General features: G+C 44.5%; 50 protein-coding genes (1 of these 50 running past the window's edge). 28 read left to right on the top strand and 22 right to left on the bottom strand.

Annotated features, from left to right (window positions below; all coding sequences use genetic code 11):
• Together QZ938_RS22695 and QZ938_RS22690 are read left to right on the top strand one after the other, a co-directional pair.
• Positions 1 to 1,346: the end of a CHAT domain-containing protein gene (locus QZ938_RS22695; protein ID WP_293353438.1), read on the top strand. It extends 3,844 nt beyond the left edge of the window; only the last 1,346 of its 5,190 coding nucleotides appear in the window; its start codon lies off the left edge, out of view; its stop codon occupies positions 1,344 to 1,346.
• Positions 1,347 to 1,687: 341 nt separating this feature from the next.
• Positions 1,688 to 2,764, top strand: coding sequence for an acyltransferase family protein (locus QZ938_RS22690; protein ID WP_293353440.1), 1,077 nt, complete (start codon positions 1,688 to 1,690; stop codon positions 2,762 to 2,764).
• 352 nt (positions 2,765 to 3,116) lie between these two features.
• Here QZ938_RS22690 and QZ938_RS22685 read toward each other — a convergent pair whose 3' ends face one another.
• Positions 3,117 to 4,865, bottom strand: coding sequence for a hypothetical protein (locus QZ938_RS22685; RefSeq protein ID WP_293353442.1), 1,749 nt, complete (start codon positions 4,863 to 4,865; stop codon positions 3,117 to 3,119).
• Positions 4,866 to 4,947: 82 nt separating this feature from the next.
• On the opposite strand from QZ938_RS22685, the gene QZ938_RS22680 reads away from it, so the two are divergent.
• The gene (locus tag QZ938_RS22680; protein ID WP_293353444.1) at positions 4,948 to 5,166 is read left to right on the top strand and encodes a hypothetical protein; all 219 of its coding nucleotides are present in this window, start codon (positions 4,948 to 4,950) and stop codon (positions 5,164 to 5,166) included.
• 93 nt (positions 5,167 to 5,259) lie between these two features.
• On the opposite strand, the gene QZ938_RS22675 is transcribed toward QZ938_RS22680, so the two are convergent.
• From QZ938_RS22675 to QZ938_RS22660, 4 genes are all read right to left on the bottom strand, one after another.
• Complete coding sequence (locus QZ938_RS22675; RefSeq protein ID WP_293353446.1) at positions 5,260 to 6,159, bottom strand: bifunctional 2-polyprenyl-6-hydroxyphenol methylase/3-demethylubiquinol 3-O-methyltransferase UbiG; 900 nt, start codon at positions 6,157 to 6,159, stop codon at positions 5,260 to 5,262.
• 131 nt (positions 6,160 to 6,290) lie between these two features.
• Positions 6,291 to 7,277 carry an XrtA system polysaccharide deacetylase gene (locus tag QZ938_RS22670; RefSeq protein WP_293353447.1) on the bottom strand — a complete coding sequence of 329 codons (987 nt, stop codon included), beginning with the start codon at positions 7,275 to 7,277 and terminating at the stop codon, positions 6,291 to 6,293.
• Positions 7,278 to 7,302: 25 nt separating this feature from the next.
• Positions 7,303 to 8,061, bottom strand: coding sequence for a WecB/TagA/CpsF family glycosyltransferase (locus QZ938_RS22665; RefSeq protein ID WP_293353449.1), 759 nt, complete (start codon positions 8,059 to 8,061; stop codon positions 7,303 to 7,305).
• 585 nt (positions 8,062 to 8,646) lie between these two features.
• Positions 8,647 to 9,879: an acetate kinase gene (locus tag QZ938_RS22660; protein ID WP_293353451.1), complete on the bottom strand. Its 1,233-nt coding sequence runs from the start codon at positions 9,877 to 9,879 to the stop codon at positions 8,647 to 8,649.
• Between the two features lie 277 nt (positions 9,880 to 10,156).
• On the opposite strand from QZ938_RS22660, the gene psaK reads away from it, so the two are divergent.
• A complete protein-coding gene (gene psaK, locus QZ938_RS22655; protein ID WP_293145547.1) occupies positions 10,157 to 10,417 on the top strand; it encodes a photosystem I reaction center subunit PsaK in 261 nt (86 codons plus the stop codon).
• A gap of 27 nt (positions 10,418 to 10,444) precedes the next feature.
• Here the strand turns inward: psaK and QZ938_RS22650 are convergent, their stop codons facing one another.
• From QZ938_RS22650 to QZ938_RS22635, 4 genes are all read right to left on the bottom strand, one after another.
• A complete protein-coding gene (locus tag QZ938_RS22650; RefSeq protein WP_293353452.1) occupies positions 10,445 to 11,083 on the bottom strand; it encodes a histidine phosphatase family protein in 639 nt (212 codons plus the stop codon).
• A 143-nt stretch (positions 11,084 to 11,226) separates the two neighbouring features.
• Complete coding sequence (locus tag QZ938_RS22645) at positions 11,227 to 11,916, bottom strand: DUF3226 domain-containing protein (RefSeq protein ID WP_293353454.1); 690 nt, start codon at positions 11,914 to 11,916, stop codon at positions 11,227 to 11,229.
• Positions 11,909 to 13,015 carry an ATP/GTP-binding protein gene (locus QZ938_RS22640; RefSeq protein WP_293353456.1) on the bottom strand — a complete coding sequence of 369 codons (1,107 nt, stop codon included), beginning with the start codon at positions 13,013 to 13,015 and terminating at the stop codon, positions 11,909 to 11,911. Before QZ938_RS22640 ends, QZ938_RS22645 begins: the two co-directional genes overlap by 8 nt.
• 142 nt (positions 13,016 to 13,157) lie before the next feature.
• Entirely contained in the window at positions 13,158 to 15,635 is a 2,478-nt protein-coding gene (locus QZ938_RS22635; RefSeq protein WP_293353458.1) for a phosphoketolase, read from the bottom strand.
• A 1,329-nt stretch (positions 15,636 to 16,964) separates the two neighbouring features.
• Here QZ938_RS22635 and QZ938_RS22630 point away from each other — a divergent pair.
• Entirely contained in the window at positions 16,965 to 20,795 is a 3,831-nt protein-coding gene (locus QZ938_RS22630) for a phytase (protein WP_293353460.1), read from the top strand.
• A gap of 183 nt (positions 20,796 to 20,978) precedes the next feature.
• On the opposite strand, the gene QZ938_RS22625 is transcribed toward QZ938_RS22630, so the two are convergent.
• Positions 20,979 to 21,854 carry an Rpn family recombination-promoting nuclease/putative transposase gene (locus tag QZ938_RS22625; protein WP_293353462.1) on the bottom strand — a complete coding sequence of 292 codons (876 nt, stop codon included), beginning with the start codon at positions 21,852 to 21,854 and terminating at the stop codon, positions 20,979 to 20,981.
• A 208-nt stretch (positions 21,855 to 22,062) separates the two neighbouring features.
• Between QZ938_RS22625 and QZ938_RS22620 the strand changes: the two genes are divergently transcribed.
• Positions 22,063 to 22,611 (top strand): stationary phase growth adaptation protein, encoded by a 549-nt coding sequence (locus QZ938_RS22620; protein ID WP_293353464.1) that lies wholly within the window; start codon positions 22,063 to 22,065, stop codon positions 22,609 to 22,611.
• Positions 22,612 to 23,007: 396 nt separating this feature from the next.
• Here the strand turns inward: QZ938_RS22620 and QZ938_RS22615 are convergent, their stop codons facing one another.
• The 3 genes from QZ938_RS22615 to QZ938_RS22605 all read right to left on the bottom strand — a co-directional run bounded on the left by QZ938_RS22615 (position 23,008) and on the right by QZ938_RS22605 (position 27,354).
• Entirely contained in the window at positions 23,008 to 23,955 is a 948-nt protein-coding gene (locus QZ938_RS22615) for a hypothetical protein (RefSeq protein ID WP_293353466.1), read from the bottom strand.
• A 204-nt stretch (positions 23,956 to 24,159) separates the two neighbouring features.
• Complete coding sequence (gene topA / locus QZ938_RS22610) at positions 24,160 to 26,916, bottom strand: type I DNA topoisomerase (protein WP_293353468.1); 2,757 nt, start codon at positions 26,914 to 26,916, stop codon at positions 24,160 to 24,162.
• Between the two features lie 219 nt (positions 26,917 to 27,135).
• A complete protein-coding gene (locus tag QZ938_RS22605; protein ID WP_293353470.1) occupies positions 27,136 to 27,354 on the bottom strand; it encodes a hypothetical protein in 219 nt (72 codons plus the stop codon).
• Positions 27,355 to 27,380: 26 nt separating this feature from the next.
• On the opposite strand from QZ938_RS22605, the gene QZ938_RS22600 reads away from it, so the two are divergent.
• The 8 genes from QZ938_RS22600 (at position 27,381) to QZ938_RS22565 (ending at position 34,177) form a co-directional block, all read left to right on the top strand.
• Positions 27,381 to 27,674 (top strand): type II toxin-antitoxin system HigB family toxin, encoded by a 294-nt coding sequence (locus QZ938_RS22600; protein WP_293353471.1) that lies wholly within the window; start codon positions 27,381 to 27,383, stop codon positions 27,672 to 27,674.
• Between the two features lie 14 nt (positions 27,675 to 27,688).
• Positions 27,689 to 28,066, top strand: a complete 378-nt coding sequence (locus QZ938_RS22595) for a transcriptional regulator (protein ID WP_293353472.1) — start codon at positions 27,689 to 27,691, stop codon at positions 28,064 to 28,066.
• 112 nt (positions 28,067 to 28,178) lie between these two features.
• Positions 28,179 to 29,060 (top strand): GyrI-like domain-containing protein, encoded by an 882-nt coding sequence (locus QZ938_RS22590; protein WP_293353473.1) that lies wholly within the window; start codon positions 28,179 to 28,181, stop codon positions 29,058 to 29,060.
• A gap of 270 nt (positions 29,061 to 29,330) precedes the next feature.
• The gene (locus QZ938_RS22585) at positions 29,331 to 30,002 is read left to right on the top strand and encodes a hypothetical protein (RefSeq protein ID WP_293145507.1); all 672 of its coding nucleotides are present in this window, start codon (positions 29,331 to 29,333) and stop codon (positions 30,000 to 30,002) included.
• Positions 30,003 to 30,562: 560 nt separating this feature from the next.
• The gene (locus QZ938_RS22580; protein ID WP_293145504.1) at positions 30,563 to 31,105 is read left to right on the top strand and encodes a GNAT family N-acetyltransferase; all 543 of its coding nucleotides are present in this window, start codon (positions 30,563 to 30,565) and stop codon (positions 31,103 to 31,105) included.
• A 42-nt stretch (positions 31,106 to 31,147) separates the two neighbouring features.
• The gene (locus QZ938_RS22575) at positions 31,148 to 31,681 is read left to right on the top strand and encodes a dihydrofolate reductase family protein (RefSeq protein ID WP_293353474.1); all 534 of its coding nucleotides are present in this window, start codon (positions 31,148 to 31,150) and stop codon (positions 31,679 to 31,681) included.
• A 939-nt stretch (positions 31,682 to 32,620) separates the two neighbouring features.
• A complete protein-coding gene (locus QZ938_RS22570; protein WP_293145498.1) occupies positions 32,621 to 33,646 on the top strand; it encodes a phosphotransferase in 1,026 nt (341 codons plus the stop codon).
• Positions 33,647 to 33,754: 108 nt separating this feature from the next.
• Entirely contained in the window at positions 33,755 to 34,177 is a 423-nt protein-coding gene (locus QZ938_RS22565) for a hypothetical protein (RefSeq protein ID WP_293145496.1), read from the top strand.
• A 189-nt stretch (positions 34,178 to 34,366) separates the two neighbouring features.
• Here the strand turns inward: QZ938_RS22565 and QZ938_RS22560 are convergent, their stop codons facing one another.
• The 3 genes from QZ938_RS22560 to QZ938_RS22550 form a co-directional block, all read right to left on the bottom strand.
• Positions 34,367 to 34,588, bottom strand: coding sequence for a hypothetical protein (locus QZ938_RS22560; RefSeq protein WP_293145493.1), 222 nt, complete (start codon positions 34,586 to 34,588; stop codon positions 34,367 to 34,369).
• A 146-nt stretch (positions 34,589 to 34,734) separates the two neighbouring features.
• The gene (locus QZ938_RS22555) at positions 34,735 to 35,466 is read right to left on the bottom strand and encodes a WecB/TagA/CpsF family glycosyltransferase (protein ID WP_293145490.1); all 732 of its coding nucleotides are present in this window, start codon (positions 35,464 to 35,466) and stop codon (positions 34,735 to 34,737) included.
• Between the two features lie 233 nt (positions 35,467 to 35,699).
• Positions 35,700 to 35,837, bottom strand: a complete 138-nt coding sequence (locus tag QZ938_RS22550; RefSeq protein WP_293245697.1) for a hypothetical protein — start codon at positions 35,835 to 35,837, stop codon at positions 35,700 to 35,702.
• Between the two features lie 111 nt (positions 35,838 to 35,948).
• Between QZ938_RS22550 and QZ938_RS22545 the strand changes: the two genes are divergently transcribed.
• The 4 genes from QZ938_RS22545 to QZ938_RS22530 all read left to right on the top strand — a co-directional run bounded on the left by QZ938_RS22545 (position 35,949) and on the right by QZ938_RS22530 (position 42,330).
• Positions 35,949 to 39,158 (top strand): glycoside hydrolase family 15 protein, encoded by a 3,210-nt coding sequence (locus QZ938_RS22545; protein WP_293353475.1) that lies wholly within the window; start codon positions 35,949 to 35,951, stop codon positions 39,156 to 39,158.
• A gap of 125 nt (positions 39,159 to 39,283) precedes the next feature.
• On the top strand, positions 39,284 to 40,120 hold the full coding sequence (locus QZ938_RS22540; RefSeq protein ID WP_293145479.1) for a TdeIII family type II restriction endonuclease: 837 nt from the start codon (positions 39,284 to 39,286) through the stop codon (positions 40,118 to 40,120).
• Positions 40,121 to 40,169: 49 nt separating this feature from the next.
• Positions 40,170 to 41,345 carry a DNA cytosine methyltransferase gene (locus QZ938_RS22535; protein WP_293353476.1) on the top strand — a complete coding sequence of 392 codons (1,176 nt, stop codon included), beginning with the start codon at positions 40,170 to 40,172 and terminating at the stop codon, positions 41,343 to 41,345.
• A gap of 34 nt (positions 41,346 to 41,379) precedes the next feature.
• Positions 41,380 to 42,330, top strand: a complete 951-nt coding sequence (locus tag QZ938_RS22530; RefSeq protein ID WP_293353477.1) for a PmeII family type II restriction endonuclease — start codon at positions 41,380 to 41,382, stop codon at positions 42,328 to 42,330.
• 69 nt (positions 42,331 to 42,399) lie between these two features.
• Here QZ938_RS22530 and hisB read toward each other — a convergent pair whose 3' ends face one another.
• Positions 42,400 to 43,062 (bottom strand): imidazoleglycerol-phosphate dehydratase HisB, encoded by a 663-nt coding sequence (gene hisB / locus QZ938_RS22525; RefSeq protein ID WP_363318881.1) that lies wholly within the window; start codon positions 43,060 to 43,062, stop codon positions 42,400 to 42,402.
• 221 nt (positions 43,063 to 43,283) lie between these two features.
• A complete protein-coding gene (gene fabI / locus QZ938_RS22520; RefSeq protein ID WP_293130545.1) occupies positions 43,284 to 44,060 on the bottom strand; it encodes an enoyl-ACP reductase FabI in 777 nt (258 codons plus the stop codon).
• A 329-nt stretch (positions 44,061 to 44,389) separates the two neighbouring features.
• On the opposite strand from fabI, the gene ntcA reads away from it, so the two are divergent.
• The 5 genes from ntcA (at position 44,390) to ruvX (ending at position 49,218) form a co-directional block, all read left to right on the top strand.
• Positions 44,390 to 45,055, top strand: a complete 666-nt coding sequence (gene ntcA, locus QZ938_RS22515) for a global nitrogen regulator NtcA (protein ID WP_293145473.1) — start codon at positions 44,390 to 44,392, stop codon at positions 45,053 to 45,055.
• Between the two features lie 77 nt (positions 45,056 to 45,132).
• Positions 45,133 to 46,842, top strand: coding sequence for a DUF3084 domain-containing protein (locus QZ938_RS22510; protein ID WP_293353478.1), 1,710 nt, complete (start codon positions 45,133 to 45,135; stop codon positions 46,840 to 46,842).
• A gap of 108 nt (positions 46,843 to 46,950) precedes the next feature.
• The gene (locus QZ938_RS22505; RefSeq protein WP_293353479.1) at positions 46,951 to 47,148 is read left to right on the top strand and encodes a hypothetical protein; all 198 of its coding nucleotides are present in this window, start codon (positions 46,951 to 46,953) and stop codon (positions 47,146 to 47,148) included.
• A gap of 58 nt (positions 47,149 to 47,206) precedes the next feature.
• Positions 47,207 to 48,325 (top strand): formylglycine-generating enzyme family protein, encoded by a 1,119-nt coding sequence (locus QZ938_RS22500; protein ID WP_293145463.1) that lies wholly within the window; start codon positions 47,207 to 47,209, stop codon positions 48,323 to 48,325.
• Between the two features lie 482 nt (positions 48,326 to 48,807).
• Complete coding sequence (ruvX, locus tag QZ938_RS22495) at positions 48,808 to 49,218, top strand: Holliday junction resolvase RuvX (protein ID WP_293339793.1); 411 nt, start codon at positions 48,808 to 48,810, stop codon at positions 49,216 to 49,218.
• Positions 49,219 to 49,344: 126 nt separating this feature from the next.
• On the opposite strand, the gene QZ938_RS22490 is transcribed toward ruvX, so the two are convergent.
• From QZ938_RS22490 to QZ938_RS22480, 3 genes are all read right to left on the bottom strand, one after another.
• On the bottom strand, positions 49,345 to 49,944 hold the full coding sequence (locus QZ938_RS22490; protein ID WP_293353480.1) for a hypothetical protein: 600 nt from the start codon (positions 49,942 to 49,944) through the stop codon (positions 49,345 to 49,347).
• A 71-nt stretch (positions 49,945 to 50,015) separates the two neighbouring features.
• Positions 50,016 to 50,942: an Rpn family recombination-promoting nuclease/putative transposase gene (locus tag QZ938_RS22485; RefSeq protein WP_293353481.1), complete on the bottom strand. Its 927-nt coding sequence runs from the start codon at positions 50,940 to 50,942 to the stop codon at positions 50,016 to 50,018.
• A gap of 104 nt (positions 50,943 to 51,046) precedes the next feature.
• On the bottom strand, positions 51,047 to 52,627 hold the full coding sequence (locus tag QZ938_RS22480; protein ID WP_293145688.1) for a photosystem II high light acclimation radical SAM protein: 1,581 nt from the start codon (positions 52,625 to 52,627) through the stop codon (positions 51,047 to 51,049).
• 375 nt (positions 52,628 to 53,002) lie between these two features.
• Here QZ938_RS22480 and QZ938_RS22475 point away from each other — a divergent pair, with 375 nt between their 5' ends.
• Both QZ938_RS22475 and QZ938_RS22470 read left to right on the top strand, forming a co-directional pair.
• The gene (locus tag QZ938_RS22475; protein ID WP_293145454.1) at positions 53,003 to 53,392 is read left to right on the top strand and encodes a DUF1830 domain-containing protein; all 390 of its coding nucleotides are present in this window, start codon (positions 53,003 to 53,005) and stop codon (positions 53,390 to 53,392) included.
• A gap of 354 nt (positions 53,393 to 53,746) precedes the next feature.
• Entirely contained in the window at positions 53,747 to 54,331 is a 585-nt protein-coding gene (locus QZ938_RS22470) for a hypothetical protein (RefSeq protein ID WP_293145451.1), read from the top strand.
• Positions 54,332 to 54,624: 293 nt separating this feature from the next.
• On the opposite strand, the gene QZ938_RS22465 is transcribed toward QZ938_RS22470, so the two are convergent.
• Complete coding sequence (locus tag QZ938_RS22465) at positions 54,625 to 55,272, bottom strand: calcium-binding protein (protein ID WP_293353482.1); 648 nt, start codon at positions 55,270 to 55,272, stop codon at positions 54,625 to 54,627.
• Positions 55,273 to 55,776: 504 nt separating this feature from the next.
• Here QZ938_RS22465 and QZ938_RS22460 point away from each other — a divergent pair.
• The 3 genes from QZ938_RS22460 (at position 55,777) to QZ938_RS22450 (ending at position 57,582) form a co-directional block, all read left to right on the top strand.
• On the top strand, positions 55,777 to 56,700 hold the full coding sequence (locus QZ938_RS22460; RefSeq protein ID WP_293353483.1) for a BTAD domain-containing putative transcriptional regulator: 924 nt from the start codon (positions 55,777 to 55,779) through the stop codon (positions 56,698 to 56,700).
• Positions 56,701 to 56,842: 142 nt separating this feature from the next.
• Positions 56,843 to 57,154, top strand: a complete 312-nt coding sequence (locus QZ938_RS22455) for a hypothetical protein (protein WP_293145442.1) — start codon at positions 56,843 to 56,845, stop codon at positions 57,152 to 57,154.
• Positions 57,151 to 57,582, top strand: a complete 432-nt coding sequence (locus QZ938_RS22450) for a type II toxin-antitoxin system VapC family toxin (RefSeq protein WP_293353484.1) — start codon at positions 57,151 to 57,153, stop codon at positions 57,580 to 57,582. The genes QZ938_RS22455 and QZ938_RS22450 overlap by 4 nt, the downstream gene beginning before the upstream one ends.
• The last annotated feature ends 89 nt before the right edge of the window (positions 57,583 to 57,671 follow it).

The following is a 57,671-nucleotide window of genomic DNA, read 5'->3' as shown; positions in this document are numbered from 1 at the left end:
CGGATGAAAGGATGCTACCGGAAAGAATGCAATCTCCCAGAGGACTCAGAAATTTCATCGGTGGAAATCCCAGAGAACCAATTTTTGGGGCAGCATTTCGCAGTGACATCGGCAGGAACTTTGATGCAGGGAAACTATCAGCAGCTTTACCTCTGCTGGAAAAATCTTTTGGTCAAGAATTTGAGGAATATTTCGGGCTTAACATCAGCAAGGATTTACTATCGGTAGACGACATCAAGAAAAAATTAGTATCGGTGGGCGCCGAAACGAAAACGAAACCCAGCTTAATTTATCTGTTTTCGCGATCGGAAAAATTAGATTTAATGTTAGTAGATTCTTGCGGTGCAGTGGTTCACAAAACTGTGCCGGAAGCGCACCGCGAAGAATTGCTGAAAGTTGTAACTGTGTTTAGAAATGAGATTACTAATCCAGCCAGGCGTAATACTACGAGTTATCTACCATCTGCCCAACAGCTTTATAAGTGGATGGTGGAGCCTTTGGAGGAGCATTTGAAGAAGTGCGAAACTGATACTATTTCTTTTGTAGTCGATCGCGGTTTGAGAGGTATGCCCTTTGCTGCTTTGCACGACGGAAAGCAATTTTTGATCGAAAAGTACAATCTCAGCCTGATGCCCAGCATTAATTTAACAGATACTCGCTACGTGGATATCAGGAAATCTGAAGTTTTAGCAATGGGTGCATCGGAATTTTCGGAGTTGAATCCGTTGCCAGCGGTTCCTGCCGAAATAGCGGCTATTTCGCGAGAATGGCCGGGAATTAGTTTTCTGAATGAGGGTTTCACTTTCGAGAATTTGAAGCAACAGCATGAAAGCCGACCTTTTGGGATTATTCACTTAGCTACTCACGGCGAATTTCGTCCGGGACTGCCGAATAATTCTTTTATTCAGTTGTGGGATAGTCGGTTAAGACTGAATCAATTGCGTAATTTGGGATTGAATAATCCGCAGGTAAATCTATTAGTTTTAAGTGCTTGTCGGACTGCCGTGGGTGATGACAGTGCGGAGTTAGGTTTTGGGGGTTTGGCGCTGCAAGCGGGGGTAAAAACGGCTTTGGGGAGTTTGTGGTATGTTTCGGATGAGGGTACTTTGGGATTGATGGCTGAGTTTTATCAGCAGTTAAAGATTGCCCCAATTAAGGCGGCGGCGCTGCGAGAAGCGCAAATTGCGATGTTGCGGGGAGATGTGCGTTTGGAGGGCGGCAAGTTGCGGGGTTCGAGTCGGGGTGAGGGAGTGGAGTTGCCGCAATCTTTGCAAGGGTTTGCAGATTTGAAGTTGTCGCATCCTTATTATTGGTCGGCTTTTGTAATGATTGGGAGTCCGTGGTAAAGCCGGATTAAAAATTAATGAAAAGTATAAATTTGCACCTGACAATCATAATTAATTGATTAATTAATCAATTAATTAATTGACAAAATGTCAGAAGTAGAGTAAGATCGAAAATTAGATATAGCGGTTCTCAGAAAGATGAGGTACGTTGTTGGGCTTCAGCCCTCTTAGTGTAACTGGTTATATAACCTGTCAGTCATACCTCACCTTTTTGAGAAAGGCTATAGCTAATTCTAATAGATTAGATACACAATGACAATCCCCAAAGTCATAAATTCATCATAAGTAGATAGTTAAATTCAACGAAAAATAATATTGTTTAGTGGGTTAATTAAGATCGAATGAGTGACGTAGCTGAACAAAAATCAAGTAGCAGTCGAATTTCTTGGATTGACAACTTAAGAGCTTTTGGTATGTTATCGATCGTCTTAGTGCATACAGGGCGTCTAGATAGTGCACTTGATTTATATGTGGCTTCATTTTGTATGCCTTTGTTTTTCTTTATTTCAGGACTTTTTGTAAAAGAGTCTATCCGACAACAGACATTTATTGATTATGTAAAAACAAGGGTTCAACGCTTACTAATTCCTTATTTATTCTTCAGTATTTTTAGCTATTCTCTGTGGTTTTTTGTAATAGGAAAGATAAAGGGAGATGTGTTGCCTGCGAATCCAGTTTTACATTTTTTTAGTAATATTATATACGGTGTAGGTGGTGGGGAATGGCTAGATTTTAATATTACTCTCTGGTTTTTCCCATGTTTGTTTGTCACGGAATTACTCTTCTTTTTCTTGATTCGTTTACCATCTCATAAAACCCTAGGATTAGCGCTGTTTGGTTTATCTGTTATTGGCTATTTTTTATTTAAAGTTGTCTGGATCGACAACTTTAGACTGCCATTTGGCGCTGACATTGCTTTAACAGCAGTAGTTTTCTATGGCGTAGGCTACTTAGTTAAACCTTATATTTTGAATGAGAGCTTTAAAGTCTGGTATCAGTGGCCAATGTTGCTACTGGGAACGTTAGCTTATATCGTGTTTTCAAATCTCAATGAGGAAAGTGCTTTTATTATTGGAAATTTTGGTAAGAACTATTTCTATTTTTACTTGGCTGCACTGTCGGGAATATTATTTTGGGCGCAGATTTCTCGATTGACTAAGCCGAATAAGCTTTTCACAGAAATCGGCAAAAATACTCTGGTGATCTTTCCGTTGCATCTGTTGCTATTTCCATTTTTTACAGGTGTTTTAGTCTTTGTATTTAAAGTGCCTAAAAGTTCCCTAGACCACTCAAATATTGTTGCCTTAGCTTACACGATATTATCTGTATTGATCCTGATTCCTATCGCTTGGGGTTTGAATCTCTATGTGCCATTTTTACTGGGCTACAACCCTCATAAAAAAAGGGTCAATCAGTAAATTGTCGCACTTATGCAGAAGGTATTTATGCTGAAATTAATAAAAGAAAGGGTGGAAGTAATTAAGAAATTGTTAACTATCTTAGATGTTGCGATAGTATGGGATATCGATCTTTTGACCTAGTTTTTCGGTTTGGTGCGCCACCAAGTGATGCCGGGTACAAAAAGGGCGATCGCACAACTCAAGACAAACTACGATAGAAATGGATGCCACAAGATTCAAGGCGCAGGAGGTGATGGTTTGGGACTGTCTCGAAGAGTTTGTCTGTACCGCTGGATGCTACAATCCCACCTGCGACTAAACCGAAGCCGATCGCCTGTACTGTGCTTTCCCTGTAAGAATTGCTATCTTGTCAAGCCTTCAAATCTGAAAACCAAATAGAAACCTCAGCATCTGGATTTTCGGGTAGCCGAGTCCATCCAGTTGATTGGGCAAATCTCTGCTTGACTAGCGCCAGTTGATTTTCATTTTTCTCCAAAGCATTGGAGACAACAAGTATGACTCTCAAATCTTGCGCTGTTGTAATTTTACTCTTAGCTTCTTCACCGTCAACTATTGGGAGTGAGAGGATTCTGTGTCTCATTTCCAGCCACGAACCAAAACGCAATTCATCGGTATCTTTAGTTAAAACGACAACATCTTTAGGTGATTTAACGGCAGAGTTTATCTGAGTAACTACCGATTTAACATTCCTTTTTGACAAGATATCGACATAGAGAAAATTCTCTGTTGTTACGTAATTTTTCCGCAAAATTATAGCCTCAGCCCAATCAACTATATAATTGAGCGGGGGCAGCAATACAAAGAATACCAATACAACAGACAATACAATTTTTGACAGTATAGATTTTTCATGATTTGAAATCCAGTAAATGTAGTAAGAAATCACAAAGAAGACAGTAAGTATAAAGAAAGGATTGCTGTAACGACCGATGCCTGCCATTAATAGATTGATTCCAGTTTTATAAGATATATATGCAATGAATATAAAAGGAATCGTTGTAATGCAGCCCCAAAGAATAATAAGTTTTTTATTGTATATATTTTTGCGAGCAGACTCTGCAACAAACCAAAAAGCTGCTAAGGTTCCTGCCAGACCTACAAATATTTTAAAAGTTTCTGCTTTCCGTGAAATATCTAAGGTAAATAACTGTTTAAGAATAGTGCTTGTAAACGTCAACAGCCTACCTTGAGTAAAAATTTCTGAATTGAATAGACCTAAACCTGGAGCTCCTATTAAACTCAATAAAAAACGCATTCCTCTTGTAGAAGGCGATGCCACAGGAATAGCAGCTTCAAATTGGTCTATAGCACTATTGACTCCAGAAAGTGCATGGTGAATAGCGCTCAGACCAATTACTGGCAAAAGGGTGAATGCCGTACAAACTGCTAACAGGATAAAACGGTTTTTCAAGGTATATTGTTTGCTGAAAAACCATAAAAATACAGCTAGATAGGCGAGCATTCCTAGAGAAACTAAAAAAGCAGAGTATTTTAACCAGTAAATTCCTCCTAAAAGTAGACCTAGTAGAGCTGCATGAACTAGAAAGCGACTGTCAAATTTATTCCCTGAGTCTAAAATTGAGCACAGATACATTGCGTACAGTAATACCCAAGGCATGACTGCCCAAGGAATCACATCTCCTGCTGTACAAACCAATAATGAGCCAATTTCTATATAATAGATAGATAACAGGACAGCTATAATTATTTTGATTTTCTGGTCAGAGGTGAGAGTATCTATTACCTTTATCCACCCCAGACCGCCTGAAACAAACAAAAAGTATGCGGTTGTTCTGACTGCGATTCCTAAAGGCAATCCGAGGGCGATTAAAGGTAAAAATGCGAAGGTGACGCCGGGAGCGTGCCAGACTATCCAGGTTTGTATATCTTGAGAGATATCTTTTTGATTTACTGTGACAACTGAGTTGATCAAACTAGATCCTCCGCTCAACCACTGGTTGATTCCTTTGATTTGAGGGATTGGATCGAACTCTATTTGGTAAGGAAATACTGAGGCGATCGCAAAAAAGACAGTGACTATAAATAGAAATATTAAATATGGCGCTAATTGCTGATAGCGAGAATTTTTTAAATTCATATTACAGTTTTAATTGCGTGAAAAACAAACTATAAGTCACCTTTGCAAAAACTGGCGAAAAATGTGATATTTCTTAATAGTTATGAAAATTTTGGCTGGTAGGTATGTTCGCCAGCAAGAGGTGGGAGTGTTGGGTGGGGCGATCGCGCGTATGTTCGCTATTAGTCTGTGCGATCGACCTTTTGACCTATTTTTTCGGTTTGGTGCACCACCAGGTGATGCTGGCTGCGAAAAGGGCGATCGCGCAACTCAACAAAAAGGAGAATGCAAATCGTTTAAATGCACAAAACTCGGCACGTAACGCATCACGAGTCATGGGTAATTGGCAATCTCGCATAGACTTAGCCCGATTTGTTCCCAATACCTCAATATTCTATTTTATAGGAAAGTGTGATTAAACTATTGGTTTCTGCCAGACATAGAACGCATCTACTGTACACAATTCCTCATCTGAATACTGGCTTAATTCGCTTCTAATGTCGCTAGTCAAGTCTTGTTCCGAACCGTAAGATTCTAGAAACTCCTCGAACCCTTTAGCTTCTTGTTCAAAAAGCGATCGCCACTGAGACAGCCGCCACTCATTTAAATACGAGCTCGGTTCGATAGAATCGCTGGTTGATGCGCGCAGATGCGCCCAGAAAGGCAGCGGAAAACCAGTAAAAGCACGGAGGTCGTGATGTCCGCTATTTGAGGTATATAAATGAATGCCGATGTACAAGACTCCCCCGGGTCGCAGCGATTGAACCGCGTGTTGTAGGGCTATTTTGGGGTCGCTCAAATGCTCGAAAGTTGACCAAGAAACTACGATATCATAAGCTTCTGGCTTGGGAGTTGCTTGGCAGATATCTCCTTGCATAAAAGTAGGGTTGGGCAACTTGCTAATTCCGAGTGCTTTTTGCCAAGCAAGCTGTTTTGTACGATCGACTAATAGCAGTTTGCGTCCCAGAGTTTTCGCCAATCGCCCGAAGCCATTCTCTTGGAACATTCGCAGATAACTTCCCACATCGAAACCGCAAGGAATCACATCGAGGTCGATCGCAGTGACTTGATTGTTAATGCCGAAATAGCGAGCGCGTTCCATCTGCTGTCCGCCGCCTATTTCGAGGATGTCGAGTTGGCGAACGGGTTTTCCGAGGGCTTGAGAAATCCGCTGTTCGTCTCGGTGAATGCGTTCTAGGGCTACAGCTACGGCATCATCGGTTTTGGTTCGCTCGCGCAGTGCGTGTACCACCTCTCTAAAGGCGTTAATTACTCCAAAATTTGCATAGGTTTGGAGATTGTACGGTGCTGACATCAAGATTTTCTCCTATAATCAATCAGATTTCGACTTCACCCAGTGTAGCTCGCTGTCGATCGCATTCGGGGAAATCTGGAAAGAGCGATCGAGTTTTTTTAGTTACTGTTTGAGTTAGAGCAAATTTTCACTCAGGCGGTTGCGGCAAAGTCGGAATTTTGCCCGCAATTGTTGTGAGCAAAGCAAACTTCCAGCTCTCTGGAATCGACCTCCAGGTAATTATTCGCTACCCTTTTCTGCTGCTTGCGATCGATATGTACTTGCCAAATTTTGTCAATACTATTAAACTTAAAATCTTGAATCATCCGCTCAAATTTAGAATGGGTTTTATGCAGGTTCACATAACTTGTGAAGGAACGATAAGGATTCATTTTCAACTTGGGATGCTGCGGGTCGAATTCCCGAGGATGTAGGTAAACTAATGCTGGTTTTCCTTGATTGTTGAGTTGCTCGATTCCAGCAGCAATCGCAGAATAGGGTGCGAGGCGAAAGTAACCGCCTCCAAACAAATAGACTTTTTTATTGAAGACTGTAGTGGGAGTTACGGGAATTTCCAGAATTTTGTTTCCTTGGCTAGTGGTAAGCCATGCTGCGTCTCCCGAGAATCCCGGTAAACCGCCGTGATTTCGGTTCATGGGAAATATCGAAGCATCATACTGCAAACCTAATTCTACCAGAATATCTAAGGCCCACAGAGATGAATTGGCGATCGAAAAACCAGGCGCGCGATATCCCAAAATCGGTCGCGAAGTAATCCTTTCCAACACATCCAGAGAGCGAGCTACATCTCGGCGAAACTCGTTGGGAGTTAAATTGTAAATTAGTTCGTGGCTGTACCCATGAGTAGCAATTTCATGACCTTGCTTTGCGATTTCTCGGACTAAATCTGGAAAATATTCTGCCACCCATCCCAGAACAAAAAATGTTCCTTTGGTATCATGTTTGTGGAGTAAATCCAAAATAACCTGCGTGTTTTTGGCAACTGTACTTTCGAGTTTGTGCCAGTCTTCGATGCTGGGGATTGAATCAACATCTAAAATATGAAACCAATCTTCGATGTCGATTGTTAGGACATTTTCTACAGGAGTGTTGGGGATATTTTCTAATGGGTGTAACATCTTATTTTTCCTGAGTGTAAGTTTACTAATCGATAAAAGGGTTTTGATAAATGTTGATTTTCTGTTTAAAAGCCAGCCCTAAAAAAGGCGGATCGTTGATTAAATAGCGTTTCCAAAGTCGTCGGGGTTCACTTAACAATCTGTAGGGAGTTTCAAGTCCGGCATTACTCATCCATTTCGGTGCTCTTTTCTTGTGACCGGCTTCAAAGTCAATGGTGGCACCTATGGCTAAAAATATTTTGATGCTTTTAAGCTTTTCTCTGTGTTTGACAATCCATTTTTCTTGCTTCGGCGCACCGACTCCTACCGCCAATACATTCGCACCAGATTTTTCAATTAAATCGACGATCGCCGCACATTCTTCTGCGTTTTTTTCAAATCCAAAGGATGGCGAATGCGCGCCAACTACCATCTCTCTTCCCACTTTGAGGTTGATATTTTCCCGAGCTTTGTCAGCGACTCCGGGGGCGGATCCCAACAAGAAAATTTTGATTTTTTGGTTGTCTTTATGATACTGATAGAAGGCTGGCAACAGATCGGAACCTGAGATTTTTTCTTGAACTGGTGTTCCTAATAATTGCAAGCAATACATTAATATTTGTCCGTCACAAACACTGTAATCGGCAAATTTATAAGTCTCGTAGAAGTCTCGATCTTTTTGCAGGATCATGAGGTGATCTACATTGGGGGTAAAAACAATACCACCTTTTTCATCAAGTTGCTGCAACAGTTCTGTGGTCGATAAATTATCAATAAAAATATTGAGGACTTTAACTTTTTGCATCTTTTTGCAATCTCTGTAACTAAAACAATGCAATCATCGAGAAACTTACTTGAATATTGTTTTGGTTCTCGATTATTTTCAAATAATTGGTGATTGAGTTTCTGTGCCAACATCCTAAACCATTACTCTCGGTAATGGTATCCGCAATCGCCAGCCTTCATCAAATCTTTAAAATTTACAATATCAGAAATAGTTATTAATCGATCCAAAATATTAAAACAAAGATATCAATCGCTGAACAGACATGGTTTTGCGATTAAGTTTTGGTAACATTTGGTGGCTCTAAACACTCTTTAAGATCATTTTTGTTAAGAAATGACAAGGTTTCCCTAACTTCAACGGATCTAATTGAGGAATCGATCTGGGGAATTGGCTTTATCAAATCTTTATAAAAGAGTAGTACAAATACTTACTTTGCATCGGATATCTTTCGGATTGAGGCGATCGCCTGTTTGATTAAACTGGTTGGGTGTCGGAAATATCCTAAGTCGCGTGCTATTTGCGATCGCACGTACAGCGCCGTTTGTATACTAAAGCGATTTTTTTAGAAAAACTTAACACGCCCAACCATAGTTGTTGTCACATCTATGATATGAGATGTACTTTTTGCGAGTAAACTTTCCAACATTCCCGCGCAATCTCCCAATCTTCCTGAGTATGAATCACCAAAACCCGCACCGCAGAATCTACCGCCGCAACATCATCATCAATTGGCGAATTCAAATTCTTCTCCCCATCCAACCTTAACCCAATAAACCCAAAAACCTCGCAAACAGCAGCCCTGACAACAGCCGAATTTTCCCCAACACCGGCAGTAAAAATTAAAGCATCCAACCCGCCCAAACTAGCCAACATCGCCCCAATTCCGGCACGCAAACGGTGCACGTAAATATCGAAAGCAAGTTGAGCCCGAGAATTGCCATTTGCGATCGCCTCCGCAATCAGCCGCATATCGCTAGAAACCCCAGAAATCCCCTTCAAACCAGAATTTCGATTCAGAATATTATCGAGTTCCTCAGCAGTAAAGTGCGATCGCCTTAACAGATGAATTATAATCCCCGGATCGATCGCACCCGATCGACTCCCCATCATCAAACCATCCAAAGGAGTAAAACCCATCGTAGTGTCAACACTCCGGCCGTCGCGAACCGCCGCGAGAGAGCATCCGTTGCCCAAATGACAGCTAATCAGCCGCAAATCGGCAGAATCGCGGTTCAGAATTTCAGCAGCCCTGCGAGCGCAATATTGATGGCTAATGCCGTGGAAACCGTAGCGGCGAATCCCGTCTTCCAGCCATTCGTAGGGGCCCGGATAGACAAACGCAGCGGGCGGCAAATCCGAGTGAAAAGCTGTATCAAAAACTGCGACTTGCGGCACATTCTTGAGGATTTTTTCAACGGCTTCGATACCTTCCAAGTTAATCGGATTGTGGACGGGAGCAAACTGGGATAAACGAGCGATTTCCTGTTTTACTTCCGGCGAAATCAGCGTGCTTTGCTGATAGTTTTCCCCGCCATGTACGACGCGATGACCGACAATATCAATCTCGTTTAAACTGTTAATAACTTGAGTTTCACCCTGCCACAGAGTCTCTAGCATTCGAGCGATCGCCCCAGCGCGATAATCCGAGGCAATTTCTTCCTCAAACCTATTACCAGCAGCAGTTGTGACTTGCAACTCCCCCGCACCTTCGCGGTGACTCCAGTCTATTTTTGCTTCCCAGAGAGGTTGTGGCGGGCGATCGGGCAAAGAATCATTTAATTCGTAAAGACAGCTTTTTTGACTGCTAGAACCTGCATTTAAAACTAAGATTTTCATGGTAATAGATAATTGGTAATAGGTGATTCAGGGCTTACTCACTCCAACCTCAGAAACCGGATTTTTACCTTTTCTGTTGGTTGGAACCTGTGTATTTTGCTCAAAAACCTGGTTTCTGGCTACCCGTATTGATTGTTAGCTATTCACTAATGACGACTTTATTAAGAAATTTATCAAAATATTAAGTATTAATGCAATCTGTAGTCAAGCGTTACGGTTATTTGATATATCTTCGTCATCAGATTTTCATTGATTAAAATTTAAGGAGCCGATCGCCATGTTGACAACAATTTTATTAACCGTTGCCCCTCGTACCGTAGAATGGAGCCCCACCATTGGGCTGATTATGATTGCCTGCAATATTCTAGCCATTGCTTTCGGCAAATTAACAATCCAGCATCAGAGCACAGGTGGGGCGATGCCTTCAGCGAATATGTTCGGCGGTTTTGGTTTGGGTGCAGTCTTGGGAACCACCTGCTTCGGTCATATTTTGGGCGCAGGTACGATTTTAGGATTGTCTTACATTGGCGCGATTTAGAATCTAGGTGAAGACTGCACACCTTTTCTAAGTACCGGGTAAATTGCGGAGGTTTTCATCCAAGTGCGATCGATCGCCCAAAACCTCCAGCATAGGCCCACGCACATCAAACTTGACTATACTAATAGAAGCTGTTAAAGCAGCAATACGATTGCGATAACTTCCGAGATCGATTCCCAACAACCCGCACAGAATAATCCGAATAGTCGCCTTGTGGGAAACCACCAAAACATTACCAGTCTTGTACTTTTCCTGAATTTCTGCAATAACTAAGGAAGCTCTACTAGAAATCTGCACCGAAGTTTCCCCCTCAGTCGGTGCATTCCAAGCAGGTTCCGCCAACCAGTTAATGTAATCTTCAGCATATTTTTCGCGAACAGACTCAACGGTTTCGCCTTCCCACTTCCCGTACTTAATCTCCTTCAATCCATCGCGGAGTTGCATTTGAATTCCTAGAGTATCGCACAAAGGTGTTGCAGTTGCGATCGTCCGTTTCATGGGACTGACATAAACAGCATCCCAAGGTAATTTTGCGTAAGCTGCGGCAAACTGTGCTGCCATTTGAGCGCCTTCGGGCGTTAATTCTGGATCGAGGTCGCCGCAGAAACCACCTGTTTTGCTGTAAACTGTTTCACCGTGGCGCAGAAAGTAGATTTTTAAGCTCATAAATTCCAGGTTCGTAGTGAGGACTTCAGTCCTCATAAATTACTTAATTGTGATACCAAATCTAGTTTACTCTTCAGTCCGCGAAGGCGGACTTCGTTCGTGTAGAAGCGGTTTCAACCGCCGATTTCATTTGTTTTCTCATCTTAGCAAAAGAGTTTAAAAAACTCCTTCAAATCATCAAGAGCAGGATTATCCCAATCCCAAATATCTTTTTTATGTTCCATAACATAATCAAACTTAGACATACTGCATTTACTTCCAGCTTGTTTTTGTTCCTGCTTTGAGCAAGTATCAAATCTAATATAGTTGCTAATCCAGAATTTATCAAACTCTTTCTGGTTGATTTTCTTTCCCTGGCTTTCTAGGCAAGTTTTCCAGCTATCCAAACAATTAGCATAGGGAGAATCTTTAGCCTTGATTGCCTTTAACAGAGTTTCCAGTTCCCCTCTACCTCCAACATTTGTAAAGTAACAAGCCAATTTTGCATTTGTTCCATGATCTGTTGTACAAATATCGATAAATTGTTTAGTGCTTGACAAGCTTTCAGATTCAAACACTTGTTTTATACATCTATCTACGAATTTTAGCCGTTCTTGCTCTGAACAATTATCAATATCGATAATAATTCCAATCTTTTCGATATCTTTTCGGTCAATCTTTCTTTCTAAATTTTTTAAAGCTTTGATTAACTCTGTTTCGCTCAAGCCTTCCAAACTTTGATAATCATCTATATAAATAGGTGATGCTACCTGGATATCGCAGTTTAATTTCTCAACCATTCCCTGCATAAAAATTTTATCATTTTTACTTTCTACTATGACAATATTACTCACCTCTCACTCCTTCTTTATGCTCTAGTGCGTAATTCAAAGTTTCCAAATCGAGCCGACTTCCGATTATTTGATTTGTTTTGAGTTTCCTTGCTAGTTCAAAATATGCACTGGTGCATTCCTGATTGGATTCTAAACCCACCTTAGCAAATGCTTGAAGCATCTCTAAACTGTGAGTTGTGGCAAAAATCTGGGTATCCAGTTCAACCGCCAACCGGAATAACATTCTCCAAAACTCTCGCTGGTTTGTATAGTGTATGCCATTTTCGATTTCATCAATTAGCAGTATTTTGTGTTCGCTGTTTACCAGTTTAAGAATAATTTCTGCAACTCGGTTCATCGCATCTCCAAACAGTGAGAGAGGTAAACGTTTTTCTCCTTTTCTTCTTAAGTAGAGCGTGGGTTTCCCAATCGAAATACTGTCTACTAATTCTATTGAAGAGTCTAGAATTTGAAAAGCTTTTAAAACTTCGCTATCTTTTTCATTCAAACGCGCCAGGTCAAATAGTTCCGTTAAATTCCTCTCAAAAGACCTCATACAAGATGGAATGAAAGGCGGTTCTTTAACATTAGGGCGACTGCCAAACCCCATTTTGCTGGATGAAGTAGCTATGGCAACGGAATTAACAGTTTCTCGATTATATTGAGTTAATTTGAGATTTAGGACTGACAAATCATCTTTATTTTTCAAGAATAACTCTCTTAATCTTTCTATATTTTGGTCGGAAAAAATATTGTCCACATTTCCAGATTCATCTAACCAAATTTCTATTTTATCTACGACATTACTTTCATCTTTTCCATTAATTACTATAACTGCGTCTTTGTTGAGGGAATAAAACAAATTGTCCCATTCCCTTTTATATATTGAGTCTATTGATGGTGTCCATTCTAAAGATTCTGATGATTCTGACGATTCCATTCTCAGCTTTTTTAATGCAAATATACTTCTACCGTCAGGATCGTTATAGAGAAAAAGTGCTTCTAGCAAAGCTGTTTTGCCAGCATTGTTTTTGCCGCCGATTAAATTGACTCTTTCAAACCCAGAAATTTTGATTTGCTCAAAACACCTAAAATTTTGGATTTCTATTTCTTTAAGCATTACTATTTTGGATATCTAAATCCTGAATTACGGCTGACTTATTCTAATACAAATCGAATCCTGTAGGGACACGGCACTGCCGTGTCCTAATCCACAAACCCTCGCCGGAGAAGGCATTGCCGTGTCCCTACCCAGAATATTGCTAACCAGGTGCGCCCGATCGCACACCTTGATCTCCTACCACCGTCGGATCTTTAGTTTCCTTCGGCTTTTCAGACGAAACAGCACCACCGTGAGGCCACTTCCAGTCGCGGATTTCCGGCAAATCGTCGCCGTGTTTGATGATATACTCCCTGTGCTCGATAAGCTTGTCTCGCATAGCTTGTTTACCGTAAGCAGCAGCATAACTCAGTTTCGGAACGCGATCGAGTACATCGCCAACTAAATGGAAGCGATCGAGATCGTTCATCACCACCATATCAAACGGCGTCGTAGTCGTTCCCTCTTCCTTATAACCGCGAACGTGAATATTCGGGTGATTCGTCCGGCGGTAAGTCAACCGATGAATCAGCCAAGGATAGCCGTGAAAAGCAAAAATCACCGGCTTATCTTTCGTGAACAAAGCATCAAAATCCCTGTCAGATAAACCGTGAGGATGTTCGCTAGATGGTTGCAAAGTCATCAAATCCACCACATTCACCACCCGCACTTTCAAATCAGGATAATCTCGGCGCAAAATATCAACAGCCGCCAAAGTTTCCAGCGTTGGAACATCACCCGCACAAGCCATTACCACATCCGGTTCGCCACCTTTGTCATTGCTAGCCCATTCCCAAATACCGAGGCCCGCCGTACAGTGTTTAATCGCAGCATCCATGTCCAAATACTGCAAAGCCGGCTGCTTCCCAGCAATAATCACGTTCACGTAGTGGCGGCTGCGGAGACAGTGATCGGTAACGGACAGCAAAGTATTAGCATCGGGCGGCAAATATATCCGCACAACTTCCGCTTTTTTGTTGATTACGTGGTCGATAAAACCCGGATCTTGGTGCGAAAAACCGTTATGATCTTGCCGCCAAACGTGAGAAGTTAGTAAGTAGTTGAGAGATGCGATCGGTCTGCGCCAAGGAATCTCGCGAGTAGTTTTCAACCATTTAGCGTGTTGGTTGAACATGGAATCAATGATGTGAATAAATGCTTCGTAGCAGGAGAAAAAGCCGTGCCTTCCTGTTAGCAAATAGCCTTCCAGCCAACCTTGACACAGATGTTCGCTGAGGACTTCCATCACGCGCCCGTCGGGAGAAAGGTGCTCGTCATCCTCCGGTAAAACACTACCCATCCACTCCCGCCCAGTCACCTCAAACACCGGATCGAGGCGGTTTGAGGCAGTTTCGTCCGGCCCGACAATGCGGAAATTGGCGTTTTTCTGATTCAGTTTCATCACATCCCGCAGGAATCGCCCAGTCACGCGAGTTGCTTCACCCATCACAGTCCCCGGCTTTTGCACGTCTACGGCGTAGTCTGCAAATTCTGGCATTTTCAAATCTTTCAGCAGCAGACCGCCGTTAGCGTGGGGATTTGCCCCCATCCGTCGATCGCCCTTTGGTGCAAGTTCCGCCAATTCTGCAATCAGTTTACCCTTGTCGTCAAACAATTCTTCCGGCTTGTAGCTTTTCATCCAATCTTCCAGGAGTTGGACGTGGCCAGGCTTAGAAGCCATTTCAGCTAATGGAACTTGGTGCGATCGCCACGAGCCCTCAGTTTTTTTCCCATCAACTTCTTTCGGCCCCGTCCAACCTTTCGGGCTTTTAAGTACAATCATTGGCCACTGAGGGCGATCGGAATAGCCCTTAGTCCGGGCTTTCTCCTGAATCGCCTTAATTTCGCCGATCGCCATATCCATCGTTGCAGCCATCAACTGGTGCATCGTTTCCGGGTCTGAACCCTCCACCCAATAAGGTTTGTAGCCGTAACCGACCATCAAACTCTCCAATTCCTCGCGGGGAATCCGGGCCAACAGGGTAGGATTCGCAATTTTGTAGCCATTCAGGTGCAAAATCGGCAACACAGCCCCATCCCGAACCGGGTTGAGAAACTTGTTAGAATGCCAGCTAGCAGCCAGCGGGCCAGTTTCTGCTTCCCCATCGCCGACAACCGCTGCCACAATCAAATCGGGATTATCAAAAGCCGCGCCGTAAGCGTGGACAAGGGCGTAGCCAAGTTCGCCACCTTCGTGAATCGAACCCGGAGTTTCCGGCGCAACGTGGCTGGGAATACCGCCGGGAAACGAAAACTGTTTGAACAGCCGTTGAATTCCCTCTTCATCTTGGGAAATGTTCGAGTAATATTCGGTGTAAGTTCCTTCGAGATAGGTGTTAGCCACCAAGCCCGGCCCGCCGTGTCCGGGGCCTGCGATGTAGATAGCGTTTAAGTCTTGGGATTTGATGAGGCGGTTGAGGTGAACGTAGATGAAATTGAGGCCTGGAGTGGTGCCCCAATGTCCGAGGAGTCGGGGTTTGACGTGTTCGAGTTTGAGGGGTTCTTTGAGTAGCGGGTTGTCGAGGAGATAGATTTGTCCGACGGAAAGGTAGTTAGCCGCCCGCCAGTAAGCATTGATTTTGCCTAGTTCTGAGTCGGAAAGCGGCTTTAATTGTGGGATCTCGGTGGTTCCTAGCATCATCGGCTATTGACTCCTGAGTTGTGGTTGTTTGGTTAAAGTTTGTCGCGCAGTTTGTCGCGCAGTTTGTCGCGCAGTTTGTCGCGCAGTTTGTCGCGCAGTTTGTCGCGAAGTGCGATCGGGATTAATTTGTTATTTGTGACGTTTGGTATTTAAACTCCCTGTCTTTCACATAAACAATTGAATTGTAGCTTGTTTTTGTCTAAATAACAGTTTAAATTAAGGTTAATTTCTGCCTGAATCTCGCGCAATTTTGACGCTATAAAAGCAATAACTTGTGAGGGTTCAAGGAATTCGGCAATAAAAAATAGGATTTCTAACTTTAGGGTGTGTACTGTACATTTTCTCCGTAGGTGCTGCGCCTCATTGGATGTGTTCTACAAATCCCCAAAAAATACTTCTTAAGGTAGATGTCAGAATGATTCGATATCAGAAATTTCTCAACAACTTCCAAAGATATAGCAATGCTATTTAAATGGTGAACTGGCTTTTTTTTAATGAACCGCAGAGGCACAGAGGGCGCAGAGTAAGAGAGTGGAGAGAAAGAGGGATATGCAGCAATTCGGCATCGATTGCTATAGTAATTCAATATATAGCCTTTCTCAAAAAGATGAGGTATGACTGACAGCTTATATAACCGCTTAAAGAGGGCCCAAGCCCAACAACGTACCTCGTCTTTCTGATAACGGCTATATATTGAATTATTTGAGGTTATATAAAAAATAAAAGCTGTACCGGGGATGTACGTTGGGAAACCTTTGGTTAGGTATTTGTTTATATTTGTGGCTGGTTATAAAACAGCGAGACGAGAATTATGAATTGAGCCAAGCGAATAGTAAAATATTTTTTACCGGGAGTTTCAGCCTTGGTTGCCGAAAGGGTTTAATGTACAGTCGCTGAATTATTGGGCAAAAATTATCATGCTTTACTGAGTGGATGAAAGGGAGGGATTTGAGTATTTTTTTTGAAGTTGCTGGATGAGTTTTGTCAGCGGGATACAAGTTTAAAGGTTGATGGGGTTGAGGCTGAGGGGAGACAATTATTAGTCAGAGATAGATACGATCCAAGAATTTAATCTATATTTAAACTCTTGATTAAATATTTAACGAATTCCGGTCAAGTGAAGTTAAAACCTGCTGTGATGTGAGCTTCTTTATAACTATAACTTAACCTAAATCCCTACTTATTTTTAATGAAAGTATGAGAAGCTTTTTGTGGATATTGATTATTGATATGCCCGCTTTTTGGATGTGGCGGGCGTCAAATCCTGGCATCTACACAGATTCAGAACCAAATTTCCAGGTAATTTCTTAAGAACTAATCGGCAAACCTATGACTAATATTAACGGCAATACCGCCGCCCCTAGTTACGTCAACAATCTCAGTGACAGCAATCTGAGTGCAGGTTACAAACTGACTCCTCTCTTGACAGTAGGCGACGAAATTCCCCAATTGACTGGGAATTTTGGCAGCTACACTGCCAACGCAACCAATCGCTATGCTTTCACAGGCATTCCCGATGGTTTAGGTATTCAACAACGTCCCAACGGTAACTTCTATGTCTGGGTCAACCACGAATTAAGTAATACAACAACCACAGACATTTCTAGCACAGCAACAAATTCCAAAATCAAAGGTGCCAGAGTCTCCTTATTTGAGTTTGACTCAAATTGGAAGGCGATCGGCGGTCGGAATTTAATTGAACGAGTTCAAGACGGTGCAAAAACATTTGCCCTGGATTTAACCAGCGGAAACTACAGCTTCCAAAGTAGCACGGGCCCGGAAACTTTTAATTTTGGCCGCTTCTGTTCGGGATACTTAGCTGATTCTGGGTTTGTTGACAGCAGTGGCAACCCTACACCGATTTGGTTTGCGCCAGAAGAAACTGATTCGGCTAGCCGTGGTTTTGCAGTCAGGCCGGATGGAACTGCGATCGCCCTTAATGGCTTGGGACGCTATTCTAAAGAAAATGTCGTTTCTGCCACTCAGTACCGCGCCGGTAACGCCAGCAAAAAGACTGTTCTGATCTCTACTGAAGACTCCAGCGACGGCGAACTTTATATGTTCGTTGGAGATCAAACCGCTGCTGACCCCAACGGGTTTAACAACGGGAAATTGTATGTCCTGCGTGTGGGAACCATTGACAACGAAGGACAAGTTTCCAAAACTGGCGCGATGACTGGAACTTGGACTGAGGTAGACTCTAGCGTGGTTTCTGATGGTACAGCCTTGAGTAATTGGGTGAATGCCTCTGGACGTTCAACTAACTTCCGCCGATTGGAAGACATTGCTGAAGACCCCAAAAACCCCGGTACATTCTACTTTGTTACTACTGGGACGAATAATTTGCCCGGAGCAAGCACTACAACGACTACCGCCAGTCAGGCTGAAAATCCTTACGGCAAACTCTATCGTTTCAGCTTAAATGCTACTAATCCGACGGGCCCAATTAGCAATTTTGAATTGTTGCTGGAAGGAGGGCCTGGTAAGGGTGTCAGCTACGACAACCTGGCTGTAGACGCCCAAGGCAATGTCTTGCTTCAGGAAGACGAGACAGCATTTGGCGGTGAGGTGATGAAGGCAGAAAAACGCGAAGGCCGGGTCTGGTCGTACAATATTGCTGCCAATAATGGTCGGGCTTTAGGTGCTCGAACGGTGTCACCGCTGTTTGAGATTAACGAAAATGCCGGAGGTGCCAACTTTAATAACTTCACCACGCCCGGTGAATGGGAATCTTCTGGGATTGTTGCTTTTGGGTCGAACTCCAGCCAAAGTTCTTATCTGTTTGACGTTCAGGCCCACACGATCAGAAATTCGGGAACTAGCACTACAATTTTGCGGGGGAACCACGCAGAAGGCGGTCAGTTAATTTTAGCTACTCCGGTAGGGGTGGCAAAACCAACGGTGGAAACAACGCCTCCACTGTTGGACGATCCGAATGTGTCGGCACAACTGCGGGCAGATGCGGACGATCCGGCGATTTACGTTCACCCTACAGATCCTGCTAAGAGTTTAGTGGTGGCAACTGCGAAAAATGCTGGGTTGCGGGTGTACGATTTGCAGGGAAATCTGTTGCAGTCGATTAATCCTGGGGTTTCAGCTACCGATCGCATTCGCTATAACAATGTTGATGTGGTTTATAATTTCAAGCTGGGCGATCGCACGGTGGATTTGGCGATCGCTAGCGATCGGCGCAATGACAAATTAGCTATTTTCCAGATCGATCCCAATGCGGCTACTCCAGGTCAAACTCTCAAAGATATCACCGATCCTAGCATTGGTACTCTCTTCCGCACGCCGACGTTTAGCGCCGCAGCTTCTACTGACGAAAGTAATGCCTACGGTTTAACTTCGTACCGTTCTCTGACGACTGGCAAATCTTACGTTTTTGTCAACCGCCGCAATACTGGAGATGTCGCACAGTTTGAACTGTCTGCAACTGCTTCCGGTCAAGTAGGTGCTAAGCTAGTACGGAATTTTACGGTAGCTAATCCACCGGCAGTACCAACTGGACGATCGCCTCAACTCGAAGGTATGGTTGCCGACCAACAATTAGGATTCCTGTATATTGGACAGGAAGATGTTGGCATTTGGAAATACTCGGCCGAACCGACTGGCAATTCTACCGGCACATTAATCGATCGCACGCGGGCGCAAGGCGGTACTGTACTGGTAGATGATGTCGAAGGACTTACCATCTATTACGGAGAAAACGGTAAGGGTTATCTTCTCGCCTCCAGCCAGGGAAGCAACACGTTTGCAGTGTACGATCGCGGTGGCAGTAATGGATTTATTGGTGAATTTGCGATCGGTACTAATGGTGCGATCGACAGCAACCAGCAATCTGACGGGGCTGATGTCGTTAACGTGCCTTTAGGCCCTAACTTCCCCTCCGGTTTGTTGGTGACTCAAGATGGATTCAACGATCCGCAGGTTTTGGATAGTCAAAACGAGAATTTCAGCACGAATTTCAAGTTGACGCCGTGGCAAAACGTAGCGACGAGTTTCCCTAAAGCGCTACTCATAGATCCAACAGGCTTCAATCCTCGGAATGTTACGGCGTTGTCAACACCAACACCCGCACCAACACCCGCACCAACACCAACACCTGCACCCACACCAACACCTGCACCCACACCTGCACCCACACCCACACCTCCGATTCCACCAACACCAATACGAACATCAACACCAACACCTGCACCCACACCTGCACCAACACCTGCACCAACACCGACGACTGTACCAACAACACCAACACCAACACCTGCACCAACACCGACGACTGTACCAACAACACCAACACCTGCACCCACACCAACACCGACGACTGTACCAACACCAACACCCACTCCCGAGATAGATACTTGCCTCTGCGATACCTTGGATTTGAGTAACATCAGCTTGTTAGTGACTGATGTTAGTCTCACCGGGACTGCTGGCAACGACTCGATCGCAGGCAGCGCACGCAAAGATGCGATCGGCGGTTTGGCGGGCAATGACAAGCTTTTTGGCTTGGGTGGCAGCGATCGCATAATTGCTGGCTTGGGCGACGACACAGTATACGGTGGCAAAGATAACGATGTCATTCTGGGCGACGCTGGCAACGATTGGCTAAGTGGCGACTCAGGTAGCGACACGATTTTGGGCGGCAGCGGCAGCGATTCTATCTTTGGTGGCAAAGACAACGATCTATTATTAGGTGAAGGCGATCGCGATACTATCTTTGGCGGTGAAGGTAAGGACACTCTCTGTGGCGGTGATGGCAACGACTGGTTATCCGGCGACAAAGACAATGATGTTCTTGACGGATGCGCTGGCAACGATACGCTGTACGGCGGCAAGGGCAATGACATCCTCACCGGTGGCGCTGGCAATGATTTGCTGTACGGCGGTGCTGGCGATGATACGCTAACGGGTGGCAGTGGTAATGACACTTTTGTGTTAGTAGGCAATCAGTCAAGCGATCTAATTCTTGACTTCAGAAAAGGTCAAGATTTAATTGGATTGTCTGGCGGTTTGGCCTTTAACCAATTAAGTATTACTGCTAGTGGCAGCGACACATTAATCCGCCTTGCAAATAGCGATCGGCTGTTAGCAACTCTCAAAGGCGTGATTCCAAGTGCGATCGCCTCGACTGATTTCACCCCAATCCTGATCTAATACCGTTTTGCCGATCGCGCTTTTTGAGTAAAAAGAGCGATCGGTCAATATAATATCTGGCAACCTTGTCTGTCATCAATCAAATCACAGACCTCTCGCAAAAATAGCTAAGACGGGCAAAATGCCCATCCCACACAAATCTTTTTTTCTTGTGGGATGGGCATTTTGTTCGTCCTTAAATTCTTATCTTTCCGAATGCTGCACCTCCAACCAAGCCTCCAAATCCGCCAGAGTAGCAAAATCCAACAGCGCCTCACTCAAATCTTCAAGCACCAGCAAGGGCAGATTAGCAAGGCGCGATCGCATTTCCTCAGAAATTTCTTGCCGCAACCGACGGGTTAATTGTCGGACAATCAGGGCACAGGCTTCTGCCTGCCGCCCTTCCTGCCGTCCTTCCTGCCGGCCTTCTGCCTTAGCTTCTTGATAGAATCTCGTTTCCTGCAATGTAATTCCCAACATTGATTCCACCTCAGCTCGACTCAACGATGTAAATTTGTACGACAAAATAGTAGCTAATAGGTCTATTATGTCACGACCTGCTGCTGGTGGAACTTCTTGCTGCACTCGGCTCAGCAAATATCTTGCTTCTGCTGGTGCTTGAGTCTCCCCGACAGTCGTCAACACCATCAGCGCAATCCCTAAAGGCAAAGCGCGAATATCCCCCAACTCATCCAAGCACACCCGATGCACTTGATTGCTGTTGAGCAAAGCTCGATAAGGATAAACATCGCTTTGTTCGACGCTGCGTGATGGATAAATCACTACAGCTTGCCAATCGCTGTAACGACTGCGATTGCGGTAAAAGTATAAAAACGATTCGCCAAACAATCGTTCGTAAAGCTGTTCGTCTTTCTGAAACTGAACTTCACAAAAATAGACAATGCCCGGTTCTTCAGATTCTGGGGGCAAAAATACGCCGTCTATTTCAAACTTAGGTTCTTTGACTGCAACCGAGTCAAAGCGATAATTGGCAGCATTTGCTGGAGTTGTCGCTAGTAGATCGAACAGCAAAGTGGGCGCTTGTCCGAAAAGTTTGTAGAATATTGAATCCCGCCGCATGAAAGATGTGCAAAGAAAGAGACAAATTAATGCTACTGCATAATGGTTCGCGCAAAATATGCGATCGGCCTCTATCCAAATTTTATTAAAAGGTCGAGTCAAGTTCTACTCAATAAAATCATCAAAATTTCACACATCGCTCGTTTACACTACTATAATAGCAAATATATAGCTAATTCATAAATCGCATAAATTCTATTTTATAAGCATGAAGTTTAATACCGTCCAAGAAGTTACATTATGGAAAAATTTTATATTTAATGGTGAAGTTTATGATTTATCGCATCTTAATGCTCGCTGGATTGAGTATGTTGACAAAAAAGACAAAAAAAATATAATCACATACAAATTTATAGTAACTTATGGTTTACATTGTTTTACTAAAGATTCTGATGATATTTCTAGCGAAGAATCACAGCTATTGATGTACAATGGGCCGAGAGAGTCCAGAACGTTTAATTTTGATAGATATCAACTCTCAAGGCAATTACCAAGTATTGTCGAGTCATTGGGCGAGAAGGAAACCTTAGTTTGTCACGCTGGGTATGGAAAATTTGCAATCGTTAAAATTGTAGATTCAAACGGTATTGAGGTTGATTATTTCGTTGCTTTTGCAGCATTCAGAGAAAGTAAAAGGTTGAGATTACATATACACAGTGCTTATCCTATATACGAAGGCATAGGTAAAGTTGAAAAAGTTGGCTTTTTCGTCATAGCCAAAAAGTTATTGCAGAATAAGGAATTACCGAAGCCCTAAAATAACAAAGGCTCCTTAAGGAGCCTTCGCCAAAATATAAATCTTGGTATTCAGAACGTCTTTACCGGAATTCCTCGACCTCATGGGTAACGGGATGTCATGATTAGATCATGTCTGCTGCATCCTTTTCTCTAATATAGTTCATGGTTTGGATCTATGTCAATTTTTACTCAAGAAAAGTATTAAAATTTTCCAGTGTGGGCAATTTACGGTATGGTACGCTTTCTATTTCTGGATTACCGCAGTTTTTTGGTTTGGTCGATCGCGCCTATGACCTTTCTGGCCTAGGAGGAGATTTGAGACCAACGTCCGGTTATTGATAGGGGGTTGGTGCGATCGACCTTGGGCGATCGAATAGCGATTTGTTAGGTTACTGAATAATCATGCTGTCTCGACTTATGAATCCTCTTCTTGCCTTAACTCTTCCAGTTTAGTGAGTAGCTTTGCTAGTGGTATACTGAACTCAGGAAACTGGACAACTTCGCCTGTTGTCATCTCTTTTATTTCCATTATTTCCCTTCGTGTTTCAAAAGATATAACTTTAAATGTCAGCTCCTCCCAATTTTCTCCATATCTACTTTTGAAGTGAGTGGCTACACCATAGTTTGGCTGAGTAAACGATTCCTGTAGCTGACAAACATCGGTTTTTATACTGTCTGCATATTTTTCGTTGAGTATGCTAGTTCCATCAGTTGCGATTCCTTGTCCCCTAGGCCCCAAGACGGAACCATCAGGAATTTGAAGGATAGGAATTATACCAGCTTTCCGAAAAATATCAATATCATTATCAGAGTAATTAGAATCTATCTCAGTAACACAGTTTAAAGTGTGTGGAGCGAGAATTTCCGCCCAATTATCTTGGACAATTTTCAGTAAGTTTTGATCGGTAAATCCTCCACGATGTGGATGGATATCGATTAAATACATCCTTGCCGTATTGGAATCTGCAATAGCAAATAAGAGATCGCCTGTTCGTTCAACATGATTGGGATTAGAGTTAGTGCCTAAATGGAAGTGAAAGATTTCCCAATCGGAAAACATAAGGTCTTTGTAGTCTGGATCATCGCTCTTTTTACTAAGATGAGGTTTTAAGTTTTGCCCAGACTCCGCTTTCTGGATGAATTGCTCCAAACCTAATCTAATCTCCGGCATAAGAGATTTTCTTGTCAACTCGTTAGACTGCATCACAGTCCATTCAATAATTGGTGGTACTCTCCGCGCCAAGTTAAGAGATCGTATCAAAAGTTTATCAATATCTTCTTCGGGTGCTGGAGGATGCCCTAGCCTGGAAAGTTTTTGGGTAATCACTTCATGAAGATCAGAAATGAAATTTATATGTGCCACTCTATCCTATCTCCTATAATATTCTAGACCCAACTAAATATTAACATACAAATGCGGACTCAACACCTAAGATTATCGCAAAGTACCGTATCTTTTGTCTCCAGTTGCGATCGCGACCTATCTCAAAACCCGATCGCACTTGGGGACATTCTTGGGGACATTCCCCCTGTGCAAACCGGGTTTCTGGGATGAGTGAAAACTAAACTAACTTGACTTAGTTTCTTTCTTAGTCTTTGTCGCAGTCGTCGCCTTTTTAGCAGTAGTTGTTTTCTTCGCCGCAGTTTCCGACTTCGCCGCAGTGGTTTTCTTCGCAGTAGTTGTTTTCTTAGCCGCCGTTTCCGACTTCGCCGCCGTAGTCTTCGTTGACTTCTTCGACTTGCTAGATTTGCCGCCGCCCGCTGCTTCCTTCGCTGCTAACAAATCCAATGCTTTTTGTAAGGTGAAATTCTCCACAGATTCATCCTTAGCCAAAGACGCATTGATATCCCCGTGTTTGACGTAGGGCCCATAACGGCCATCGTAAACATTCAGCATTTCTCCCGATTCTGGATGCGCGCCCAATTCCTTTAATGGTGTCGTTGATTTGCTTCCTCGAACGGCTTTCGGTTGCGCTAACATTTCTAAAGCCCGATCGAGCGTTATAGTCAAAACATCATCAGGAACCTTGATCGATCGATAATCCTTACCAACCTTACCCTGGTCGTGCACCACATAAGGGCCGTACATCCCCAAATTAGCCTGCACCTTCGCCCCCGTTTCCGGGTGAGTGCCCAACAGGCGAGGTAGAGTCAACAAACTCACCGCCATATCAACCGTCACACTATCCTTATCCGTCCCCTTCGGTAAAGAAGAACGCTTCGGTTTCTTGTTCGTTTCCGAAACATCCCCCAACTGAACATAGGGGCCGTAATTGCCAATCAGCACATAAATCGGTTCCCCAGTGTCCGGATGCAAACCCAATTTTTCCGGGCCTTCCGTCTTTTGCTTTAACAGAAATTCAACTTTTTCTGGGTCTAAATCTGCCGGAGTCAAATCTTGGGGAATCGATGCTTTTACCTGGCCTTCTTCGTTTTCAGATTCGAGGTAAGCGCCGTATTTACCGATGCAAACTTTGGCTGTGATATTCTCCAATATCACAGTTCGGGCAACTTTGGCGTCTATCTGACTTTCCTGTTCCTTAACTTGGGTTGCGAGTCCCATTTCCCCTGTATAAAACTTTTGCAAATACGGCAGCCATTTCGCCTCGCCGGTGGCAATTTCATCCAGGGTTTGTTCCATGCGGGAAGTAAAACCCGTGTCTACTAAGTCGGGGAAATGTGTTTCTAATAAAGTGGTGACAGCAAAAGCGGTGAAGGTCGGAATTAGCGCGTTAGCTATTAATTTCGCGTATCCTCGATCGACAATTGTACCGATAATACTCGCATAGGTACTCGGACGGCCCACACCCTCGCTTTCGAGCATCTTCACCAGAGAAGCCTCGGTGTAGCGGGCGGGAGGTTGAGTTTCGTGTCCAACAGCCTCCAAATCCTTGCAATTAGGTTTATCCCCCACCTTCAGCGCCGGCAAAATCACCTCTTGGTCTTCCAGCGCCGCATTCGGGTCATCGGAACCTTCCACGTAGGCGCGCAAAAAGCCCGGAAAATCAATGCGTTTCCCGCTGGAACGGAAACCGGCATCTTCTACCTGAGTTAATACCGTGACGTGAGTTTGGCGCGAATCCGCCATTTGAGAAGCGACAGTCCGCTTCCAAATCAAATCGTAGAGGCGGAAGTCAACGCCATCTAGCCCGGTTTGCTGCGGCGTCCGAAAAGTGCTGCCGGCGGGACGGATAGCTTCGTGGGCTTCCTGGGCGCCTTTACTTTTGGTGGTGTATTTGCGCGGTTGGGGGCTGAGGTATTCGCTACCGTACAGTTCTTGCACGCAACTGCGGGCGGCGGTAATTGCCTGTTCGGACAAATGCACCGAATCCGTCCGCATATAGGTGATAAAACCGCGTTCGTACAAACTTTGGGCGATTCGCATGGTTTCCCGCGCACCCAGCCTCAGCTTGCGGTTAGCTTCCTGCTGTAAAGTCGAGGTCGTAAACGGCGGCGACGGTTTGCGGGTGACTGGCCGTTCTTCGATATTCCCGACAGTCCAAGGCTTGTTTTGAATGCGGGAGAGTAAAGCCCGCGCCTGTTCTTCGTTCAGCAACAGTACGCGGCGGCCTGCGGTAATTTGTCCGGTATTTTCATCGAAATCGCTACCGTTGGCAACTTTTACATTCCCGACTGTCACGAGTTTGGCATCAAAGGCACCCCCCTGTCCCCCCTTACCAAGGGGGGTAGGGGGGGTCAAAGTTGCTTTCAAATCCCAGTAGCTACCTTGGCGGAAAGCGCGGCGTTCCCGTTCCCGGCGTACCAACAGGCGTACTGCGACTGACTGGACTCGCCCTGCGGACAAACCCCAGGCGATTTTCTTCCACAGTAGCGGAGAGAGAGTGTATCCGACGAGTCGATCGAGAATTCGGCGAGTTTCCTGGGCCTGTACCACTCGATTGTCGATATCGCGGCAGTGAGTTAGGGCGTCGCGGATAGCTTCGCGGGTGATTTCGTGAAACACCATCCGCTTGATGGGAACTTTGGGTTTGAGGATTTGCAGCAAATGCCAGGAAATGCTTTCGCCTTCCCGGTCTTCGTCAGTGGCTAGAATCAGTTCTGTAGCTTCTTTTAGCGCGTCTTTGAGTTCTTTAACAATTTTCTTTTTATCTTTGGGGACAACATAGAGGGGTTCAAAGTCTGCCTCCACGTTGACGCCGAGTTGCGCCCATTTTTCACCTTTAACGGCTTCTGGTATTTCTTCGGCGGAGGATGGGAGGTCGCGCACGTGGCCCATAGATGCCTCTACCCGGTACGTAGAGGGCAGGAAGTTACGAATGGTACGGGCTTTGGTGGGAGATTCGACGATGACTAAAGTTGACATGGCATCTTTTTATATATGGATGGCGGCGCAGTTAGAGTGTCTAATTTACAGAGTGTAGGTCGGATGTCAAGACTTAGGGGAACTTTAGGGGATGATTTCAAATTACCTTAATGTTTAAGTTACTGCCGATCGGGTTGCAGGTCACAAGCTGATGGGATTTTACTGCTTTTGGGGCAAAGACCGGGAACCCTTGTCTCTGCAAGATGCACGGAATGTCTCTCACCTGACTCTAGCAGAATTGGCGGTAACTGGATGCTGAGACTGTTGGATGCGGGCGGATGGTTCCTCTGTTGTAGATTTGAGATTGTAGATTTGAGATTGGGCAAGATTTGATGGTTTCCCCACGACAAAGACTTGAAATGCGATCGAGAATTTGTCCAATAGTCGATCGCACTCACCAGCTAACATCAGATATTGTGGACTAATTCTTGATACCATTTTGGGAGCGCGTTATTATAAACACTATGCGTATCTTGTCCCGCAGCACCCTAAGAGACTTCTGGGAGTTTCATCCAGATGTTGAAGAAGCACTGAAAACTTGGTACTACGAAGCATCTCAGGCGGATTGGCAGAGTCCAGCCGATATTAAAACTGCTCATCGTAATGCCAGCATTATTGCTAACAATCGTGTAGTTTTTAATATCAAAGGCAATACCTATCGACTGATTGTGGCAATTCGTTATGACATTGGGATTATTTTTATAAGATTTATTGGCACTCATGCCGAGTATGACAAAGTAGATGCGGAAACTATCTAAACAGAGGTTGATGTATGGAATTACACCCAATTAAAACAGAAACAGATTATCAGGAAGCCCTGCGATCAATTGAATCACTGTTTGATGCAGCCCCCAATACCCCAGAATGCGATCGATTAGATATCCTCAGTACCTTAGTGGAAGCTTATGAGAAGGCAAACTTCCCCATTGAAATACCAGATCCAATCGCAGCAATTCAATATTATATGGATACCCGTGGATGGTCTCGTCATGATTTAGAGGTATGTCTTGGCAGTCAAGCTAGAGTCTCTGAAGTGCTATCTCGCAAACGTTCTCTAACCTTGGAGATGATTCGGAAGTTGCATCAAGAACTCGGGGTGCCGGCTGAAATTTTGATCCAGCCATATCAATCGGTACAAACCCCTGCTTAAGTATTTTTGTTTACTGCGGATCGAATTTCGTCTGCACCGCAAATTCAGCAATTTCTGTCAGGCTTTAGTCAGGATCGAGAGATAACCTTGAGATAGCCAAGGAGGATATTTTGTGAATGTAAAAGCTTTTGACGCCTATCGCTCTCGATTTCTGCAATTACTTGAGTACATTGATTCAAATCTGGAAGAAAATCTCAGTGTAGATAAACTCAGTATTGTTGCTGCGTTCTCGAAATATCATTTTCACCGACAATTTTCTGAGTTTTTAGGAATCGGCGTATACAAATACGTCCAGTTAAATCGCTTGAAGCGCGCCTCTTATCAGCTCGCATTTCGCGATCGCCCAATCGTCGATATCGCCCTCACGAGTGGCTACGAAAGTCCTGAAGCCTTTGCTCGTGCATTCAAGAAGAGCATAGCACAAACTCCTTCTGAATTCAGAAAGCAGCCGCAATGGGAAAATTGGCACGCCACTTACCAACAATTAAGCGAACTGAGGAACCAACACATGAAATCCGATACATCCGCTGAACAAGTCAAAATCGTCATCTTCCCAGAAACAAAAGTTGCAGCCCTCGAACATCGGGGAGATCCGCAACTAATCGGTAATTCTGTCCGCAAATTCATCGAGTGGCGCAAGCAAAATAATCTGCCTCCCAAGGTGAGCAAAACTTTTAACATTGTCTACGACAATCCAGCGGAAACCGCGCCGGAAGACTATCGCCTGGATATTTGTGCAGCCACGGATCGTAATTTTACAAACAACTCATTCGGGGTGATTGGAAAAATTATCCCTGGAGGTCGTTGTGCCGTACTGCGGTATACTGGTTCTAACGACAATCTTGGTGCAGCAGTAAGATATCTTTACTCCGAATGGTTGCCACAAAGTGGTGAAGAGCTGCGAGACTTTCCGCTATATTTTGAGAGAGTCAGTCTTTTTCCAGATGTACCAGAATCTGAGGCGATTACTGACTTGTTTCTGCCTCTGGAGTAGTTGAGTCTAACTAATACCAGTATCCAAAATATTTGTGGCAATATATTTGGGTATTGGATTCACAATTGTTTTTGAATGATTCTGGTGCGTCGCTATGAGATTGTCGATCTTTGTTAGGGATTATATCGGAATGATTTAACCGCAGAGAACGCAGAGGGCGCAGAGAAAGAAGAGAGAGATGAATAATTCCGATGCTACCGGATTTGATATTATTCATAGCGACACACTCTACAAGTAAAGTAGTTTAATCCGATTTAACACATAACTTTTATGGCATTTGAATTCGACCATATCTTCATTTTAACTGATATTGGTGCCCCGATCGCCGATCGCCTATTATCATTCGGTTTAGTCGAGGGCTCGTCTCGCATTCACGCTGGACAAGGTACCACTAATCGCTGTTTCTTTTTCCATAACGCCATGTTGGAACTGTTGTGGGTGCGCGATCCAGACGAGGCGCAATCTGAGCCTATTTATCGGACTCGTCTTTGGGAGCGATCGACAAATCGCAATAATGGCGCCTGTCCCTTCGGCATCTGTTTGCGTTCAACCACAGGTTCTGAGGACACTGTAGCATTTTCTAGTTGGGCATATCGTCCGCCCTATTTACCTGAAACAATCAGTATCGCGGTAGCCACAAATAGTGATAATTTAACTGAGCCGATGCTGTTCCAAATTCCCTGGGGAAAACGTCCAGATTCATCCTCTGCTGAGAAATTACAGCCCCTGAATCACGGTGTTGGCTTCCGCGAAATTAGTCGTGTAGAATTAGTCAGTCCTGCTGCGAATAATCCCTCACCAGAACTGCAAGCAGTAATTGATACAAATCAGGTCAAGTTACGACTCGGAACCGAGTATTTTGTGGAACTTGGTTTTGATGGAGAAGTGCAGGGAAAACTGCTAGATTTCCGACCTGGATTGCCGCTGATTATTAGTTGGTAGCGTGAATCGGCAACCTACTCCTATAGCTGAAAGCGATTTTATGTATGACAAAAATATTGTAACGATTGCCATTGTAGAGACTGTTGATTTAGTTGTAAAATAACCGTTGTAGTCTCGAGAGTATCATTCGATTAAAAATAAAATTGACTGGCAGTTCAGGCAATTGCGGCCAGGATAATTTTACCATTAACTGTTATAGCCTTTCTCAAAAAGATGAGGTATGACTGACAGCTTACAAAACCACTAAACTCAGAGGGCTGAAGCCCAACAACGTACCTCACCTTTCTGAGAACCGCTATACATTTTTTATCGATTCCCCAGTCATCGATCGCAATCCTCGCGCCAATTCCTCCATACCCACAGCAACCGCTTTTATTTGAACTCCAGATGGACATAACATCGAAGCTATTTGTCACATCCCTATTTAACCTCATTTAACCTCAACCGAAGCAGTTGAAAACGAACTTTCAAAATCAACGCAAGCAGCGACGATTGACGTACACCCTGCCACCTCCGCCGATTTTGATCTGTTAATATATTATTGGGTCAGTGCTAAAAATATGCCAAAAATAAAGGTAGATAAAATGATGTTGAACCTCCGCCCGGCCACCTCCGCTGATTTGCCTGTGCTACAATATTGGGATGAACAAGCTCATGTAGTTAATGCAGATCCTAACGATGATTGGGGTTGGGAAATAGAACTCGATCGCACTCCTGACTGGAGGGAGCAATTAATTGCTGAAATTGATGGCCGTGCGATCGGATTTATCCAGATTATCGATCCAGCACTTGAGGATAGTCACTACTGGGGCGATTGCGAACCGAATCTACGGGCGATCGATATCTGGATTGGAGAAGAGACAGATTTGGGCAAAGGCTACGGCACACAAATGATGCAGCTTGCACTGACTCGATGTTTCGCCGACTCTGCTGTGACGGCTGTACTCATCGATCCACTTGCTAGCAATACCCGCGCCCACCGCTTCTACGAACGTCTTGGCTTTCAATTTGTTGAACCGCGACGTTTCGGCGAGGATGACTGTTTTGTTTATCGCCTGAACCGGGCAGATTGGCATCCCAGTAATCAGAAGAACGCTGAATAACTTGTTCTTGCACAAGCATCGCCCTGGAAAGGAGGTTAGTGAATGACAAAAATCGTACTTTATATCGCAACCAGTCTGGACGGTTATATTGCCCGTAAAGACGGTAGTATTGATTGGCTTACAGCTTTTGAGACGCACGAAACTGACCACGGGTATGGTGAGTTTTATCAGGCAATTGATGGATTGGCTATGGGCCGCAAAACCTACGAACAGGTGTTGAGCTTTGGCGAGTGGCCGCATTCCGGCAAGCCATGCTACGTTTTTACCCAGCAAAGCCGATCGCCCGATCGCGATGATGTGTTATTTACCTCCGCAACTCCCGATCGATTTCTGCACGAAATGGAGTTGCAAGGACTCAAACGAATTTGGCTAGTTGGAGGTGCCGAATTAATCGCCTCATTCCTCCAATGTCAACTGATTGATGAATATATTCTGTCCATCGCACCGATCGTGTTAGGCGAAGGAATTCCCTTATTCTTGCCATCTCCCATGGAGATGAAATTAAAGTTAATAGAAGTACAGAAGTATCCCACCGAATTAGTTCAAGTAAGATACACCAAATATAAAAGTCAATAAAAAAGACATACAAAGGAAGCTCTCACAGGGCAAAGTTCGCATTGAATTCTGCTGGTAAATCAGTACAGGTTCTATTTGTCGAGTGATGTCTAGCTTTAAAATGATTAGATGCGTACCAATTGCATCGGGATAGCGACGGTTAACAACAACTTTGAGTGCCAGAACAGCAGCAATCAGGTAAATTCCAAACCTCTGTCCACAACCAGAAGTTTGATGAAAGCCGGCGAAGTCCCGTGATTGCTATCAGTCAAATGTGTATCTATCCCAGGGCTGATTTATTCTAATATCAATTTATGATTTAAATCTGGAAAAAGTCTTCAGTAGCAAGAAAAACAGAAATTTTTGATAATTTGCTAAGCCTGCTACAGAAAGATCTACCCAAAGCCTCATAAAATAAGCGTCAGAGAAATTGGAGAATTTTAGAAGGCATCAGTCCTGCTATCAATCCCAATCTCCTGTTGCTTAAAAAGAAGAGCTTGCCTAATATCGATAGGGAATGTTGAGATTTAGTAAAACCCCCATTACTGGTATTGTTAACAAAAAATTTGTACTACATGAGGACGATGATTATATCTATTTAGGCGATCGTCTCAATTGAGACTGATTACCAGGAATATTTGGTAAGGTGAGACAGGAAAATGTCAGTGATGCAACCGCATCAAAATCTCGCAATCGAATCGGATTTCCAGCGGTATGGTTAACGGCTTGAAAACACTCAGGCTGTTATGAGTTTCCTTGGGTGCTGCCCTACAGCTTGCTTGGAACAATTGAGATCGATGGTAATGGCACCGACAAAGTTATTGTCAAACGCGCTCTGAGTATGAAGGCACTAGCTTTGAGTTCTAGGAATACAAAATGGTCAACTCAATCGCATTTTAAGGGGTGAAGGGTACGGTTGTCAAAGTTGTTTTCCAGGAATGTAAATTCGTTGAGGATTTTATGCCAAACTCTACTTTGAAATCATCGATCCCAGAAGCAAAACTCGAAGCAGTTGAAACAGCAATTCAAACTGCTTTTAATACCAGAAACGTCGAAAGTATCCAGCTTCTAACTGGAGGGTTCTCCTCGGCGCTTGTTTATAAAATTATCGTGCGTGGTAAAGCTTATGTATTAAGGCTGATTATGCAGGTCGATGCCCTCAGCGATCCAGTTCGGCAATATGCTTGCATGAATTTGGCCGCAGAAGCTGGCATTTCACCACAGGTTTATTATTTCAGCACGGAAGATGCTTTAGCAATTACCGACTTTATCGAAGCTGTGCCTTTGTCAAAATATGTTGGCTCGCGAGATGATTTGCTGACAGAATTCGCAAAAATGATTGAATCGATTCATGCTATCTCGCTTTTTCCAAAATTCGTGAATTTCATGGATGGCATTGACGGTTTGATTCGGGAGTTTAAGGATTCAAAAATATTGCCAAAAACTGCAACAGCAGAAGTTTTCAAATATTACTCAGAAATCCAGATGGTTTATCCGCGTCACGATCGCCATTTAGTCTCAAGTCACAACGATTTGAACCCACACAACATTCTTTTTGATGGCAATAAATTCTGGGTTATTGATTGGGAGGGAGCCTTTGGGAGCGATCGCTATGTGGATTTGGCGATCGTTGCCAATAGCTTTGTGACTACCGAAAAGCAGGAAAACATCTATCTCAAGGCATACTTCGGTGACGCACTGGACGACTGCAAGCGCGATCGCTTTTTCCTGATGCAGCAAATTTGTCACATTTTCTACGCACTGCCGTTTATGAAGTTTGCTGCGGCGTTGCGTCCTCCCAATTTCGTCCATGATAGCAACATGGATACGCCTGGTTACAGACAATTTTGCTGGCAAGTTGGGGCTGGTGAAATTTCGCTCAATTCCTATGAAGGGAAACTATTGTTTGGTAAAGTATTGTTGAACGAGGCTTTGCACAATATGAAAACAGCGCGATTTGTAAGAGCGATCGAGAAAATGGCATAATAAGATATGATGTTCGCAACCTAACTCTGTGAATTCAGATTCCATCTCTGGAGAGCAAAACAGTTCCATAGATCCCGATTAAGGGGTAGCACATTGATTTCCACAGCAATGCAAAATCAAGAAATCACAGATTTTGGAATCAGGCTGATTGCAACGGTGAATGGGATTGCAGCCTTACTGCACTTGGGTTTCTGGATATTTGCTTTCCTCCGGCTGCCCCGTCCATCGGTTGTCGAGACAGAAGCAGAACGTGTTGATTTAATCGTGACTTACGGGTTGGGAGTTGCGGATCTTTTATGGTCTGTACCTCTGTTGATTGTGGGTTGTTTTTGGCTTTACAATGGCAGCGATATTGGTTGGCTAGCGGCACAAATGGCAAACGTGCTTTATTGGTACTCTTTTACCTTCATTCTGATGCGCGAACTGAATGCCAAGTCTATTCGTTTTGGCACTCTGCTATTTTCGCCGTTTGCGATGTTCTCGCTGTGGGCGGCCTGGTATTTATGGCAGGTTCGCACCATGTTTTACTAACCAGACAACAGGTTAATAGTGCAGGAAAAGTTCTAGCTGGATGATTCTGAAGCAAAACTACTGATTGGAAAAGTATTGTGAAATGAGGCTTTGCACAATATGAAAACAGCGTGATTTATAATGGCGATCGAGCAAATGGCTCGATAAGATGTACGCTTTAGTTATGACATTCTGGAAAATTGCCTGCGTTTAGTAGGCGGGATAGTTAGATCTAAATTTTACCTTGTTGCCGATCGTTAAATGAAACATACCGCAATCGGGTATTGCAGAAGGTGGGGATGCGGTTTGTGTCCGATGTTGCTCATTCTCAATTAGGTACAATCTGGCTCTGGCAGATCGATCGAGATTCTGCCAATCGTTGGTTGACAGTTGACAGTTGACAGTTGACAGTTGACAGTTGACAGTTGACATTTAAGCACGAAAATCAAACGGTTGATTTGTAAAGAAGTCTAGGCTTTATTCATGAGGTTATTTACCACAATTATTGTAGAGACGGGTTCGCGGGCGATCGCAAATATCAGCCATAACACCCGCAAACCCGATTCAACTGGGAAATTTTAAGCTCGCAAATCGCCTAAAGCTTTCAATGCAAATTGTGGCAAAGCCAACATCCGGCGCCAGCGCCAAGGTTCTTGATAAAGCCGGTACAACCATTCTAAATGATTGTCGCAAAACCACGCCGGTGCGCGGTCTTTTGTTCCCGCCCAAATATCAAAACTGCCGCCAACTCCCACCCAAATTGACTGCGGGCAAAGGTGGCGGTGTTCAGCAATCCAAAACTCTTGGCGCGGCACTCCCAAGCCGACAAAAATGATTTTTGGCTGCATTTGTTTGAGGCTTTCACAGAATTCTGTTTCTTCCTCAGCAGAAAGATAGCCGTGTTGAGCAGAAATCGACAATCGATTAACTTTTTGCTGCCAACTTTCCGCCGCCTTCGCCGTGACTCCGGGCGCACCTCCAAAGAAAAATATCGGTTCGGAATTCGGCAATTTTCCGGCCTGTTGCAGCAGCGATTCTGCTAGTTCAATCCCCGGAAACCGCTGTGCGGATTTGCCGCGCATTCGCAAATACAGCACTACTCCAGAACCGTCGGGTATCACGAGCTCCGCAGAACGAATTACATCGGCTAAAGCCGGGTTTTGCTCGGCTTGCATTGCCATTTCAGCATTCAGCGTCACGACGTGAGTGCCTAACCCTTGATGCAGGCGCTCTATCAGCCAACCTGCATAATCGTCTAATATGTGAACTGGTAGCCCCAGGACTGAGAATTGCAGGCGCGATCGATCCATATTTCTTTACTTTGAGATTCCTACATACCTAGTTGTTTAAATTAGCTTAGTTTGGCGATCGCTCCTACACAAGTCTTGAACGTCCAAAACCCGATTTTTGCCACCAAAAGTCTGTTAAGTCATCATTCCGTGGCCGATAAACCGGGTTTTGTACGAGACGCAATGCGTCACTGAGTTAGAGTTGTGGTCTAAATTACGCGCGTGCGAAGCTATCCCTCTTCGTGAATCGCCCCTTAGCGTTCAATTTTCTTTACAGAGCCGTCAGCGTACCATTCCATCGGCACGAGTTCAATTTTACCATTAATTTTCACTGTAGAGTAGACAATTTTTACCAAAGGAACGCTGTTGTTATTGTTGTTGCGGCTAGACATGGCAATTACCTTGTTATGTTTGCAGAACTTGAGAAATGATAGAAACTCTGATATATTTAAAAGTCTATTCACCGCAATTCGGCTCGCATCAGGAAAACTAAGGAAAACGAAATGGCGATCGCAACAACCCAGCGGCAAATCCGGTTAGATTATTACTACCAGCAAATCAAAACCGTCATCCTCAAACGCCAGAACCCAATAACCGGTTTGCTGCCGGCGAGTACCGCCGTTAACGCCCACGGCGACTACACCGATGCCTGGGTGCGCGACAACGTGTACAGCATTTTGGCAGTTTGGGGTTTGGGTTTAGCTTACCGCAAAATTGATGGCGATCGCGGTAGAACATTTGAACTAGAACACAGCACAGTCAAACTAATGCGCGGCTTAATGTTTGCCATGATGCAGCAAGCAAACAAAGTCGAACGTTTTAAAAATACTCAATTGCCCCTAGATGCCCTGCACGCTAAATACAATACTCAAACCGGAAATATTGTTGTGGGCGATGACGAGTGGGGACATTTGCAGTTAGATGCTACATCTATATTTTTGTTGATTCTTGCTCAAATGACGGCTTCGGGATTGCATATAGTTTTTACAATCGATGAAGTCAATTTTGTCCAAAATTTAGTTTACTACATCGGTAGAGCTTACCGCACGCCCGATTACGGGATTTGGGAAAGAGGTCATAAAATTAATCGCGGTAATGCCGAATTAAATGCCAGTTCTGTTGGCATGGCAAAAGCAGCGCTGGAAGCAATAAATGGATTGGATTTGTTCGGAGTTAACGGTTGTCAAGCATCAGTAATTCACGTTTTGCCGGATGAAATTGCTAGAAGCCGCATCACTTTGGAATCGCTTTTGCCTCGCGAATCTAGTTCAAAAGAAGTAGATGCTGCTTTATTGAGCGTGATTAGTTTTCCTGCTTTTGCTGTGGAAGACAAAGAATTAGTAGCACGGACTCGCAATAAAATTATTGACAAATTGCAGGGAAATTACGGCTGCAAGCGGTTTCTGCGGGACGGACACCAAACAGTTTTAGAAGATGCCGATCGCCTGCATTACGAACCGACAGAATTAAAGCAGTTCGAGAATATAGAATGCGAGTGGCCGCTATTTTTCACTTATCTGCTCTTGGACGGTATATTTGAGGGAAATCAAGCCCAAGTCGAAGAGTACCAGCAGCGTCTGGCATCTCTGGCAGTCGATCGCGCTGGTTTACCGCTCCTACCAGAATTGTACTACGTCCCTAGCGTAAATATAGAAGCCGAAAAATTAAATCCCCGCAGCCAGAAGCGCTTGCCCAACGAAAATGTTCCCCTAGTTTGGGCGCAAAGTTTATATTTTCTCGGTCAATTGCTGAACGAGAAATTAATTGCAGTGGGCGATATTGACCCGCTAGGAAGGCATCTGTCAGTCGGCCAGCAAAGAGAACCTTTAGTCCAAATTGCCCTGTTAGCTGAAGACGAAGATTTGCAAGCAGAATTAGCAGCTAACGGCATTGCAGCCCAAACGCCCAAGCAGGTAGCACCAATTCAAGTCCGCCAGACTAAGGAATTATCCGCTATTTACGCGGAGATTGGACGCAACGATCCCCTAGGCTTAACCGGTCGCCCCGTGCGCCGTTTGCGGAGTTTGACCACTTCCCGAGCGTTCAAAATTCGCGGAGAGGCGATCGTATTTCTCCCCTCATTTTTGGACAGAGAAGAATTTTACCTAACTCTAGACTACCATTTTCTAGTATCTAAAATCCAAAGTGAAATCGCTCACATTCACCGCCACTGGTATCAGTTGGGACGCCCCACAGTAACGCTAATGTTAACTCATGCGATGCTAGAAACCGGCCGAGAAGCGTTGTTAGACTTGATGAAAGAACTCCGGGACGGACACTGCAAAAACACGCCAGTTAAACTCGGAAATCTCAACCAGTTAATGCTGACTGCGGGTACGGAAAGAATTGATTTCATGCACGATTTTGAATTCACCGAATCTCCGGTAACAGGTGCAATCGAAACCCGCAGCTATCTAGGTTACAATCCCGAAAAAACTTGGCCTTTGGGTCACACGCAAGAATTTAAACTAGAGTGCGAAACAAATACTAAATTGCTGCTCGCCAGCCTGCGCGGTTCAGAGAACTTGTACGAACAAATAGAGCTGCTGCACACATTGATCCGACTCAAAGGACTAAATTTCGATACAGGATTTGGGGGTGCTGAAGCAACAGTAAAAGTTGTGGATTTGCTCAACGAAGTTTATACAAAAGCGGGAGAAAGTTCGCAATCAAAAATCCAATGGGCAGTCATCCGCTATGCCGCAGGTTTGCTCGACAAAGTTGATATCAGCTTGTCAGATGCGGTGACAGATATTTTGGTCAGACAAAAACAAATTGCTGTCGGGAAAGCCTACAGCGAAGATTCGGTGATTTCGCGGCCTGGTTCTTACATGGAAGTGATGGATAAAATTCGGGAATTCTGCGGAGAAGATGTTCGCGATCGAGTTCTCACCCAAGAAGTTATTATCTATCTCAGCGTCCTAATTAAAGCCGAACCGCAGTTATTTAAAGGTTTGCTGACACTGAGAGTTAGCTACTTTATTTTGTTGTTAACCAGCGAATTAGCCCGCGAATTGGGAGTTACGCAAAATGAAGCTTACGAACATTTAATGCAGCTAAGTCCCTTTGAAATCAAAAATCGCCTGCGCCAAGTGTTGACAGAATATGAGGAAATGAATCAAATCCTCAAAGAGCAAGAATCTTTGCGCGTCAAACAGCCGGAAAAAGATATTGAATGGGTAGTCGCACCAGTTTCGGAAGAACCACAAATGCCTGCGGGAGGATGGCGTCGCAAGCGGCAAATGGAAGGCGCAGTCAATCGCGTACCGAAGGATTTTTATCCGAGTGTTTGGGGACTGCTGCGGCACTGTAAAGGCTTGATTATTGGCGATAAATTAGAGCGTCGCAATCGGTTAGATAGCGAACTTATTTTATCAGAAATGACCCCTGGTGAAAAGAATTTCGCGCTGCAAATCGAGCATTTGCTGAACAAGATTGTCGCCCCAGAATATCGGCAAGTCAATATTGAAGCGCTGATGGAATTATCTGCGATCGCCCAGCGCAACCCAGAATTGAAAGTAGAAGAATACATTGTTTTAGATGTATTAGTCGGTCACGCAGTGAGGCTGAATTGGCAGGGAAAATACCCGGAAAGAGCGGACAAGTACGACGAAGATAAGGCGGCGGCGTGGCAAGGTTTTTACAATACTTCGCCCTACGTTTGTGCGAGTCACGTGCTCGATGCTTTCCGATTTTTGACGACGTTTGGATAGATTGAGTTTGTAGTAAGGACTTCAGTCCTTTCTTCGCCAAGTCATCAGCAAGGACTAAAGTCCTCACTACAAACCTATTGCACTTTTCTCACAAGTCTAGTCAACAGAATATTTGCAGTAAAATAATGTCAGCCATTAGCTCTACTACCCGCGTCATAATCAAAGCATACTTAGAGGTTTTCATCGAAAATCTTGTCAATGAATACAGAGGACGGCTAATACCAAAACTTGATATTCCAGCAGCATATTTATCTTCCCCATCCTCTACAGAACAATCGGAACTACTACAGGCTGCGATCGTCCCGTCAGAGTTGCTGCGGATTAACGAGTTTGAAATAGGTTTCAGCCGCTTGAGTACAACCTATGAAGAATGTGCGAAGCTTATTGCGTTGGAACATCACAAAGAGGCCCATCGAAGCTATGAAATTTCTGGCGAAGTTAGCATAGAGGCTGTCAATGAAATTGAGCGTCAGATAGCGCTATTTGAACAGTCAGCAGACAAGAATGTAACTAAACCTGGTTTTGAGAAAATGATAGAAGCTGTTCTTGAGGCTCAAAAAACTAACCATTTAGTGAGGCGATCGGTCAAAGCAGATTTGTACGTGCTATCCCATGACGGGAGGAAATTTTTCTTTGAAATTAAAGGGTCAAAACCCAACAAAGGACAATGTTTGGAGGTAATTCAACGCCTGCTGAGATATCATTTACTGTGCGGGCAGTCTCGCCCCGATGCTCAATCTTATTATGCTATGGCTTACAATCCTTATGGGCCAAATCGTTCAGATTATAAATGGTCAGTGGCCAGGAAGTATACGCCCTTTGAACAAGCTGTCATTATGGGACATGAGTTTTGGAATATTATAGGGGGAGAGACTGCTTACGAAGAACTTTTGGATATATATCAAGAAGTCGGGCGGGAGAAGGGTAAGCATATGCTTGATGCTCTTGCTTTTGGATTTTAGTAAAGTACAATTTTCATTCCAGCAATATCTAGTCTTGAGGCTTAAAGCTTTGATTAAGAACAAACCGATAACTATTAGCCTCTTTGCTGGAGCATACGGTTTAGATTTAGGTCTAGAAAAAGCAGGATTTCAGACAGTAAGTTTAGTAGAAATCGAACCTGATGCTACCAAAACAATCTCTCTAAATCGTCCTCACTTATCCCCATGCGCTATACCGAGAGATATTTGCGAAGTCAGCGCCAAAACTCTCTTAGAAGAAGGCGGACAAATCTTTGGTTTAGATAGACCTCTGCGCGCTGACGAAGTAGATTTAGTGACTGGTGGCCCCCCGTGCCAACCCTTCAGTACAGCCGGAAAACGGGGGTCTGTAGGCGATCCGCGCGGCAGCTTATTTATGGATTTCATACGCATTGTGGATGAAATTAAACCGCGCTTTTTTATCATGGAAAATGTTAAGGGATTGCTGTCAGCTCCGATTCGACATCGACCTCACGATCGTAGAGGTTTAGGTTGCGCGCAATTAGAACCTGATGAGATGCCTGGTGCTGCTTTACAAGTGATTTTGGCAGAGATGAAACGCATTGGTTATGAAGTTGTGTACGATCTGCTCAATACTGCTGACTACGGCGTTCCTCAAGCTAGAGAAAGAGTAATTTTTATTGGTTATAAAGGTGATGATTCAGTTACTTTGCCGCTGCCAACTCACAGTCAGAAAGGTACTGGTAAAAAAACAAAATGGCTGACGCTTAGAGAAGGATTAAAGGATTTAGTAGACTCTGGGCCAGAATTTACCCACTACTCAGAAAGTCGCCTCAAGTATCTGCGCCTATTAACAGCAGGTCAAAACTGGAGGGATTTACCCAGCGAATTAAAGCAAGAAGCAATGGGAGGAGCTTATAAATCTGAAGGCGGCAAAGTTGGTTTTTATCGGCGCTTGGCATGGGATAAACCGTCACCTACTGTCACAACGAGTCCCCATCAAAAGGCTACAGATATGTGTCATCCTGATGAATTGCGTCCTTTGAGTGTCAGGGAGTGCGCGCGAATTCAAACGTTTCCAGATGATTGGGTTTTTTATGGATCGACTGCTTCTAAATATCGGCAAATTGGGAATGCAGTTCCGGTATTATTGGCAGAGGCGATCGGTAAGTACCTTTGTCAGGTAATTAAGGGCGATCGAGTGCAAGGGCGAGAAATAATTAAACAACTTTCTCTCTTTAATTAACTGATATTTAAAACCTATTTTAGGATAAACAAAAATGTCCCAGCAACTTCATGAATTATTAGCATTTGTTTTAGAAAAAGAAGTAGGATTGCCAGCCAGCAAGTCTCGCTCTTTCGCCAGTCACTTTGCAGATTTAGAAGAATTTCTTAGTTTGACAGCAGAAACACTTAGAAACGGTATCAGCAGTATTTATGGCAAAAGAGCTCTTAAATTTACTCCCGATGAGATAGAACGCATTTTAGCATTTACATCTTCAGGTAAGCTTTCGCTTCAACTTACTATAGCTGAAAATTTTCTAGCTAGTATCTGTCGGGACTTTACAAGGCGTCAGTTAGCTATGGTTGACAATCTGACTTTGGAAAAAATTCATCCCAACCCATTTTTAATTAGGGCGTTAAATCTTGATACTCCAGCAGAAGTTGTCAGACTTAATGTTTATATGGCTGCCACTAGGTCTATTGTTACTTCAATGGGGTTTTTTATTGAAAAACTATTGATATCTTGCTCGGAAAGTGCAGAAAGTCCGCCCGGTAAGTCAGGATGGGACGCAATTAAAACTACCAGTGATGGCGAGAAATGCTGGATACAGGTAAAAAGCGGCCCGAATGATATGGATAAAGACCAGATAGTATATTGGGCTGCGAAAATTGAGGAAAAAATTCAGGAGGGCGATCGCGCTTATATTGGTATAGCTTACGGCAAGAGAACTAATAAGACTGTAACTTTTGGTTTGCTGAAGCAAATTTTGCCCAATTCGGAAATGATTACTTTAATTGGTCGAGAACTGTGGGATTTTGTCAGCGAAGATACTGATTTCACGGTGAATCTGTTTGAAGTTTTGCGTCTGTCGGCCAGTCAAGTTTTAGCACAAAGTTCTATTGCTGATGCTATAGAAAGGTGTAGCGATCGACTGATCGCTGAATTCACCGGCAAGTACGGCGAGGGAAGTCAAGGTGTTTTTAACTACATCGCAGATATATTTTAGATCCAGCGGTTTTGATTTGCATGAGAGGATAATTCGTAGTAGCGCTGGGCGCTACTACGAACCCCTAAACTACAAAACTCCTTTAGAGCTCGGAATCCGACTGGCGCGCCGAGGATCGATCGCCACCGCCATCCGCACAGCCCGCGCAAATGCCTTAAACGCGGCTTCGACAATGTGATGGGAATTCCCCCCCTGCAACTGTCTGACGTGCAGTGTCATTTGAGAGTGGTTCACCACCGCAGCAAAAAACTCTCTCACTAACTCGGTGTCGTAAGTGCCGATGCGCTGGGTGGGAATTTCTAGGTTGTAACTTAAATGAGGCCGTCCCGAAAAATCTAGCACTACTTCAATTAATGCTTCATCCAGCGGGGCGATGAAGTGTCCGAAGCGAGAAATTCCCGATCGATCTCCGACAGCTTTTGCCAAGGTTTGTCCTAACGTAATTCCCACATCTTCGTTGGTGTGGTGATCGTCAATGGCCAAATCCCCGATCGCCTGCACGTCCAAATCGATCAATCCGTGAGAAGCAATCTGCTGCAACATATGGTCTAAAAACGGAATTCCTGTGGAAGCCTTGCAAGTTCCCACACCGTCGAGATTCAGGCTGACAGTGACATCTGTTTCTAGTGTCGTGCGCTTCACCAAGGCGGCCCTGGCGACTGTGTTACTAGAAATTGGAGGAGGTACAGGAGGGCGATCGATTATTTCCATAATTCGCAATTGGTCATTCATTAGAATTAATTAGTAATTTGGGATTAACACTTTTGTAGCGAACAAAAGACTGTTATTGACAGTTGACTGTTGGTAAATCTTGCTGTTAACTGTCTCAGAACTTCGCTGTCAACTGACAACTGACCACTGTCAACTAAGAGGGCGGGCACGGGGGCACCGCCCCTACCACAGGTCAACTGTCAACTGTCAACTGTCAACTGTCAACTGTCAGCAGTCAACTGTTACATTCCCATGATTTCGTAACCGGCATCGACATACAAAACTTGACCCGTAATCCCGCTAGATAGATTGCTGCACAGAAAAGCCGCAGCATTTCCCACTTCCTGCTGAGTTACCGTCCGCCGCAGCGGGGCCACTTCCTCAACGTGGTGGATCATGTCCAGAATGCCGCCAACTGCTGACGAAGCCAGAGTCCGAATCGGGCCTGAAGAAATGGCATTTACCCGAATATTTAACGGGCCGAGTTCCGCCGCCAGATACCGAACATTCATTTCCAAAGCAGCCTTAGCAATTCCCATGACATTATAATTAGGAACTACCCGCACACCGCCCAAATAAGTTAGCGTGATGATACTGCCGCCTTCGGCCATCAGCGGTTTAGCCGCAGCACAAAGCCGTACCAGGGAGTAAGCGCTAATATCCAAAGCATTGGAGAAGCCTTGACGGGAGGTGTTGCTGAAATCTCCGGAAAGTTCGTCCTTACCGGCAAAAGCCAGACAGTGAACTAGGACATCTAACTTGCCCCATTTGTCGGCGATGGTTTTAAAAGTAGACTCGATTTCGCTTTCGTCTTGGACATTGCAGGGCAGATACAGACTGGGATTGAGCGGTTCCACGAGTTCAGCGACTTTGCGCTCGTGCTTGCCTTTTTCGTCCTTCAAATAAGTTATGCCAAGATTAGCCCCAGCTTTGTGGAGCTGCTGGGCGATGCCCCAGGCGATCGAGCGATTGTTGGCAATGCCCGTAACAAGAGCATTTTTTCCGGTCAAATCTATCATCTGTATTTCTTCTAGAAGCAACTTGCACCGTTCTCGTTGGCTGTATGCGACAACCCCGCCAGTTTAGACACAACTGATTCAGATTTAACTGATTCAGACACAATTGAGACACAATTGAGACACAATTGATATTAATTTTGCTGTGGAGCTACATGGGGGCGGAATTGAAAAAGTTAAGAGAAGGGCTAGATTTAATCATACAGCGTGTGCTTACCTTAACATTAAGTGACAGTAACAGAATCCCTGGAGATTGGAGGTTGGGCAGTATATTTACTCAATAAGGTTAATCGACAAGTTAAAAACTATTGGTTAGTAGAAAGGATCTCGTCGTGACACATGATAGACCGCTAGCAGCCGTGTTCCGCCAAATCAGCGGCGGGGCGTTTCCACCCATTGTGGAAAATTTTGAACGGGGCAAGACAATTTTTTTCCCTGGAGACCCGGCTGAGCGCGTCTACGTTCTCATTAAAGGTGCTGTGAAGCTCTCCAGGGTGTACGAAGCAGGGGAAGAAATTACAGTCGCCCTCCTGCGCGAAAACAGCGTATTTGGGGTGCTGTCTCTGATTACGGGACACAGATCGGATAGGTTTTACCACGCGGTAGCCTTTACACCGGTGGAATTGATCTCGCTGCCGATCGAACAAGTGGAGAAAGCGCTCAAGGAAGACCCGGAATTGTCGATGGTGATGCTTCGGGGACTGTCATCTCGGATTTTGCAAACCGAGATGATGATCGAAACGCTGGCACACCGAGATATGGGATCGAGACTCGTCAGCTTTTTGTTGATTCTGTGCCGGGATTTTGGGGTGCCGAGTACGGATGGGATTACGATTGATTTGAAGCTGTCCCATCAGGCGATCGCCGAGGCGATCGGCTCGACGCGGGTAACTGTGACTCGTTTGCTCGGGGATCTCAGACAAGAAACAATGATCTCGATCCACAAGAAAAAGATCACAGTTCACAATCCGGTGGCCTTAAGCCAGCAATTCACTTGATGCCGAGAAATTATACGATTTTGGATTTTGGATTCTTTCTTCAATCCAAAATCCACAATCTAAAATAAGAAATCGGAATGACTGCTGGATACATCTTAATATTTGTAATGTTAGTGTTGGGCGGCGTGATCGCTACTGTTAGCGATCGCCTTGGGACGAAAGTCGGCAAGGCTAGATTGAGTTTATTCAAACTGCGCCCCCGCGATACTGCTGTTGTAGTGACAGTGATGGCCGGCAGCATCCTGTCAGCTATTACTCTGGGCATTTTATTTGCTACTAGCAAGCCGCTGCGAACCGGAGTTTTTAGCATAGACGAGATTCAAAAAAGACTCAACAACGCCCGCAGAGAAATCAAACAAGCCACTCAAGAAAAAAATCGAATTGAAACTGAATTAGCTCAAGCTAGGGCCGCTCAAGCACAAGCTAAAGCCAATTTAGAGCAAATTAATCAATCGCTGCAAGCAGCTAATGCCGAGCAAGCCAAGACGCAAACAAAATTAAATTTGCTGCGGGCCCAACTTAACACCGTGGAAGCAGCCAAATCTAAAACTGAACAACAGTTAAGTCAGGTAGAAGCGGCTAAATCGCAAACGGAAGAACAGCTTGCTACTGTGGAAGCGGCTAAATCTCAGACAGAAGAACAATTGAAATTAGTGGAAACGGCGCGATCGACTACCAGAGCTCAGCTCGATCGCACCGAGAACCAATTGAAAACAGTTTCAGGTCAAAAAACGACTTTGAGCTCGGAAATCGCCCAACTGCAAGCGGAACGCCAACAGTTAATCGAGCAGCGAGAGCAGGTAAAAACTCAAATTGCTCAGCGGGACAAGGAAATTGCCCAGCGAAACGAAGCAATTGCTGAGCGAGAGGCAGAAATTACGAAACGAAATGCGGCAATTGTCGATCGCAACAAGCTAATTGCTGAGCGAGACAAGGAAATTGCCCAGCGCGCGGAAAATCTCGCCCAGCGCGATCGCATAATTGTCGAGCGGGACAAAGTAATTGCCGAGAGGGAAGCACTCTTGGAAGCCCTGGGACAGCAACAAGCTCAACTCGAACAGCAACAAACTTTATTGCAGCAGCAAATGCAAGTTTTGGAACGCGATTTTCAGGCAATTCGCGAGGGAACAGTTGCAATCAGGCGCGGTCAAATTTTAGCTGCTGGCGTCGTTCGCATACAAGAACCGGGTACGGAGAGTCGCGCGATCGATCGACTCTTGCAAGAAGCAAATAAAACCACCGTCGGACTGATGCAGCCGGAAAATAATAAGGTTAGAGAGCAGGTTATTCAAATTACTAAAGCGGAAATCGATCAATTAATCAGTCAGATCAAAGACGGTCAAGATTACGTAGTGCGGATTGTCGCTGGCGCTAATTACCTGCGACAAGAAAAGCTAATTAAGGTATTTGCAGAAGCCGAAATCAATCGAGTGGTGTTCCGTGCTGGAGATGTGATTGCAGGGGTTGCTGTCAATCCCGTAGCTGTGCCCGACGAACAGGTGCGACAACAGTTGCAGCAATTGATTGAAGCTTGTCAATTTCGCGCTCGGTTAATTGGTGTTGTCGGCGGTAGAGTCCAAGTTGCGGACAATCGGATTGAAACTTTGGGCGGTTTTGTCGATCGACTGCAACAGTACGATAAACCGTTGGAGGTTCGGGCGATCGCCAGTGATGTCACATACATCGCCGGGCCGCTGAAAATAGATTTAGTTGCTCTGTCAAACGGAGTCGTGGTTTTCCGCACCGGACAACAAGAGCCAGCTAGGGGAGATTTGAAACTTAGATAAGAAGTGCGATCGATCTATCGAATTTGAGCAAAAATTTTGGGCGATCGAACCACAATTTTGCTTGACTTTTTCGCGCCCTTGACATATCATTAAATAATGGGAATCTGTGTGCCCATATATATAGCAATCGTAAAGTGCATCGCCGCCAAAAATCTGGAAGCACCACCAACAATTAAGCGAGCGACGCACCATACCCAATTAGTAGGGTGCGTCGCCACCAAAAATCTGGAAGCACCACCAACAATCTCACAGCGACGCACCGCACAGCTAAGAAGGCAAAGAAAGAAACCAAGAATCCATCCCTGAGATATTGACATCACAGAAGAAATTTTTGCTCAATTAAAATGCAGGAGCGTGCGGTGTAATGTCAAAGAATCAAAATGAACCCAGAGCATACGATGCCGTCCGTGGCGGACAAAATTCAATTCCTATCAATGCAGCGGTACTCGGAGGCTTACCCGGTGTTAAAAGCCGATTAGCCTCACCCATTGTCGAAGTGAGAATCGCCGCCCTCTCCGAAGCGCTCAAACATGGAGAAGCAGGTTTAGATTTGATAATGCAAGCATTGCAGCACGATGAATCTATGCAGGTGAAATTTGCTGTCTATTCACTGCTGAAAGGTAGAAATGAGGAGAAGATAAAGCAACATTTACGTAACTATTTTGAATTTGATGTCATCACAGTCGATGCTGAAGGAAAAGAAAACAGTCGCATAAAGTCTTTTGCTCATTACTTCCCTGAAGACTTAGGTAATGGAGTTGTACTAGAAATGGTTTACATTCCTGGTGGCACATTTATGATGGGTTCGCCAGCAACAGAATCAGGTAGAATGAGTTGTGAAAGTCCGCAGCATCAAGTAACAGTACCGACTTTTTATGTAGGAAAATACCCCATCACCCAAGCACAGTGGCAAACAGTGATGAGAAATAATCCATCGCGCTTTAAAGGTAAAAAACGTCCTGTAGAAAGTGTAAACTGGCATGATGCTGTAGAATTCTGCCGAAAACTTTCTGAAAAAACAGGCAAGATTTATCGCTTACTTTCGGAAGCAGAATGGGAATATGCTTGTCGCGCCGGAACTACAACACCTTTCTATTTTGGCGAGACAATTACCACAGATTTAGCTAATTATAACGGGAATTATCCCTTCGGTGGTGAACCGAAGGGACTTAACCGCGCACAAACAATGGATGTGGGGAGTTTTCCTCCGAATCCCTTTGGACTTTATGATATGCACGGTGAGCTTTGCGAATGGTGCAGCGATAAGTGGCACATTAACTATGACGGCGCACCGACTGACGGAAGTTCTTGGGAAACTGGAACACATGATTACCGAGTCAAGCGTGGAGGTTCGTTGTACCGCAATGCGTTCTATTGCCGTACTGCCTTCCGTAACTACGACTATGCGGGCAACTTGCTCCTGATGGTGGGTTTTCGTGTTGCGGTAGCTTTGGCTGTCCCTTCCTCCCTGTCTTCCCTGTGAGGACTCTTCTCTACTCTTTAGATAGTAGGGTGCGTCGCCATCTACAATTTGCAAATCACATCGACAATCTCACAGCGACGCACCGCCCGCACAAGGGCGAGAGCAACCGAGTTTTTGCGCGGGGTGAAAGAAACCGGGTTTTTTCGATAAATCAAAACTGGGAAGCAAATATTGTGGCAAAAACCTGGTTTCTGATTTGCGCGCGGGGGTCAAAGAAACTGGGTTTTTTCGATAAATTAAAACGGGGAAGCAAAGATTGTGGCAAAAACCTGGTTTCTGATTTTAGGCTTTATATGGCCGCACCGATTCCTATGATGATATAGTATGTCAATCCTGCAAAAAAGTCAAGCAAAATAAGTGCGATCGCCCGCAAAGATTTTGAGACAGTCAAAAATGCAAATATCAGATTAGATATAGGTTGGCGATTGAGTTTGCCGGCGCTCGATCGCAACTACAAACTTATTAACACAGGACTCATAAATATGATTTTAGGTTTCGATCCGGGGAAAGACAAGTGCGGCATCGCCGTGATGGGTAGAGATAAGAACGTCTGCTACCATCAAGTAGTGCTGTCCGACGAAGCAATATCTACCATTCAATCACTGTGCAAACAGTTTCCCATTGAGTTATTAGTCATGGGAGACCAAACAACTTCTAAAAGTTGGAAACAAAAACTCAGTCAGAGTTTGTCGCCCTTTATAAAAATTGTGCAGATTGACGAGAGATTCAGCAGTCTAGAAGCGAAGGATCGTTACTGGGAAATGTACCCTGCGACGGGACTTTCTCGCTTGATTCCCCAGGGAATGCGGACTCCGCCCAGGCCCGTAGACGACATTGTGGCGATCGTCCTAATTGAAAGATATTTGAACAAACAGTTGACAGTTGATAGTTGACAGTTGACAGGTAGGGGCGGTGTCCCCGTGCCCGCCCTCTTAGTTGACAGCGAGGTTTTCAAGCAAGTTCTAAAAACTTTGGGTTTCGTGCGAAATCCTATTTTTTAGTGAATAATTGAAATCTACCTAAGTCTGTTGAACCATCCACACCAAGCATCCTAAAATTGTTTCCACGGGAAGCAGCGGATAATCGGTAAGGTCGATCGCCACAGTCGTTCCTGAAAGCTTCAGAAAACGCCATTGAGTGCCGCTGCTGATACAACCGTAGATAGTTGCGATCGGGTGTTCTGCTGCTTCGTTAAAGCGCTGCGCTGCTACCATTTCAGCAATACATTGACCGATCCCTTCGTTCAAATCGGCTTTTTTTGCTTCCACAACTACGATCGCGGGCGCTTCTACGGTAAGCTGTTCGGGCGATCGGCTAATTAAAAAATCGACGTATCCGGTGAGATCGCAACTGGGGTCAACATTGAATTCCCGTCCCGAAAATAAACTGATTTGGCGGTTCATCAAGCGGCGGACTTCTTGCAAAACTGGGTAGACAAGGGCTTCCGATCTCGCTTTTTCTGAACCAACTGCGATCGTCCAAGGCAAATCTTCTAATTCGCTAGTCAATCTCGGACTGGGATTAATTGATTCTACCTCAGGAAAAAACCGAGTTTCCTCCACGATAGTTAACTGAAAGTCTTTTTTAGCTTTAGTAATTGTGAATTGACTGTAAGGCATAATGTGCGATCGCTGTTTATGAAATTGAAAATGCTATAGACAAGATACGCAAGGCGCACTCTGATTTTTTACTATCGATCGCCCATTTCCTGCAACCAACTCACCAAATCGTCCGCGCTATTAAAATCAAGCACAGCTTCTGTCAAACTATCGATTCGATCGCTAGATAACTGTGCAATTCTAGATTTAATTGACTCATCCAAAGTTCCCAGCTTTCGTTCCAACAAACGAATCGCACTATTAATTTGACGCTGCAAACCCTGCTGTAAACCCATTTCTAATCCTGTTTCCAACATTTCTTCTCTCGACCTTTGCTGATCTTGCATATAAAACACCTGTGCTTCCAATTGATCTAATTCTTTGCGGCTGAGGTTCACAGTATTAGCAATACCAAAAGCTTGCTGAATCGGTGCAGTTGTTTCCAGCGATTCTGGAACCATTTCCAAATTTGGTGCTTCTCTGATAAAATAAATCCACTTGTCAGCTAGAGATTCTAACTCATCAACAGATTTATTAAATTTTGGTAATTCCACAAAAATTAGGGTCATTGTCGGACAGATATAATCAAAATGTTCCTCTTCTTCTCTGAAAGAAAAACGCGAAATGATTTTATTGGTGTTTTCAAACAAAATGAAATCCGTAATTGTGATGGCAATTACTGGGTCTAAACTGAAGTAGCCCTTGCCCCGCGTGAGTTGATTTCCGTAAGCTTTTGCTGCATTGTAGGCAATCCGTTTTTCAAAGGCTTTAACATTCAAAACTTGCATTTCGATAATGACGATTGTTCCGTTATCTAGGGTTGCTTTGACATCTAAATACGAGTCTTTCAATCCCAGAACTTCTCCGGATTGATAAGGATCCAGAATTTGCAAATTTTCAATGGTGGGATTTCCTTGATAAATCAGGGCATTTAAAAAACTAATGAGAATCGGCTTGCTTGATTCGGAAGCAAAGATTTTTTTAAAGGCAAAATCTGTCCTGGGGTCGATAAATGTCATGGCTTTTAACTCCGATTTATAATTATTTTTAAGTTTGTAGTAAGGACTTTAGTCCTTTTATTTTTAATTTTCAAGGACTGAAGTCCTTACTACAAACCAGGAAATCAACGAACAGCCGTTAATTGTTTGTCTTTGATTTCAACAGGTGCAGTCAAAGCTTCTTCCAAATCTGCACAGCCGAGTTTTTCTTCCAAAATTGCCATCACTTCGCGGCCGAAATCATTGGAATTTCGCTGCCAAGCTTCTAAACAAATTTGTCCGAAAAACGAACCCAAAGGTTCCGGATTCCACAGCAATTTGCGCGCTGTCCAAGGCATCAAACTCATCGGATCGTAACCGGGTTGGAGAATATCCTTTTTAAAGGCGTATTCTTCTAAAATTGTGTGCGGCTGTAACCCGATGAAGAAAATCGCTGGTTCTACTTTATCGACTCCGAAAATCCGCTCTAATTCCCGGTGATAGGCAATAGTTTGGCGGATGGTTTCAAGGGTTTCGTCAATGACGTTGAATGAATAATTTACTGAAACTACATCGTTGTAACCGGCGGCTTTTAAATCGCGGCAATTTTCCAAAACTACTCGCAAGTTGTAGCCCATCCGCATTTTGCGAACCAGTTCCTGGGAACCGCTGGTGATGCCGATTTCAAAGTAATTCATTCCCGTTTTTACCATCAAATCGCACAATTCGGGTGTGAGATTGTCCGCACGGATGTAAGCAGCCCAGTGGATGTCTGTCATCCCGTCGGCGATGATTTTTTGCAATAATTCGATCGCATCATCGATGAATTTGCGCGCCGGGATAAATTGCGCGTCGGTAAACCAGAAATTGCGGATACCTCGATCGTACAATTGGCGCATCTCCGCCACCACCTCATCCGCCGGATTGATCCGCACTTGCTTCCCTTCAATCACCGTATAGATGCAGTAACAGCAATTGTGAGGACAGCCGCGCTTGGTTTGGACTCCCAGGTAGAAGTCCATATCCTGTAGATAATAGGAAAATTCTGGCCAAATGCTCTCAATGTAGTTATAGTTGCAGGCAGTTTTCTCGATGTTGGCTGGCTTTTCGTGAATTAGTCGATCGCGCGGCACCGTTTCTCCTACCACATAACACCTTTCCTGCGCCAAATCTTCGCCCTTAATCAACTTCTCCAGCAAAGCTTCACCTTCGCCCACCGAAACCACAGTCCCGGCCGGCAAGCTGCGGCCCAACTGCTCGTAAAACACGCTCACAGCACCGCCACCGACGACTGCGCGCGCTTCCGGATGGTATTTCCGGGCCCGCTTCAATCCGCGCTTAATCAGTCCCAGATTGCGCCAGAGTTCGGTGTAGTAGGAGGTGGCTAAACGCAATCCTCCGAGAGCTCCGCGAAACTTGGTTAGGGGATTTTTGGCGTAGTAAAACTCGAAGGCATTTTGCAGCGGATTTCCGCCTCTACCGCCGACGGGCGCGTAAATTTGAATATCCCGCCAAGAAAAAACTAACAGCGTTGGCCCAAACTGATCTACGATCGCATCCAAACCTTTAGCGTAATCCAGCGGGGGCACCGCGCCTAAGTCGAAAATCCGCTGTTGGACATCGGGAAACAGCTTGTGCACGTGATCCGAAAGGTACACAACTCCGATCGGGAATATCGGATTGCAAGGGAGGCGAACGTACAAAACTCGGTTTTCTCGGCTTTCCATGATTGTCATATCCTAATGTGGAGCTTTTTTAACTATGTTTATATTCTTTTAATATAACTTTACATTCAATCTAATTTTCGCAATTTAATATTAAATATTTTTAAATTTTGCTAAGAGGGTTAAGGGTGAGCTGGTGGGTGTCGATGGGCGATCGCAGCAGAAAAAAGTTAATTTTTGAGCAAATACAGCGTATTTTGAGCTAAAATCGCAGGAAAAAGTCAAAAATCTGGTATTTTTTTTTGTAAAGACAAGTATGAGGTGCGATCGGTCTCTCATCTGTTATTCAGTTGGTAGTCGGCTTTACAGTAGGCCGGGATCGCAAGATGTTAGCCTGAGAAGATAACTAAAACTTTTAGGCAAAGCCCCTCAGCATTTATGGCTCAAATTCTTGACCCAGTACCCTCAGACGCCGACAGCAAAATTCTCTGCTGCTACGTCAACGCCACGAGTCAAATTCAGATTGCTCGCATCTGCAACATTCCTAACTGGTATTTTGAACGAGTGGTGTTTCCCGGACAGCGTTTAGTCTTTGAAGCGATGCGGGCCGCAGCATTGGAAATTCACACCGGGATGATGGCCAGTGCAATTTTGTCGGATAAAATTCCTTGCGATCGCTTGCAGATTAACGAAGGCCCGTATTCTGCAATCAATCCTAACAGATCGCGAGGTGGTGGTAAGGGCGATCGCACCATGATGGCCGGCCGCCCCAAATCCCGAGAAATCTCAGAACCTTTGACAGTACCCGCATTAACAGCCGTTGATTAACATAAGTTGTGAGTTTTGAGTTATAAATTGTCAGTTAATTGATAACTGGGTACTCAAGATTCCAACTCTTGCAAAGCGGTAAAAACTCAACAGTTAAGAATCAAAGTTTCTGAATAGAATTTTAGCTCGACACTCAACACTGCAAATACAGTCATGTTTTGCATATTTGCCTGAGTTTGGTTCACCAGCCTAACAGTTGTGCGAAAATAGCATTAAACAGCTTATCAAATTTCACCGAATAGCAGGTTTGAAGCCCTTACTCAGGTCGGCAGATTCTGATAAGAACGGAGTTTAAATCTCCATTCTTATCACTTCGCTGTCAACTGTCAACTGTCAACTGTCAACTGTTTACCCATGTCAGCAGAACCGATCGCACTTTCGCCATCTTCCCCCCCAGTATTTGAGCCGGCAGTATTCCGGCTTTCTCCGCTGATTAGAATCACGCTGTTGAGTTTGTACTTCGCCCTGAGTATTCCGTTGCCGTTTTTGTCGGAAGTAACGAAAGCACCCGTTCCGCCCGCTGCACTCTGGGCGGCAATTGCGATCGGCGCAGCGGGCCTTTACGGCGTGCTCAGCGAACGGGTAATCCTCAGCGAGGAGGCGATTGAAGTTACCTATCCGAAATGGTTTCCGCGCGTGTTTCGCAGGGGTTGGAATCTTCCTTGGACTGAGGTGAAGGCTCTTAAACCTCGATCGACCGGTCAAGGAGGGCTTGTTTATTATTTTTTGAGTCATGCGGGTGAAGGTTATTTGCTACCGATGCGAGTGGCTGGATTTGCTAAATTAGTGCGTTTAGTGCAAGCAAAAACAGGCATTGATACTAGAGATGTTCGCCCTTTGTCTCAGCCTTGGATGTATCTTATTTTACTTTTATGTACGCTGTTGTTGCTGTTGGTGGATGCGTGGACGATCGCAACTGCTATTAGCTTAAAAAGTTAAGAATTTCAAGTAATAATTGGTAATTGGTAATCGGCAATTGGTAATCGGTCAATCCTGGACGCAACTATCAAAGAAATAGGGGCAACCACGAGTGGATTGCCCCTACAAAACGCTATATAGCCTTTCTCAAAAAGATGAGGTATGACTGGCATCAGTATAACCGCTTAGACGTATAGGGCTCTCTTCCCAACAACGTCCGCGAATCTTTCTGAGAACCGCTATATGTTGGTGTGTTATATGGCGTCATGCACCCTGCATGACTCGATTATGGATGCTTTATTTCGAGCAGATTCCTAAACGCTAAAGAACGAGGAATTAGGCACATTGATCGTGTCTTGAATAACAGCAATCCGGTTTCCGTTTAACAGAATCTCCGTGTCAAATGCGCTGCCCCCCAGTTGAAGATCGCGATCCTTCCTTACCGTGTATTGAGACAGACTGCCCTTAATCTGAATCTTGTCGCCCTCACCCGCTGCAAAACCTCGGATCAGCGCGAATTGGTTGGATGCAGTGTAGAAGGCAGTGGAGAAATTGCCAAGCACATAGGTATCTGCACCACCTCCACCTAAAAGATCGTCAACTTGAGCACCAGATTGATTGCCGAAGCCATTCAAGGTGTCATTGCCCAATCCCCCCGTGAGGAAATCTGAGCCCGCCTCACCATTCAAGACATCGTTGCCTTGGCCACCACTCAACACATCGTTGCCAGTACCACCGAAAAGTACGTCATTGCCACCATTACCCTGGACGTTATCATTTCCGTTTCCAGCAAAGATTGTGTCGTTACCATCGCTAGGCAGGGCTGCACCACCGTTATCACCAAAGATGCGATCGTCTCCGTCAAGACCTTGAATGAAATCGTTTCCTCCAAGTCCCCTGATTGTATCAGCTTGTAAAGAGCCGATCAGATTGTTGTTGCCGTTAGTACCTGTAATATCCATGTTGGGTTTCCTGTTTCTTGTTAATCCAGTGATGTGTAGACCCTAACAAGGCATCGTCTACGCATCGTCCACAGCAGCGTGAATCGATCGTGAATTGGTAAAAATTTCTGGCTTTACTGTTTTGGCTACCTTTGCCAAACTCAGCAATTTTATAAACATCATCTTTTTCCTCAGTACCTCTATGGGTACTTTGTATGCTCCTGAATGAATACATACGACTTTTTATGACTTTTTCTGGCTGGCATTGTCAGTACATTCGTTTAACTTGGGTTTATCAGGTCAAACAAACCCGCTGATACTAATACTCTTTCCTAAAACTCATGCAACAGTAAAAAAAGTAGGTTGATTGCCTGAAATAAAGCCAAGGATGCAGAGAGTAGCAAGAGTTTTAGAATTGCTATTCCCAGCAAAGATAACTGACTCAAACGCAAAATTTAAGTTCTGCGAATTGACCCAAATCACACACTATTCACTCAATTAAGTTTTTGTAAGAGGCACAATATTATGACTCGATTAGCGTTAGCATTGCTCGGACAAATGCAAGTAATGGTGAACGGGCAGCCAATCCTGAATTTCCCCTATGAGAAAGTGCGGGCGCTGTTTGCTTATTTAGCGATCGAATCAAGCTATCCCCATCACCGCGATTCTCTGGCTGCGCTGTTGTGGTCAGATCGGTGCGAGTCAAACGCTCGCAGCAATCTTCGCAAAGCCTTATGCACGCTGCGTCATCTGCTAGGAGATTCGACGGTTCACTCACCGCTATTTCTCACCACGCGCAATACGATTCAGTTTAATCCTGCGGGCGAGCATACGTCTGATGTCGCTATATTGACTCAATTGCACGCGCGGCGAAGCTATCCCGCTCTTAATCGTCACAGCGAACATTCCTATGCCGGTGATGAACTCGATCGAGAATGCGTGTCTGATTTAGAACAAGCAGTTGGTTTGTACCGGGGAGCATTTCTCGATCGAATTCAACTTCCAGATAGCGAAGCCTTTGAAGCATGGGTGATGCTGAATCGCCAACGCTTCCACGAATTTGTGGTCAACGCCTGTATGGCACTTGTCACACACTACGAACACCAGCATAACTATCAAAAAGCACAACATTACGCTCAACGGCAGCTTGAACTAGAACCCTGGAATGAATCAGCCCATCAATGTTTGATGCGGATTTTGGCACAGTGCGGGCGGCGCACGGCTGCTTTGAAGCAGTACGATCGCTGCTGTCAGATTCTAGAACAAGAATTAGCCACCGAACCAGAACCCGCAACGATCGCATTATGGGAAGCGATTCGATCGGGTACATTTCCCGATCGGGCGAGTGCAGATTGCGATCGGGTGAAGCTACTATCTATGTCTGCGGTTTCTGTGCGATCGATTCGAGAACCCTTAGCGGTAGTGGGACAGTGCGGACGGCCGACATGATATAACTTTGGATATGGGAATGTGCGATCGCCACAGATCAATTAGACGATCCCTGAAACTAAGTGCTTGACACTCCCACGCCTAAAGGCAGTGGGCTTTCAAGTTCCCATTGGTTATTTGTAATAAGGCAAGGAGATTGACAATGCAGTATCAGGTCTTTGTTCAAAACCCGTCAGAACAGCGCTTTGTGGCATCGGTTGTGGGACTGCCAAGCGTCATGGTTGAGGGTGAAACTGAAAAAGAAGCGATCGCGAAGGTTAAAACTGCCCTAGAGTTGCAGTTGGCGATGGGTAAGTTTGTGACGATCGAAATTAGTTCTCAACAATCCAACCCTGAAACTGACCCTTGGCTCAAACACCTGGGCATATTTGCCAACGATCCAACATTTGAAGATTTTTTAGAAGAAGTGGCAGCATACCGTCAACAAGTGGATGCTCAAGAGACCCAACCATGACCCTTTATGTAATGGATACGGATCATCTGAGCCTATACGAACGGGGGCATCCAACGATCGGAAATCGTATTCTATCAGCCAGACAAAATTCCTTCCATGACCTCGCAATCACCGTAATTAGTGTGGAGGAGCAATTTGGGGGACGGTTGGCTCAAATTCGCAAAGCAACGACTCCTCAAACGGTTATCTCAGCTTATGAACGCCTCAAAGCAACGTTTGTTTTGTTCTCTGATTTAGATATTTTGGATTATTGTTCTAGAGCTGACGAGCTTTTCCGAGAATTTAGAAAAGCTGGAATTCGTATCGGAACGCAAGATTTGAGAATCGCCTCTATCACCCTTGCTCGCGATGGAATTCTTCTCACAAGGAACTTGCGCGATTTTGAGAAAGTTTCAGCCCACATTCCGCAGATATTCGATCGGATTTAATTTTCAAACAAATCATAATTTTCAAAACCTGAGATGGTTGCTATGCAATCATTTGAGGTTTTTTAAGGTATAATGATTTGTCGCCGTGC

The sequence above is a fragment of the Microcoleus sp. CAWBG27 genome, assembly GCF_020883145.1.
Lineage (GTDB): Bacteria > Cyanobacteriota > Cyanobacteriia > Cyanobacteriales > Microcoleaceae > Microcoleus.
Note: the sequence above shows the minus strand (reverse complement) of the source record. Positions and strands in the feature narration are given on the sequence as shown.

Excerpts from the sequence above, each read along its gene's own strand:
- QZ938_RS22690 (WP_293353440.1), top strand. The coding sequence starts at position 1,688 with ATGAGTGACGTAGCTGAACAAAAATCAAGTAGCAGTCGAATTTCTTGG.
- QZ938_RS22685 (WP_293353442.1), bottom strand. The coding sequence starts at position 4,865 with ATGAATTTAAAAAATTCTCGCTATCAGCAATTAGCGCCATATTTAATA.
- QZ938_RS22680 (WP_293353444.1), top strand. The coding sequence starts at position 4,948 with ATGAAAATTTTGGCTGGTAGGTATGTTCGCCAGCAAGAGGTGGGAGTG.
- QZ938_RS22675 (WP_293353446.1), bottom strand. The coding sequence starts at position 6,159 with ATGTCAGCACCGTACAATCTCCAAACCTATGCAAATTTTGGAGTAATT.
- QZ938_RS22670 (WP_293353447.1), bottom strand. The coding sequence starts at position 7,277 with ATGTTACACCCATTAGAAAATATCCCCAACACTCCTGTAGAAAATGTC.
- QZ938_RS22665 (WP_293353449.1), bottom strand. The coding sequence starts at position 8,061 with ATGCAAAAAGTTAAAGTCCTCAATATTTTTATTGATAATTTATCGACC.
- QZ938_RS22660 (WP_293353451.1), bottom strand. The coding sequence starts at position 9,879 with ATGAAAATCTTAGTTTTAAATGCAGGTTCTAGCAGTCAAAAAAGCTGT.
- psaK (WP_293145547.1), top strand. The coding sequence starts at position 10,157 with ATGTTGACAACAATTTTATTAACCGTTGCCCCTCGTACCGTAGAATGG.
- QZ938_RS22650 (WP_293353452.1), bottom strand. The coding sequence starts at position 11,083 with ATGAGCTTAAAAATCTACTTTCTGCGCCACGGTGAAACAGTTTACAGC.
- QZ938_RS22640 (WP_293353456.1), bottom strand. The coding sequence starts at position 13,015 with ATGCTTAAAGAAATAGAAATCCAAAATTTTAGGTGTTTTGAGCAAATC.
- QZ938_RS22635 (WP_293353458.1), bottom strand. The coding sequence starts at position 15,635 with ATGATGCTAGGAACCACCGAGATCCCACAATTAAAGCCGCTTTCCGAC.
- QZ938_RS22630 (WP_293353460.1), top strand. The coding sequence starts at position 16,965 with ATGACTAATATTAACGGCAATACCGCCGCCCCTAGTTACGTCAACAAT.
- QZ938_RS22625 (WP_293353462.1), bottom strand. The coding sequence starts at position 21,854 with ATGCGGCGGGATTCAATATTCTACAAACTTTTCGGACAAGCGCCCACT.
- QZ938_RS22620 (WP_293353464.1), top strand. The coding sequence starts at position 22,063 with ATGAAGTTTAATACCGTCCAAGAAGTTACATTATGGAAAAATTTTATA.
- topA (WP_293353468.1), bottom strand. The coding sequence starts at position 26,916 with ATGTCAACTTTAGTCATCGTCGAATCTCCCACCAAAGCCCGTACCATT.
- QZ938_RS22605 (WP_293353470.1), bottom strand. The coding sequence starts at position 27,354 with ATGGTATCAAGAATTAGTCCACAATATCTGATGTTAGCTGGTGAGTGC.
- QZ938_RS22600 (WP_293353471.1), top strand. The coding sequence starts at position 27,381 with ATGCGTATCTTGTCCCGCAGCACCCTAAGAGACTTCTGGGAGTTTCAT.
- QZ938_RS22595 (WP_293353472.1), top strand. The coding sequence starts at position 27,689 with ATGGAATTACACCCAATTAAAACAGAAACAGATTATCAGGAAGCCCTG.
- QZ938_RS22585 (WP_293145507.1), top strand. The coding sequence starts at position 29,331 with ATGGCATTTGAATTCGACCATATCTTCATTTTAACTGATATTGGTGCC.
- QZ938_RS22580 (WP_293145504.1), top strand. The coding sequence starts at position 30,563 with ATGCCAAAAATAAAGGTAGATAAAATGATGTTGAACCTCCGCCCGGCC.
- QZ938_RS22575 (WP_293353474.1), top strand. The coding sequence starts at position 31,148 with ATGACAAAAATCGTACTTTATATCGCAACCAGTCTGGACGGTTATATT.
- QZ938_RS22570 (WP_293145498.1), top strand. The coding sequence starts at position 32,621 with ATGCCAAACTCTACTTTGAAATCATCGATCCCAGAAGCAAAACTCGAA.
- QZ938_RS22565 (WP_293145496.1), top strand. The coding sequence starts at position 33,755 with ATGCAAAATCAAGAAATCACAGATTTTGGAATCAGGCTGATTGCAACG.
- QZ938_RS22560 (WP_293145493.1), bottom strand. The coding sequence starts at position 34,588 with ATGTCAACTGTCAACTGTCAACTGTCAACTGTCAACTGTCAACTGTCA.
- QZ938_RS22555 (WP_293145490.1), bottom strand. The coding sequence starts at position 35,466 with ATGGATCGATCGCGCCTGCAATTCTCAGTCCTGGGGCTACCAGTTCAC.
- QZ938_RS22550 (WP_293245697.1), bottom strand. The coding sequence starts at position 35,837 with ATGTCTAGCCGCAACAACAATAACAACAGCGTTCCTTTGGTAAAAATT.
- QZ938_RS22545 (WP_293353475.1), top strand. The coding sequence starts at position 35,949 with ATGGCGATCGCAACAACCCAGCGGCAAATCCGGTTAGATTATTACTAC.
- QZ938_RS22540 (WP_293145479.1), top strand. The coding sequence starts at position 39,284 with ATGTCAGCCATTAGCTCTACTACCCGCGTCATAATCAAAGCATACTTA.
- QZ938_RS22530 (WP_293353477.1), top strand. The coding sequence starts at position 41,380 with ATGTCCCAGCAACTTCATGAATTATTAGCATTTGTTTTAGAAAAAGAA.
- hisB (WP_363318881.1), bottom strand. The coding sequence starts at position 43,062 with ATGAATGACCAATTGCGAATTATGGAAATAATCGATCGCCCTCCTGTA.
- fabI (WP_293130545.1), bottom strand. The coding sequence starts at position 44,060 with ATGATAGATTTGACCGGAAAAAATGCTCTTGTTACGGGCATTGCCAAC.
- QZ938_RS22510 (WP_293353478.1), top strand. The coding sequence starts at position 45,133 with ATGACTGCTGGATACATCTTAATATTTGTAATGTTAGTGTTGGGCGGC.
- QZ938_RS22500 (WP_293145463.1), top strand. The coding sequence starts at position 47,207 with ATGTCAAAGAATCAAAATGAACCCAGAGCATACGATGCCGTCCGTGGC.
- ruvX (WP_293339793.1), top strand. The coding sequence starts at position 48,808 with ATGATTTTAGGTTTCGATCCGGGGAAAGACAAGTGCGGCATCGCCGTG.
- QZ938_RS22490 (WP_293353480.1), bottom strand. The coding sequence starts at position 49,944 with ATGCCTTACAGTCAATTCACAATTACTAAAGCTAAAAAAGACTTTCAG.
- QZ938_RS22485 (WP_293353481.1), bottom strand. The coding sequence starts at position 50,942 with ATGACATTTATCGACCCCAGGACAGATTTTGCCTTTAAAAAAATCTTT.
- QZ938_RS22480 (WP_293145688.1), bottom strand. The coding sequence starts at position 52,627 with ATGGAAAGCCGAGAAAACCGAGTTTTGTACGTTCGCCTCCCTTGCAAT.
- QZ938_RS22475 (WP_293145454.1), top strand. The coding sequence starts at position 53,003 with ATGGCTCAAATTCTTGACCCAGTACCCTCAGACGCCGACAGCAAAATT.
- QZ938_RS22470 (WP_293145451.1), top strand. The coding sequence starts at position 53,747 with ATGTCAGCAGAACCGATCGCACTTTCGCCATCTTCCCCCCCAGTATTT.
- QZ938_RS22465 (WP_293353482.1), bottom strand. The coding sequence starts at position 55,272 with ATGGATATTACAGGTACTAACGGCAACAACAATCTGATCGGCTCTTTA.
- QZ938_RS22460 (WP_293353483.1), top strand. The coding sequence starts at position 55,777 with ATGACTCGATTAGCGTTAGCATTGCTCGGACAAATGCAAGTAATGGTG.
- QZ938_RS22455 (WP_293145442.1), top strand. The coding sequence starts at position 56,843 with ATGCAGTATCAGGTCTTTGTTCAAAACCCGTCAGAACAGCGCTTTGTG.
- QZ938_RS22450 (WP_293353484.1), top strand. The coding sequence starts at position 57,151 with ATGACCCTTTATGTAATGGATACGGATCATCTGAGCCTATACGAACGG.